Source organism: Streptomyces xantholiticus (assembly GCF_014651015.1).
GTDB lineage: Bacteria > Actinomycetota > Actinomycetes > Streptomycetales > Streptomycetaceae > Streptomyces > Streptomyces xantholiticus.
This window is the reverse complement of the sequence record NZ_BMWB01000017.1, coordinates 57,672-115,342: the sequence shown is the minus strand read 5'-3', so window position 1 is coordinate 115,342 and position 57,671 is coordinate 57,672. Positions and strand designations below refer to the sequence as shown.

The window sequence follows — 57,671 nt, the reverse complement described above, 5'->3', positions numbered from 1 at the left end:
CTCAGCGCCCGGCTGCGCAGCTCGGACGGCGAACGCCGTTCGCTGGCCTCCGGTTCGGTGTTGCAGCGGCTCGCCGCGCGCCTGGTCGAGCTCGGCCGCCGGGTGGGCCGCCCCTGCGACGAAGGAACCGTCATCGACCTGCCTCTGCCGCAGCACGATCTCGCGGCGGCGATAGGCGCGACCCGGGAGGCGGTGGCCAAGGTGCTGCGCCTGCTGCGCGAACAGGGCGTGGTGCGCACCGCGCACCGTCGTCTGATCGTCACCGACATGGAACTGCTGCGGCTGCTCGCCGAGGGCCGCGAACAACCGCCGAACCGCGCGACGGCGAAGAAAAAGCCGCCACTTGTGTAAACGGCTACATCGCCCGCCGCAGAACGCATCCAGTCTTGCTTCCGTCAGACGACAGCAACCAGGGGGTCCCAGTGAGCAGTGCGGCAGCCGTGAACAGGCTGGTGGTCTTCGGGGACGTCTGCGGCTCCGGGTCCATGGGCCTCGAGGCGAAGAGGCGCATGCGGGACGCGATGTACGGGGCGTTCGCCGAGGCGTACGCCGCCGTCGGCGTCGAGGTGGACCGTATCCACCAGGAGGACCGCGGCGACGGGATCCTCGCGGCGCTCGACCCGGGCGTACCGCCGACGCTGATGGTCGGCACGTGGATCGACACCCTGTTCCAGAGCCTGCGCGAGCACAACGCGGGCAGCGCCCACCGCATGCGGTTACGGATCGGGATGAACGCGGGCCCGGTGCTCGACGACGGCAGAGGACTGGTGGGCCGGGCCGTGGACCTGGCCGCCCGGCTGTGCGACAGCCCGACCGCCAGGCGGACGATGGAGCTGGCTCCCGGCTCCGACCTGCTGCTGGTCGTCTCCGACTGGCTCTACACCAACGTGGTGGCGGAAGGCGGCCGTTACGTGGAGCCGGAGACGTACCGCAGCGCGCGGGTCCGGATCAAGGAGACCGACGAGCAGGCCTGGTTCCACATCCCGCGGTTACCCGCGCCCCCGCTGCCCGACGACCGGCCCGGTGCTGCTGTGGCACCGGGTGCCAAGACCGGCGGTGGGCCGGTACGGGGGGACGGCCCACCGCCTTCTGCTCCGCCGCGCATCGGCACGCAGATCAACGCGCGGGGCGATGTCGCGTCGTTCGAGAACAACGTGTTCCACGGCGAGGTGACCGGCATCCGAAAGGACCGGGGAGCCGCCGCTCCCGACACGGACGGTGCGGCATGAGCGACCAGGACCAGGCCCCGCCGGCCGACGGCCCGGCGGAGGAGAAACCCGCGCCCGCGCCCGGCCCCAAGCCCGCCGCGGATGCGGACGCCGCCGGCACCGGCGCACCGGAGGGCGCGGAGCCCGCGCCGGAGGCACCCAACCCCTTCGCGACGGCGGGCCGCAATCCGATCGGTTCGGCCGGCGGCACCGGCGGAGCCGGCACGGCCCACGCCGCGCGCCGGACCTTCGCCCCCCGACAGGCGGAACGCGTCGTCAACTTCGGAGACGACGGCCAGTACTTCCACGGCAACTACTTCATCAACCAGTTCGGCGCCGGAGGCGGCCCCGCCGTACTCGACGGGCCGGTACCCGCCGAGGAACTGCGACGGCTCGCCGGTGTCTACTGCGAGTCGCCCGGGTACGCCAGGATGCGGACGCGGCTGCGCGAATGCGGTCTGCTGGTCCTTTGCGGCGAGCGCGGCAGCGGTCGCCAGGCCACCGCCCTCGCCCTGCTCTCCGAGTTGACCGACCACCAGGTCACCCGGCTGGACCCGAGCCAGGCCGTGCACACCTTCACCGGCGACATGCTCAAGGAGGAGCACGGGCACCTGCTGGAGCTCCCGTCCGACGAGCTGCACCGCGACGTCGGTCGCGGCGCGAGCGCCGAAGGCCGCGAGGCCGCCCGCGGTCCGGGCCGGCTCACCGAACTGCATCTGGACCGCTTCAGCAGGCTGCTGCTGGCCGCCAAGGCCTACGGCGTCGTCCTCGTCGAGAGCGGGGACCTGGCCGACCGACTGCTGCGCGGCCGTTACGGCATGCACTGCCGGCCGCCCAGGACCGAGGACGTGCTCCACCGGCATCTGCGCATCCTGCTGCGGGGCGAACCGCAGGAGGCGCTCGACAGCTGCCGCGAAATGGCCCGGCGCGAGGACGTCCAGGGCGCGCTCGGACTCGACGAACTGCGTCCCCGGGAGGCGGCCGGTCTCGCGGACCTGCTCGCCCGCCACCGGCGCGGCGAGCTCGGCGAGGACGAACTCCTCGACGGCTGTGCCACCTTCGTATGTGCCCAGGCACGATCGTGGTTCGCGGGCGCCGACCGTCCCGGCACTATCCCCGAGGCCTCGCCCGCGCTCAACGCGGCCGCCTTCCGCATCGCCGTGGCCGTGTTCAACGGCTCGCCCTACGCCCTGGCGGCGGAGGCCGCGGAACAGCTCGCCTGGGAGATGTCCGTCACGCTGGACCCCGAACAGCCCGTCGGGAGAAGGCTGTTCGGCACCCATGCCGACGAACGGCCGGCCCTGGCCCGGTCGGTGGTCGAGGACGCGGAGCTCGACCTCGGCGACGCCCAGATCCCCGTACGCGCCATCCGCTTCCAGGGCGAGGCCCTCGCCACCGCCGTGCTGCGCGAGGTGTGGCACGGCTACCACAACGTCCGCGGACCGGTCGTGCGCTGGCTGCGCACACTGTGCGACGACCCGCGACCCCAGGTGTGGGTGCGTGCCTCCGTCGCCGCCGGAGTGCTCTGCTCGTGGGACTGGGTCCACGGGGCGGGCGAGCTGATCGGACCGATGGCGGCGCTGGACAGTCCCGTGCAGCAGATGTCCGCCGCCACCGCGCTCGCGGAGGCGTCCCGGGATCCGTCGGTGCGGCCCGCGGTCGGCGCACTGCTGAAGGAGTGGGCCCAGGCCGACGACGACGCCCTGGTGACGACGGCCCTGCTGACCCACGGCTACGGCATGGCGGCCGGCTCCGTCCGGGCCTCGCTCGACGCGCTGGCCAAGGCCGTCCGCTCCGGTGATGTGACGGCACTGTCCAATGCGGCGTTCAGTGTGACCCGCCTGCTGGCCGGGGCGGAACCGGCGACGGTCGTGGCCCGCCTCGGCGACTGGCTGCGCGGCGGACGGCGGGAGCTGGCCGACCTGGTGCTGCTGAGCATGCTCGGCACGCTCACCACACGCACCACCTATCTGTGGGGCCTCCAGGAGACCGACGAACTCGAGGCGCACGCCAGGCGTCCGCTCTTGGTGGCGCTGCTCGCGACCCACCGCCCGCTGGTGCGCAGGCTCGCCGACCTGGTGCGCCTCACCCTCGAAACCGCCAGGTCGGGCGAGGTGGCGCTCGACGCCTTCGGGCGCGTACTGCGCCAGTGCGCCGACGACCCCACCCAACTGGACCTGGTGTGCGGCTTCCTCCCGCTGATCACCGAGGAGCGCAGGGACCGCGACCGGGTGCGGCACCTGCTGGCCCGGCTGGTCAAGGACGAGGACGACCCCCTGGACAAGGACGCCGCCCGTCTGATGTGGGACGCGGTGGCGGAAGGAGCGATGTGATGACCCCGTCAGGCGCCGGAGATCTTCCCGGGCGGCAGGAGGACCGGCCCCGGGTGCCGCAGAGCCCCGACGGACAGAGTCCCGACGGGCCGCGCAAGGGCCCGCTGCTGCATGAGTGCACGCTTCCGTACCAGCGGCGCAGCGGCCAGGTGGCGGCGGTGTGCCTCTACTCCAACGGCGGTCACAGCGTGCTGTGGCCGAGCCGCCGGGAGGACTACAACAAGCCCTGGTTCGGGCAGCCGTTCAGCGTCTTCGAGGTGATCCTCGGGCGCCATGTGACCACGTTCGAACTGGCCCTGCCCGCCGCGGGTGACGCGCAGTCCTTCCAGGCGCGGGCGGAAGTGACGTGGGAGGTCGAGGACCCGCATCTGGTGGTCGAGAAGGCCGTCTGGGACGTTCGCGAGATGCTCCACGGCGACCTGCTGTACGCGCTGCGCCAGGTGTCGCGGAGGTTCCGGCTGACCGAGGCGCAGCGTGCCGACGAGGCCGTGCAGGCCGAACTGCGGGCCGGCCGGATGGATCTGGGCGGCGATCTCGGACTGAGCACTCGGGTGCACGTCTTCATCGACCTCAGCGAGCAGGTCAGGGACCGGGTGGTCGAGGTCGAGAACGTCACGTTCGAGATGCGGAAGGACGCGGCGGAGGCCGAGGCGGAGCGGCGCAGGGACAGGTACGAAAGGGAGCGGGTCGCGTCGCGGGCCGCCGAGCTGGAGCAGGTCCTGCGGCGGGGCGAGGAGGCCGAGATCATCCACATGATGGCGAGCAACCCCGACAAGGTGTGGGAGATCCGCCAGGCGATCCGGCAGGAGAAGCGGGAGGGACAGGCCGACTACCTGAACATGTTCAACCGATTGCTCGACGCCGGGATGCTGGAGCGGCACGACGTCGGCGAGCAGATGTACGAGGTGCTGCGGTATCTGCGGGACAGCAACAGTCAGGTGATCGGCGGGGTCACCGACCGGGTGCTGACCTCCTCAGAGCGGGGCAGGCCCGCCCTGTCCTCACGCGTGGCCGACACTCCGGAGCCCCGGCGGCCTTTCTGGGACGAGGAGCCGCAGGACGCCGGCGCCCCGGCCCCGGACGGCCCCGACGACGACGGGCACGTCTACGAGCCCACCCGGGTGCAGTCGTCCGCGGAACGCGACCGGGACGGGCAGCGGACGGCCGGAGCACAAGGCGCCCGCCCCAGTGCGGACTTCGACGACTGGGGCGACGAATGAGCGCGGGCACGGGGCCCGGCCCCGGCTCCGACCCCGGTACGGCGCCCCGCCCCGGCTCCCACCCCGGTACGGCGCCCGGCCCCCGTCCCGGCGCGCCGCCTGCCCGTGCCGGTGCACCACCCGGCCCCGACCCCGGGCCGTCCGGCCCCGGCGCCGGGTCCGACGTGCGGTTCGTCGCGGAGCGGGTGCTCAACTCCGTGCGCGAGGACATCGGCCGGGCCGACGCCAAGGCGGCGATCCTGCTCTCCGGGGCCGTCGCCGCGCTGGCCGTCGCGTTCTCGCGCAACGAACTCCCGCTGCCGGCCGCCGGGCCGGCGGCAGCCGTCGTGACCGCCGGGCTGCTGCTGTGCGCGGCCGGCGTGCTGATGCTCGTCGGCGTGATACTGCCGCGCACACGGACCGGCGCGGACACCACCTTCCTGCGGGATCTTTCGGTCGGCACACCGGCCGACGAACTCCTCGCCCGGCTCCGTGAGTCGGGCGAGGACGTCGTGCGCTGGCTGGTCGGCCAGGCACAGGTGCACGGGGCGGTCCTGGCCGCCAAATACCGGTGGCTGCGTATGGGGGTCTGTTCGCTGACCCTCGGCGCGCTGCTGGTCCTCTTCGGCGAGTTGTGGTGAGAGACGATGAGACTGATCCGCAAGACGAGTGCGACGCTGCTGGCCTGCGTACTCCTGACGCTGTCCGCCGCGGCACCGGGGGCGGCCGCCGGGCCGAGGGGCCACCTGCCTGCGACGGCCGCACCGGCGGCCGAAGGCCCCGACCCGATCGACTTCGCCGTCGTGGTGGATCAGTCGGACAGCCTGTCCGACGACGACCTGGCACGTGAGGTGGAAGCCGCCTCGCTGATCACGCAGGGCGAGATCTCCGCACAGTCCCGCGCCGCTGTCATCGGCTTCGGCAGTTCGGAGAAGCCGGGCCAGTCACCCGTCCGCGAGGTCTGCTCGTTGACGACGGCCGACACCGCTGGACGGCAGCGGCTGAGCGACTGCGTCCAGCAGCTGGCCGACCGGGACGACCAGGAGATGGGCCCGGGAACGGACTTCCCCGCGGCCGTGCGACAGGCCGTCGACCGGCTGGCGGAGAAGGGCGACAAGAGCATCCCCAAGGTCGTCTTCCTGCTCACCGACGGCCGGCTCGACGTCTCCGACAGCCCGGAGTACGGCACCGACGAGGCGAGCCGCCAGGCCAACGGGGCCAAGCGGCTGGCGGACGAACTGGCCCGGGCACGGAAGGAGTCCGTGCAGATCTGGCCGCTCGGCTTCGGGGGCAGGATCGACCGGGCCGCGCTGACCAGGATGGCCGAGGGCGGATACCGCAACGGCTGCCCCGGCCTGCCCGACTCGGCTCCGAAGATGCGTGTGGTCGACAGCTCGGCGAAGATCGACAAGGCGCTTCAGGAGACCTTTGCCGCTGCCCGCTGCGCCGGCCTGGCCCACGGCACGGTCGGCAAACCGCCCGCCGATCTGTATGTCACGATCCCGCCGATCGCCACCGACGGCTCCATCACCGTCGGTAAGCACGACCCCAAGGTCTCCGTCACCTATTACGACCCCGACGGCCGACGGGTGCCCACCCAGGGTGACTTCGCCGGTTCCTCCTTCGAGACCAGCGGACAGGACGGCCCCGTGGAGGCGCTGCGGGTGAAGAACCCGCTGCCGGGCAAGTGGCGCGTCCGCATCGAGGCGCCGGAGGGCCACCGCGACCGCGAGGTGTCGGTGCGCGCCATCTGGCAGGGCAGGCTGCGCTCCGCGGTCACCCTCAGCCCGGCCTCCCCGCGCCCCGGCGAGGAGGCGGTCGTAGAGGTGCGCATGCAGACCCGCCGCGGCGTGGTGATCACCGACCCCGAGCAGCTGAAGGGCGTACGGGTCTCGGCGCGGATGTCGGGCGCCGGGTTCGACCCGGTCGTGGTGCCGCTGGCCGACAACGGCAGCAGGCCGGACGCACGGGCGAACGACGTGCGCTACACCGGCCGGTTCACGGTGCCCGCCACCGCCTCCGGCGAGCTGCAGCTCACCACGGAGATGGCCGCACCCGGCGTCACCAGCGACCGCAGGCCGCTGCACGCGCGGGTGTCCGAGGGCACGCCGGTGATCACCGCCGGGCTGACCGTCGACCGCGGCGAGCTCCATCCCGGCGGTACGTTCACGGGCACCCTGGACGTCACCAACAACGACTCGGGCCCGCACACCCTGCGTCTCGCCCTCGCCGACCAGCCGCCCGGATCCGGCCTGCGCATCACCCCCGCCACGGTGAACGCCGCGCCCGGCGGCAGCTCCACCCGGTTCACGGTCGCCCTCGGCCCCGACGTGCCGCTGGGGGAGCTGTCGGGGCGGATCACGGTGACGGACCTCGGCGACCGGGGCCGAGTGCTGGACAACGCCTTCCTCGGAGTGCGGGTCACCGCGAAGCCGACCCTGTGGGACGAGTGGTGGTGGGCGTTCACCGCGGCGGCGGTGGTGCTGCTCGGGCTGGCCGCCGTGGCCGTCGTACGCCTGAAGGCGCGGGCCGGACGACGGGACCTCGCGGGCACCAGGCTCGAACTGCGGGCCGAGGGTCAGCGGTCGTCGGGCACGCTGACCATCAGGCCCGGCCAGAGCCCCGGTGGGGAGTTCCTCTTCAGTGTCGACCGCTCCGGCGGCGGCGCACCCGCACTGCGGCGCGGCGGTTCCCCGGCGTACCGCCTGCGGCGCACTTCCGCCGGACAACTCCTGCTCAAGCCCCCGAGCGGACGGGAACGGCCCCTCGGGCAGGGTGAACCCGCCGGTCTCGGCGACGGACTCGATCTCGTCGTCGGCGACGGCAGCAGCACCTCCGGAGCCGGCCGCGACGGCAGAGCCGGCCGCGACGGCAGAGGGGGCCGAGGAGGAGGCCGAGGCGGTCGAGGCGGCGGCCCGGGCGACGGCGGCGGCCGGGGCGGCCGATGGCGCATGCCGAGCCCCCGCGGCGGCAGCCCCACGGGCTCCTCGAACGGGAGCGGCCCGCGCGGCGGACGGTCCCGCGGCGACGCCTCCGCCGCCGCGCCGGGACAGCGCGGCACCACCCGGCGTCCCGACCCCAACTTCTGAACCACCTCTCGGCCATGAGCGGCCGTCGACGACGGCGCAAGGGGAGACGACATGAAGATCTACCAGCCCATGCTCTACGTCGGTCTGGGCGGCACGGGCGCCCGGATCGGCGCGGACCTGGAGCGCGGACTGCGCCGGGAGCTGTGCGGTCCCGACGGCAACAAGCTGGTCACCGACGGCCGTCGGCTGCCCTTCCAGCTGCCGGACTGCCTGCAGTTCGTCTACGCGGACTTCAGCGAGTCCGAACTGGACCGGCTGCAGCCCGCCCATCTCAAAGCGGGCGAGACCGCCGCCCACGCACGGACCTCGCGGATCATCCACGACCTGCTCCCCACCGACTACGACAGCTCGCCCGAGGTGGCCCGGATGCTGCGGGTCGCACTCCACGAAGAGACCCACGACTGGCTGCCCCCGCAGGAGCGGCAGCCGAGGGTCGCCCCCCTGCACACCGGGGCCGGGCAGCTGCCGACGGTGGGCAGGGCGGCGCTCTTCGCGACGCTGCGCAGCGGGCTCGAGCCGGTGCTGCGCCAGCTGCGCGAGGCGATCGGCGCGATCAGCGCCTCGCAGGGCGACCTGCGGGAGATGGGCGGCGGGCAGATCCGCGGCTGCGACGTGTTCGTGGCCTTCTCCGTGGCCGGAGGTACCGGAGCCGGCATCTTCTACGACTTCATCCATCTCATCGGCCATGAGTTCCGCAGGTCCAAGGTCAAGGGCGTGAAGATCTATCCCCTGGTCGTCATGCCCTCGGCGTTCCCGCCGGAGGCCGGCGGCGGACGCGAGGCCGAACTGAACTCCTCCCGCGCACTGGTGGACCTCTCCCGCCTGGTCGACGACCAGAACGTGCCCAGTGCCCGCTCCGACTTCGGCGACGTGGAGGAGCACGGCTCGCTCGGCGTGCGCTACCCCGGCGAGGGCATGGTCGCGCTGCGCCCGTCAACGGTGCAGACCGCGTTCCTGTTCAGCCGCACCGCGGGTATCGAGCCGGAGGACCTGCGCCGCTCCATCACCGCGATGGTGATGTCACTCATCGGCACCGAACTCGGTGACGACAACGGCCAGGGCCGCACCGAGGGCGACTACCAGTCGTTCGCGGCGAGTTTCGTCAACAAGAGCGTGGAGCGCTCCAAGCCGTCCAGGTCGGGCATCGGCCACCGGTCCATGTCGACCAGCCTGGCCGCCTCACTGACCGTTCCGGTCGACGATCTCGCCGAGATAGTGGCGGGCCGGCTGCTGGCCCAGGCCGTGCGGGCGATGGACGAGGAGGCGCGCAAGCCCGCCGACGAGGGCACCGAGCGGGTCCGCGACATGTTCGACCGTTCCGCCATCGGCCGGCTGTGGACCCGGGAGGCACCGGTCGTGACGCCGCCCGACCCGCTGCCCAAGGGCACCAAGGCCATCATGCAGGCCCTGCGGAACCGGCTCGGCGACATGGACGACGCGCTCGGCCGGCTCCAGCGCGAACTCGACGCTGAGATCCCCCGGTTGGTCGAGGAGTTCCGGCCGGGCCCGGGTGCCCGTGAACTGCTGGGCGCCGTGGACCCGTTCAAGCTGGAGAGGCTGCTCACCGGACTGCCCGGCCATCCGCAGCGGGTCGCGGAGGCCGGGTTCGTCGGCATGCTGGACAACCGCAGGAACGACCCGGAACGGGAAGAAGGCGTGGACGTCCACCCGCCCCAGATCCCGCTGATCAAGCGGGCGGTCGGCGGGCTCGTACCGGCCCGCTGGGGCGACCCCGACGTGCAGAACGCCCTCGACGACCAGAACGCCTGGTACGAGTGGCGGGCCCGGCAGAAGTGGCACCGCGGCTGGAAGGACCAGGAGTCGCGCTGGCGGCCACCCTTGCTCCGCACGACCAAGGAGATCGGCGAGCTGGTCAAGGCGCTGCGCGGTCACGAGGAGGACGAGCGCAAGTTCTTCGCGGAGCGGCGCAAGGAGCTCTACCGCAAGGACCGCAAGGGTGTCCTGTACCTCCTGCCCCCGCAGAACACACTCGCCGCGTTCTACGACGACGTGATCCGCCGGCTCTACCAGCACGAGGACCTGCCGGAGAATCCGGGCGCCGCCCGCCTGGTTGCCAAGCTGATCCGGCCGGACGACTGGATGCGTGCCCTTGAGTCGGTACGCCGCTCGCCGCAGGCCGCTGTCAAGGAGATCAAGCAGGTCATCGAGCGGCGCGTCAAAGGGCTGTTCGTGGAGTCGAGCGTGCTCGGCGACCGCCCGCTGCTGCCCTCCCTGGGGGTGCTGCTGCAGGCCGCGGCCGGTGACGAGGACGCGGCCGCGAAGGTGGACGCCAGGTGGCTGGAGCAGTTCCGCTCCCAGCTCGTCGGGCTGCTCCCGGTCGGTTTCGAGCCGGACGGCAGCGGCCCGCTGAAGGTGCTCATCGTGCACCCGCAGAGCGAGGCGGGTTCGGGCGCGGCGGCCTTCCTGAGGCGCGAACTGCGTCTGCCCTACGGCACGGTGCCCGAGTTCAGGGCCGTCGACACGGAGTCGATCACGGTCGTTCTCTTCCGCAGCGGTATGAGCCTCACCGACGTCTCCGAGGTACGGCACGTGCTACGGCTCTGGGCGGAGGCCCGGGACGCCGCCGGGGTGGACGACTTCCTGCACTGGCGCCAGCGCCTCGGTTACCGCGACGACTGGCTGGCCAGCACCGAGGAGGACCGGCGCCGGATCCTGCACCGCATCCTGTGCGCGGTGTGGAACGGCCTGGTCGACGTCAAGGGATCCCCCGACTCGCCGGAGCAGATCCGCATCCGCCTCCAGGAAGGCGGCGCGGCCACCATGACGCTCCGTCTGGAGGCCTTCGACGACAACGTCTCCAGCTGGGCGGGCCTGCTGCGGGCGTACGAGGAGTGGGCGCTGCTCGACGAGGGCCGGATCGTCGAGGAGGTGTGCGAGCGCCTGATGAGCGCACAGCCCAACGGGCTCGCCCAGACCCCGGAGGCGCCCTCGCCCCTCTTCAGGCGGCTGGTGCACGAGGTGGCACCCCGCCAGCTCGCGCTGATCAAGGAGCTGACCGGGCAGTTCGGCGCGGAGGACGAGGAGTGGCTGGTCCCGCTTCGCGACTTCTGGGAGCAGACGTTCCCCGGCGCCCTGGACCTGCGCTTCCCCGGCGCGACCCGCCCCACCCGCCCCAACCTGAGGGCGCTCGACCAGCGCCACGCCCAGGGCGGCGCCAGAAGCCGCGAGGGCGGGCCGGTCCCCCCGCCGCGCCAGGAGCACGACCCGGGTGCCCGGCGGGAGCGGGAGTACGCACGCGCGCAGGCCGAGGAGCCCGGCCGCGACCGTCGTGACCCGTACGACCACGAGCCCTCGCCCGGCCGTGACCGGGATTCGTACGACCAGGCGCCTCCGCCCCGTCGTGACTCGTACGACCACGAGCCCTCGCCCGGCCGTGACCGGGATTCGTACGACCAGGCGCCTCCGCCCCGTCGTGACTCGCACGGCCACGGGACGGAGCCCGGCCGTGACCGGGACGAGTCCTCGGACCACGCCGAGCCGCCCCGGAGCACCGACCCCTGGGACGAGGGCGACTGGGGACAGCAAGGTCAGGACCAGGACGGCGACCGATGGTGAACCAGACACGGAGCCGCTCAGCCCACGTCGTCGTCGTGGACCTGCGCGACGGTGCGTCGTCGGAGACGGTGGAAGAGGCGCTGAAGGCGACGGAACAGGACCGCACCCGGCGGTTCCTCGTCCTCGACGGTGCGGCCGACCTCGTCGGTCACCAACTGCTGCACGAACGGCTCTACTCGTACGGCCCGGCACGGCTGCTGTGCCTCGCGGTGGGCGCCCCGGAGCAGCGACAGCTCCGCAGGCCCCTGCCGCTCGGTCCGCCGGAAGCCGGTGTGCTGTGGCTCCCGGACACGCTCGCGGGTGCCGCGCCGGGGACCGAGAAGTTCGAAGCGTCCCTGCGTCCCCTGCTCGAACTCCTCGGGGAACCGGCGGTGTTCGACGCGGTCCTGCGGGACCTGGCGGACGTGCCGCAGGGCGTCGCCGTGCCCGCCGTCCACGTGCTCGAACACGATCTGACCGAGGACGCGCGGTCACGGGCGTGGCGGCAGGCCCTGGAGCATCTCGCCGGCCAGGACCTGCCGGCCTCCGTGCCGCCGCCCGGCGGAGAAGGCGCGGCCCGGCCGGACCGCCTGATGCCGTCACTCTCCCTCCTGCTCGGTCGGTCGGTGCCGCGCAGCCTCGCCGACCGACCGTGGCTGACGCCCGGCGGGCGGATGGACACCCGGCACGAGGAGTGCGTGGACGCCCTGGACGACACCAGGGAGGCGTACGAATCGATCCGCGGCGCCGCAGGCCTGTTCGGCAGGGCGGGCAAGGAGGCCGACCTGCCCACGCGGTTCGAGCGTCTCGCCGATGCGCTGGCCGCGTATCGCGCCGAGGTCGCGGGCGCGCTCGGCGACGGCGGCGGCGACCGGATCCACTCGGAGCAGCGCAGCCGCCTGCTGGAACGCGGCATCGAACTGACCGAGGTGCCAGAGGTCACCCGCGCGAGTGTCGGTCCGGCGCTGCGCGACCACACGGAGCGGCTGCTCGGGAACCGGCTTCCGCTGCGGTCGGTCGCGGCACGGCTCAGCGCGCTCTCCGACCGGTCGGCGCCGGCGGGCAGCACGGCCAGGCTGCGGCGGCTCGACGAAGCCTGTCCGCCCGAGCGGATGGCGGAGTTCTGCCGACCGCCCTTCTTCGCGACGCGGGGCCCGTGGTTCCTCGACGCCGGACTCGCGTTCCTGATCTGCTCCGTCGCCGGACTGTGGCCGGGGAAGGGCTGGGTCACCGGCCCACTCGGCGCACTGGCGGCCGCGGGCCTCGCCGTGCTGATGCTGCGTCGCCGGCCCAGCCGTTCGCGTGACGGCCGCCTCGACGGCGGCGGCGACACCCGAGCCCTCACCCGTCTTGTGGCGGGTGTCGCCGGTGGCGTGCTCGGGGCAGCAGGCGGGCCGGCCCTGTCACCGCCGCCCTGGACAGGACCGATCGCGCTGCTCGCCGCGCTGACCGCCCTGGTGCTGCTGGCGATTCGGGACTGGACGGCGGCGGTCGACGACTGGTGGTCGCAGGCCGACTGGGCGTTCGCCTCCCGTGCTGTGGCAGAGGTCGACGAACTGCTGGCGGACACGGTCGTGCACGACTGGCTGCTCGCCGACGCCCGGTACCACTGCTCCGACGCGGCGCGCGCCGTCGCGTTGCTGGTGCGGGGCCTGGCCGACACCGTCGAGGACAGGCTGCGCACCGGCCGACCGCTGCCGGTGGACGAGCCGGAGGGTCCCGCCGTCGACGCGACGGGCGTCTTCGACTGGGACAGTTGGGGGAGCGGTGCCGGCGACGACTGGTCCGAGCCGTCCGCGCCGGATGCGGCCCCTGATCCCGGCCCGGACTTCGGCCTGGGCGTCGGGGCGGACCGTGCGGCGCGGCCTGCGCCGTGGCCGGAACCGGCCGGGGCGCCGGAGGAGGCGGCCCCGCCCGCCGACGGCAAGCCGTACGCGCTGCGTGACCTGTGGCCGTCCGGCGCCGGCGACGACGGCCCGCCCTGGCTCGAGCGGGAGACCGGCGACGGGGGGCCGGAACTGGTCGACACCCTGGTCGGCGACCTCAGCCACGGAGCCGTACTCATCCTCGCCACCCGCTGGGCCGCCGTGGAGCGTGAACCGGCGACCGCCGGCCGGGTGCCGCTGCGCCCCCGGATGGACGAACTCCTCGACGAGGAGCACCGGCGGCTCATCACGGACGGGGCCGCCGCCCCGCCGCCGTATTCCGCCGATCCCGCGACCCGGCCCGGCATCGCCAGTCTGCTGGGGGTCTCCTCGGACCGGGTGAGCCGCCTGCTCGGCGACGGCGGTGAGGAGTACCCGGTGCTGCTGTGCGGCGCCGAGCACCGGCGGCTGCTCTCCAAGGATCCGCACGCAGCACGCGTGTTCCGCTTCGCCCCGGAGGCCATGCGCAGGGGCGCGCAGCCGGAGAGCGGTCAGGACGCATGGCCCGCCGCGTCAGAGGACGTCATCTGGACGGCAGGTGGACGGCACGCGGGGGTGGTGAAGCTGGTGCCGATGCGCCCGGAGACGGTCAAGTCGGTCAGGGGAGAGGAGGGCGGGGCGCCATGACCCTGTCGGACAACGCGGGGGCACCGGTGGAGCACGTGGAGGAGCTGGAGTTCTACACCCACAAACAGGACCCCGTCCGCTTCGCCGCCAGGTTCGCCGACGACGTCCACCGGCCCGAGTGGGCTCCGTTCCTCGCCCGTCAGGTGATGATCGGCAAAGGCGGGCGGGTGATCCAGTACCGTCTGCCGCGCTCCGCGCACGGCGGCACCGGTGCCTACAGCGCCCTCGAGCGTGAGGTGAGCGCGGCGGTCGCGGTCGAGAGCCGGTACGGCTCGGAGCCCTACTGCGAGCTCTTCACCCGCCTGGTCGGCTTCCATCTCGACGCGCCCGAGCCGTTCGTCCTCTACAAGGCGGCGACCGGCCGGCCCATCGCCGCCTGGCAGGGCGCGCTGGCGGTGGCGGAGCAGTTCAAGGTGCTCAGCCAGCTCACGCTCGCCGTGCGCCTGCTGGAGGACGTGCAGCTTGTGCACCGCGCCATCACCCCCCACACGGTCCGCTGGGACGGTTCCCACGTACGGCTGTGCGAGCCGTACCGCACCCAGCGGGCGGGTGAGCCACGCGATGCGTTCGGCGAGGCGCCCTGGGCCGCGCCCGAGCAACGCGACGGCACGGGCACCGCCGATCCGCGTGACGACCTGTGGTCCGTGGCGCAGCTGATGTACTTCCTGCTGTCCGGACGCCCCGGTCATGCCGACAGGGCCCCGGACGACCTCGGTGAGTTCCGCAGACTCGCCGCGCTCGACGAGGGCGGCGCGTTCGCTCCCCGGGCCGAAACGCGGGCGGGTCCTGCCGAGCTGATGCGCCTGCTGAACGTGAGTGATCCGCTGGCCCTGGTCTCCTCGGCCCCGGATCCACTCGGCCGGGCCCGCGCCGAGTTCGACGAGAGACTCGCCGAGAAGCGTGCCCGTCTCGGGCTCGACAAGGACGAGGAGGTGTTGGAGGAACCGGCAGAGACCCCGCCCCGCCTCTCGCTGCTGCGACGGCGGTGGCTCCCGGGCGGCGGCCGGCCGGTCGTGGCCCGGCCGGAGGTCCCCGCGGTCCCGCTGCCGCCGACGGCGCCCCCGCTGTGTCCGCACTGCCTGCTGCCGGTGGACTACGACGAGACGCAACTGTTCACCCTCGACAGCAGAAGGGAGCCGAAGAGGCTGGACCTGAGCACGGAGCGCCGTCCGATGCACCGCCAGGACGCCCTGCGCCAGGCGTTCCAGATGTGCCCCCACGCCGACGAGAACCAGCCCCACAGGCTGCCCGTCCCCTACCTCACCAGCGGCGAGCCGCTCACCGTCGCCATGGTCGGCAGCTCGGCGGCCGGCAAGACCCATCTCCTGGCCGCGATGCTCGGCGAGATCGAGCAGGGCGGGCTCGAGCCGTACGGGCTCAAATCCCTGCCCCTGAACCCGGAGGAGCACCGGGAGTATCTCGCCGAGATGGTGCATCCGCTGCACCGGGGAGAGGTGCTGCGGCGGACCGGCCAGGTGCGGTTCGCCGAGTTCGCCGACGGGCTGCTGGTCTCCGGACACGGCGGGACGCGGCCGGTGGTCTTCTTCGACCTGGCCGGCGAGGACCTCGCGCAGAACAGCGACGTGACACGGTTCCTCATGGGCGTGGGCGCGTTCATCTTCGTGCTCGACCCGCTGCGGGCGCTGCGGCTGCCGCAGCTGGACCCGGTCCGCGAGCGGACCGGACTGACCCGGCAGGACCTGGGCGACGAGGCCTTCGCCACCGTGCTCGGCAGGATCCCGCGCAACGGCCCGTACATCGACGCCCCGGCCGCCGTGGCGCTGAACAAGAGCGACCTGGTGCGTTTCGACCCCTCGGTCGACCGGTGGCTGGCCCGTGGCCTGCCGTCCGTCCTGGACGACAGGGCGCTGCGCGAGGAGAGCCGCGACGTCCATGCCTTCGTCCGCCACCACGGCAGCCAGGCGTGGCTGAAGCCGTTCGACGACTGCGCCCGCTGCACGCTGCATTTCGTGGCCGCGACCGGCGGCCAGGAGCAGGGCGAGACCTTCCCGCACGGTGTACGGCCGCGCCGGGTCCTGGCCCCGCTGCTTTCCGTGTTCGCGATGTGCGGGCTGCTGCCCGGGGACGAGTTGAGGGAGACAGGGGTATGACCGCACGTCAGGCCGGGACGGTGGACCAGATCGTCTTCCGCTGGGACGGGGCCAACCCGCTCGGCAACACGGGCTTCGGTCCGGTGGCCTGGTCCGGCGAACGCAGCCAGGTGGCCCGGCTGTTCAAGCCGATCTCCCACCTGCTGAGGTCGGCGGGCCGGGACACGTCTCCCGCGCTCGTGCGCCTGGTGAGCGACGACTCGCCGACGGCGATGCTGGTGCACCGAAGGCCCGGGCGCGGCGTCGGAGGGCGCCAGGACACCCTGTGCCACGCCCTGTACGGCCCGGAGGACAGCCTCGACCCCGAGACCTGTCTCGGGCTGCACGCCTGGGACTGGGAGGGCAGCGCGATCCCGCTCGGGGAGGTGCGCGGACCGCTCGAGCCCGTGCCGCTCGCGGCCCTCGGGGAGTCCGCCCTGGAGGGCGGGCAGCGGCTGGCCGGCCGTCTGCGTGAGGCGAAGCCGGTCCTGACGGCGGTGGCGGCGGAGGTGCTGCGGAACCCCGGCGCGCTCTACACCGTGCTCGACCGCATGAGCGGCGACGGGCCGTGCCGGCTGCTGTGGGCGCTGCACGGGATCTTCAGCAGGGTCCTGCCGCGGGCATGGACCTTTGCGACGCACGACACCGCGGAGAGCCGTCAACTCGGGTTCATGTTCGTGAGCCGCTGGTCCAGTTCGCCGGACCAGGACGGGCCGCGGGTCCGTACCGACCCCTGGGAGCCGCCCGACGACCGGCCGCGCGAGGTGGCCGAACAGTTGGTGCTCGGCTATCTGGGTGCCGTGGAGCGCGGCGACGCACACGAGTTCGAGCTCGCGGACGCCCTGCTCGCTGCGCTGCCCGGCCCCGGCGCCGTGAGGGACAGCCGGGCCCTGGTGTTCGCCGCCGAGGACGCGCTCGCCTCGCTCGAACGCCGTACAGCGCGGGAACGGCGAGCACATCCGGTATCGCCGTCCGAACGGGAGTGGCCCGAACGGGAGTGGCCCCACCTCGGCAGATCGGCGGCGGAGCCGTCGCAGTCCGATGTCTCCACCCGCCCGGCATCCTCCTCGTCGTTCGACCCGCCGACGGTTCCCGAAGCCCGTGCGGAGGAGGCCGCATCCGCCACGACTCCGTCGACGACGGCTGCTCCCGCGGTCACCGAGGCACTGCCCGTGGTGCGTTCCGCGTGGCCGGAGCCGAGCGGGCAGCCGCGGCGGCTGTCGGTGCTCGGCCGCAGGCCGACTCCGCAAGCAACCGACCTGCTACTGGCCGAGCTGCGGGACAGCCGGAACGAGCGGGATCGAGTCGCCGCGATCCGGAACGCCGGCAACGACGGCCTCCTCGTGGTGCTGGCGAGCAACCCCTCGTACGACGTGCTGACCCTCGTCGTCCACCGGATCGCGGAACGCTGGCAGGACTGGACGGCGGCCGAGCGCAAGAAGCTGTGCGAGTCCGTACTGCGCCGCGAGCTCTTCCTCGCACGTCACAACCCGCCGTTCGGCGGCGGCCCGGACGAGGCGGTCCGCGCCGCGAACGCGGCGGCGCTGTACCGGTGGGCAGTACGTCCCTTCGCGGCCGAGCCGGACATCGGCAAGGAGTTGGGGAGGCTGTTGCCCCGGCTGTTCCACGGGACCGACCCGACCGGGCGAGGGGCGGCCGAGCAGATCCTGACGGGCGCCGACGATCCAGGGATCACGTTCCAGGTGTGGCAGAAGCTGCTGCGCGGGGCCACGGCGCCCTCCGGCCCACCGCCCGGGCTTCCCGGGCAACCGGAGCCGGCTCTGCCCCTGCCTCCTTCCCACGATCCGCGGCCCCACGATCACGAGGGCCAAGAGCCCCGGGATCACGGCCTCCGCGGCCGGGAGACACAGCGCCGTGAACCCCCGCACCGTGATTCCGAGGGCCGCGACCCCCAGCGCCGCCAGCCCGGGCCCGGCGGTCCCGAGGGCCGCGATCCCCGGCACCGCGAGCCTCGGAGCCCTGAGCCTCGGAGCCCTGAGCCTCGGCCCCACAACCCCTGGCCGCCCGGGTCCGGGTCCGGATCCGGATCCGCGTCCGACCACGGCAAGCACGTCCGCCGTGATCCGGACCCTCGGCGCGTCACGGCGACACAGTCGCAGACCCGCACTCACTACCCGCCCGACGACCAGGGGCGTTCCCGGCGCGACCAGCGGCGGTCCTCACGCACATGGGGCCACGCCTCGGGCCGGGCTGCCGGGGACGGCCGGGCCTTCGTCCTGGCCCTGGGCGGCTTCGGCATCCTGGTGGTGATCCTGCTCGTGGTGGTCATCGCGGTGTCCTGAAGGCGGTTCGCGGCCAAGAACCGCGTACGGCGTGTGCCCGGCGGTCCGCACGGCCAGGATGGGGGCATGGGATTCCATGTCGACTCCGAGACCGGGCGGCTGCGCCGGGTCATGCTCCACCGCCCTGACCTGGAGCTGAAGCGGCTCACCCCGAGCAACAAGGACGCACTGCTCTTCGACGACGTGCTCTGGGTGCGGCGGGCCCGGCAGGAGCACGACGGGTTCGCGGACGTGCTGCGCGACCGGGGCGTGGAGGTGCATCTCTTCGGCGATCTGCTGCGCGAGTCGCTGGAGATCCCCGAGGCCAGGAAGCTGGTGCTGGACCGTGTCTTCGACGAGAAGGAGTACGGGCCGCTCGCCACCGACCACCTGCGAGCCGTGTTCGACGAGCTGCCCCCCGCCGAGCTCGTCGAGGCGCTGGTGGGCGGGATGACCAAGAGGGAGTTCCTTGCCGGCCATCCGGAGCCGACCTCGGTGCGCTTCCACGTGATGGACCTGGACGATTTTCTGCTCCACCCGCTGCCCAACCACCTTTTCACCCGCGACACTTCGGCCTGGATCTACGACGGCGTGTCGATCAACGCGATGCGCTGGCCGGCCCGCAGACGCGAGACCGTCCACTTCGAAGCGATCTACCGGCACCACCCGCTCTTCTCGGGCCCCGAGGCGGGTGCGTTCCACCACTGGTCGGAGGGGCAGGACGACTACCCGTCCACCATCGAGGGCGGTGACGTGATGGTGATCGGCAACGGTGCGGTACTGATCGGGATGAGCGAGCGCACCACACCGCAGGCGGTGGAGATGCTGGCCCGCGGCCTTTTCGCGGCCGGTTCCGCCCGCACGATCGTGGCGCTCGACATGCCGAAACGGCGGGCGCTGATGCATCTGGACACCGTGATGGGGATGGTCGACGGCGACACCTTCACCAAGTACGCGGGCCTTGGCATGCTCCGCTCGTACACCATCGAGCCCGCAGAGGGTGTCGGCGGACTGAAGGTCAGCGACCATCCGCCGGAGCGGATGCACGACGCGATCGCCGCGGCGCTCGGTCTGAGGGACGTACGGGTGCTGACGGCCACGCAGGACGTGCACTCGGCGGAGCGCGAGCAGTGGGACGACGGCTGCAACGTCCTGGCCGTGGAGCCCGGTGTCGTCGTCGCCTACGAGCGCAATGTCACGACCAACACCCATCTGCGCAAGCAGGGCATCGAGGTCATCGAGATTCCGGGGAGCGAACTGGGCAGGGGCCGGGGCGGTCCGCGCTGCATGAGCTGTCCCTTCGAGCGGGATGCTGTATAGCAATGCATGGGATCGTATAGAGTTCCATTGTCATCGCATCCGCCACGCAGGAGCAGCCACCATGGCGATACATCTCGAAGGCCGCCACTTCCTCAAGGAGCTCGACTTCACCGCCGAGGAGTTCCGCGGCCTGGTCGACCTGGCCGCCGAGCTCAAGGCGGCCAAGCGAGCGGGCGCCGAGGTCCAGCACCTGCGCGGCCGCAACATCGCGCTGATCTTCGAGAAGTCGTCGACCCGGACCCGCTGTTCCTTCGAGGTGGCGGCCGCCGACCAGGGCGCCTCGACGACCTACATCGACCCGGGCGGCTCCCATATCGGCAGCAAGGAGTCCGCGCGGGACACCGCCCGGGTGCTGGGCCGCATGTTCGACGCCATCGAGTTCCGCGGTGACGGCCAGGACACCGTCGAGGAGCTGGCCGCACACGCCGGCGTGCCGGTCTACAACGGGCTCACCGACGACTGGCACCCCACCCAGATGCTCGCCGACGTGCTCACCATGACCGAGCACAGCGACAAGCCGATGGAGCGGATCGCCTTCGCCTATCTCGGCGACGCCCGCTTCAACATGGGCAACTCCTACCTGGTCACCGGCGCCCTGCTCGGCATGGACGTGCGGATCGTCGCGCCCAGGGCGTACTGGCCGGCCGAGCGGATCGTCGCCGAGGCGCACCGGGTCGCCGCCGCGAGCGGTGCCAGGATCACCCTCACCGAGGACATCGCCGAGGGTGTGCGGGGCGCCGACTTCGTCGCCACCGACGTCTGGGTGTCGATGGGGGAGCCGAAGGAGATCTGGGACGAGCGCATCAAGGCACTGGCGCCCTATGCGGTGACCATGGACGTGCTGCGCGCCACCGGCAACGAGGCCGTCAGGTTCCTGCACTGCCTGCCCGCCTTCCACGACCTGGGCACCAAGGTCGCCCGGGAGATCCATGAGCGGCACGGGCTGACGGAGCTGGAGGTCACCGACGAGGTCTTCGAGTCGGAGCACTCCGTGGTCTTCGACGAGGCCGAGAACCGTATGCACACCATCAAGGCCGTCATGGTGGCGACGCTTGCCGGTGTAACCGCCGCCGACGCCAAGGCTTCCGTGTAGGAATGCCCCGGATCGGGTGACATGCGTACTGCGGACTGATGTGTCCGTCATCGGTGGGGTCCGGGCTCGCACGCCCGGACCCCACTTCGTGTTTTCCCTGCGGCGGAAGCCGACCGTGCCGGAGCGCAGGCCGCTCGACGCCTGAAAGCGCGAGGGGGCGCCGGTCAGGTTCGGACCTCTGGCGGGAGGGTGAACCAGACGGCCTTGCCGCGCTCCGTGGGCCGGTGGCCGCAGGCCTCGCTCAGCGCCCGGATCAGCAGCAGCCCGCGGCCGCCTTCCTGCCACGGGTCCGGCCGTGGCATCGGCGCGCCCTCGGTGAGTCCGGCGGGCGGCAGCGGGTCCGTGTCATGGACCTCGACCTGGCAGCCCGACGGCAGCAGCTCCACCACGAGCTCTATGGGCGAGTCCTCCGTGGTGTGCTCCACCGCGTTGGCGACCAGCTCCGCCGTGAGCAGCTCCGCGGTGTCGCGGTCCGCCGCCGCCGGGTGGCTGCCGTCCTCCAGTGCCGCGCGGACCAGCGCGCGCGCCATGGGGACGGCCGCCGTGGTGTGCGGCAGCGTGAATCGCGACGAGGCGGGACCGGTGGCTGGGGGCAAGGCGGACTTCCGTTCGGTGGCAGTTCCAGTGCGCAACCCTACGGAGCGCAGGACGCCGAACCGCGGGCGAGCGGCTGTGGTGCCCGGGAGCTGTGCCAGAACCGGGACCGGACTTTCTCCGAGTCGCAACAGTCGTATCGCGTACTCATGACGGCAGTCATAAATGAGTGATAGCTTCGAAGGCGGATGCAGCAGACCGCCCGCGCCGAAGGAGGCCCCACTCCATGAGCCCCTTTACCGGTTCCGCGCCCCGCACCGAGGACTGGCGTCATCTGCGGCTGACGAGGGACGACGGTGTGGCGACCGTCACCCTCGCCCGCCCCGACAAGCTCAACGCCCTCACCTTCGGTGCCTACGCCGACCTGCGCGATCTGCTCGCCGAGCTGTCACGGGAACGCTCGGTGCGGGCCCTCGTGCTCGCCGGTGAAGGGCGGGGGTTCTGCTCCGGGGGAGACGTCGACGAGATCATCGGCGCGACCCTGTCCATGGACACGGCACAGCTCCTCGACTTCAACCGGATGACCGGCCAGGTCGTCCGGGCGATCCGGGAGTGCCCCTTCCCCGTGATCGCGGCGGTGCACGGCGTCGCCGCGGGCGCGGGAGCGGTGCTGGCCCTCGCGGCCGACTTCCGGATCGCGGACCCCTCGGCCCGCTTCGCCTTCCTGTTCACCAAGGTGGGGCTCTCCGGCGGCGACATGGGCGCCGCCTATCTGCTGCCCAGGGTGGTCGGTCTCGGCCATGCGACGCGTCTGCTCATGCTGGGCGACGTGGTCCGCGCCACGGAGGCGGAGCGGATCGGCCTGATCAGCGAGCTGACCGACGAGGGCGGGGCGGACGCCCGGGCCGCCGAGTTGGCCCGCCGCCTCGCGGACGGCCCGGCACTGGCACATGCCCAGACCAAGGCTCTGCTGACGGCCGAGCTCGACATGCCGCTCGCCGCGTCGGTCGAGCTCGACGCGGCGACGCAGGCGCTGCTGATGAACGGTGAGGACTACGCGGAGTTCCACGCGGCCTTCACCGAGAAGCGCCCCCCGAAGTGGCAGGGCCGCTGACATGCCTCCGGCAGCGACCCCGGCCCCTCGGCCAGGGGGACGCCCGGCCCCGGCCCCTCCCGGTCCGGCCCCGCACCCGACGAGCCCCGGCGACCTGCTGCCGCCTTTGAGCGCACCCGTCCGCATGGCCCAGGGCGCCGCGCCCGACGCGGACCCGGTTCGGGAACCGGTCGACAACGCGGACCGTGCTCAAGGGGCGCTCGTGGTCGGCCGCGCCCGCCGCGACCGGAGCGCCACGCCCGAGCAAGCCGCCGGCACACCGCGTCCGCTGCGCGTCGCCGTCATCGGCGGCGGTCCCGGCGGGCTGTACGCCGCCGCGCTGCTCAAGCGGCTCGACCCCGCGCGCAAGGTCACCGTCTGGGAACGCAACGCACCGGACGACACCTTCGGCTTCGGTGTCGTCCTCTCCGACGAGACCCTCGGCGGCATCGAGCACGCCGACCCCGTCGTTCACCGCGCTCTTCAGGACGAGTTCGTACGGTGGGACGACATCGACATCACCCACCGCGGCCGCACCCTCACCTCCGGGGGGCACGGCTTCGCCGCCCTCGGCCGCCGCCGGCTCCTGGAGATCCTCCACGAACGCTGCGAGTCCCTCGGCGTGCGCCTCCGCTTCCGCACACCCGCCCCGCCCGCCGCAGAACTCGCCGTGTCCCACGACCTCGTCATCGCCGCGGACGGCGTCAACAGCCTGACCCGTGAGGCGCACGCCGACGTCTTCGCACCCCGCATCACCACCCACCGCTGCCGTTACATCTGGCTCGCCGCCGACTTCGCCTTCGACTCCTTCCGTTTCGATGTCGCCGAGACCGAGCACGGCGTGATGCAGCTCCACGGCTACCCGTACTCCCGCCCGTCACCCGACGACCACCCCGCAGCGAGGTCCTCCGGGCCGCAGCACCGATCCGGCGCCTCCACCGTCATCGTCGAGATGCGCGAGGAGGTCTGGCGCGCCGCCGGTCTCGACGCCTGCGACGAGCAGCAGTCGACCGAGCGCTGCGCCAAGGTCTTCGCCGAGGCCCTCGGTGGCCGCCCCCTGCGCGGCAACTCCTCGGCCTGGATCGCCTTCCGTACCGTGGTCAACGACCGCTGGTCGCACGGCAACATGGTCCTCCTCGGTGATGCCGCGCACACTGCGCACTTCTCCATCGGCTCCGGCACCAAGCTCGCCGTCGAGGACGCCCTCGCGCTCGCCGCCTGCATCGAGGAGCAGCCCGACCTGTCCGCCGCCCTCGCCGCCTACGAGACCGAGCGCCGCCCGGTCGTCGAGTCGACCCAGCGCGCTGCCGCCGCCAGCCTGCGCTGGTTCGAGGAACTCGCCGGCCACACCGACCAGCCGCCCCGCCAGTTCGCCTTCAACCTCCTCACCCGCAGCCGCCGCGTCACCCACGACAACCTGCGGCTGCGCGACCCCGCCTTCACCGATGCCGTCGAGCGTGACTTCGGCTGCCAGCCGGACACCCCGCCGATGTTCACCCCTTTCCGGCTGCGCGGGCTGACCCTGCGCAACCGTGTCGTCGTCTCACCCATGGACATGTACGTCGCACAGGACGGCATGCCCGGCGACTTCCATCTCGTGCATCTCGGCGCCCGCGCCCTCGGCGGGGCGGGCCTGGTCATGACCGAGATGGTGTGCGTCAGCCCCGAGGGCCGCATCACCCCCGGCTGCACCGGCCTCTACAGCCCCGAACAGGCCGCCGCCTGGCGCCGCGTGACCGACTTCGTCCACCACAGCTCACCCGGTACCGCGATCGGCGTCCAACTCGGCCACTCCGGCCGCAAAGGCTCCACCAGGCTCATGTGGGAAGGCATCGACCAGCCGCTCGACACCGGCAACTGGCCCGTGTCCGCCGCGTCACCGCTCCCCTACCGCCCGGGGACCAACCAGATCCCGCACGCACTCGACCGCACCGGACTCACCGAGATCCGGCAGCAGTTCGCCGCCGCCACCCGGCGCGCCGCACGCAGCGGCTTCGACCTCCTCGAACTCCACTGCGCCCACGGCTACCTGCTGTCGGGCTTCCTCTCCCCGCTGACCAACCGACGGACCGACGCCTACGGAGGTTCCCTCGAGCGGCGGCTCCGCTTCCCCCTCGAGGTCTTCGACGCGATGCGCGAGATCTGGCCCGACGACAAGCCCATGACGGTCCGCATCTCGGCCACCGACTGGGCCGACGGCGGCACCACCGCCGAGGACGCGGTGGCCGTCGCCCGCGCCTTCGCCGCTCACGGCGCCGACGCCATCGACGTCTCCACCGGCCAGGTGGTCGCCGACGAGCGCCCCGAGTACGGCCGCTCCTACCAGACCCCGTACGCCGACCGGATCCGCAACGAAGCGCATGTGCCCGTCATCGCGGTCGGCGCCATCTCCTCCTGGGACGACGTCAATTCGATCCTGCTGGCCGGTCGCGCCGACCTCTGCGCCCTGGCCCGCCCCCACCTCTACGACCCGCACTGGACGCTCCACGCGGCGGCCGACCAGAACTACACCGGCGACGCAGCGCCCTGGCCCCTCCCGTACCGGGCGGGCAGCCGCAAACCCCCCACCGGCCGCACCGACGCCCCCAGACCGCGGCTCACTCTGGGCTGAGGCACTCCTGGCGGCGGCACGGATCCGGGTGCGGCCCGCCGTGGTACACCGCCGGCCCCCGCGGTCACGGCCGCGGCTGCCCGGTGACGAAGAGGGCCCCCGCGTCCCGCAGTCGTGCGTGCAGCCGGCCGAAGACCTCCGCCGAGCGGCCGCCCGGCCAGCTCTGCGGCAGCAGCTCGCCCGGCAGGCCGGGATCGGCGTAGGGCAGGCGCCGCCACGAGTCCAGGGCCGACAGGTAGTCCCGGTAGGCCGCCTCCGCCGGGGTGTCCTCGCGGGCCTCCCAGGAGCGCAGCACCGGTTCGTGCAGGTCGAGGAACTCCTCGTGCTGCTTGGCGATGGCCGCCAGGTCCCACCAGCGCGAGACCGACTCCGCCGTCGCCGCGAAGCCGAGGTGCTCCCCGCGGAAGAGGTCCACGTACGCGTCCAGCTGGAGCCGTCGCAGCGTGTGCCTGGCCTCCTCGCAGAGCCTGGCCGGCGCGATCCACACCCCCGGCGCGGCCGCCCCGAAGCCGAGTCTGACCAGTCGGGAGCGCAGCAGATGGCGCTTGTGCCGCTCGGCCTCCGGCACGGAGAAGACGGCGATGACCCAGCCGTCGGAGAGGTCGGCGGACGACGGGGCGTAGATGCGCCGGTCACCGTCGTCGAGCAGCTGGCGGGCGTCCGGGGACAGGGCGTACCCGGCCGCGCCCTCGGACGTGCGCTCCGGGACGAGCAGCCCGCGCCGTTTCAGCCGGGAGACCGAGGAGCGCACGGACGGCGCGTCGACGCCGAGAGCGCCCAGCAGCCGGATCAGCTCGGCCACGGCGAGGGGACCCGGCCGGTCGCGTCCGTACGCGCCGTAGAGGGTGACGATCAGGGATCCGGGGGTGTGCTGCTCGGCCACGTGATCACTCTAGGGCTCGCAGCCGGAACCGCTGCAGCTTGCCGGTCGGCGTACGCGGCAGGGAGTCCAGGAAGACGATCCGCCGCGGGCACTTGAACGGCGTCAGCCGCTGTTTGACGAAGTCACGCAGCTGCTCGGCGGCCCTCTCGCCGGCCGTGGCGCCGTCGCGCAGTACGACGTACGCCACCGCGATCTGGCCCCTCAGTTCGTCGGGCCGGCCGACGACCGCGGCCTCCGCGACTCCGGGATGGTGCAGCAGCGCGTCCTCCACCTCGGGCCCGGCGATGTTGTACCCGGCCGAGATGATCATGTCGTCGGCGCGGGCGACGTAGCGGAACCAGCCGTCGGGATCGCGTACGTAGGTGTCGCCGGTGAGGTTCCAGCCGCCCCGCACGTACTGGGTCTGCCGCTCGTCGGCCAGATAGCGGCAGCCGACCGGGCCGCGGACGGCCAGCAGTCCCGGCTCGCCGTCCGGAACCGGCAGCCCCTCGCCGTCCACCACGCGCGCCTGCCATCCCGGTACCGGGACGCCGGTGGTGCCGGGTCTGATCGACTCGTCCGCCGCCGAGATGAAGATGTGCAGCAGCTCGGTCGCGCCGATGCCGTTGATGATCCGCAGTCCGGTCCGCTCCTGCCATGCCTGCCAGGTCGCGGCGGGCAGGTTCTCGCCGGCCGAGACGCAGCGCCGAGGGGAACGGGTGTCGTGACCGTCGAGCTGTTCGAGCATCACCCGGTAGGCGGTCGGCGCGGTGAACAGCACCGACACCCGGTGCTCGGCGATGGCGCGCAGCAGCTGCCCGGGGCCGGCCTGCTCGAGCAGCAGGGCGCAGGCACCGGCGCGCAGGGGGAAGACGATCAGGCCGCCGAGTCCGAAGGTGAAGCCGAGCGGCGGGCTGCCGGCGAACACGTCGTCGGGCACGGGGCGCAGCACATGCTCGGAGAAGGTGTCGGCGATCGCCAGCACGTCCCGGTGGAAGTGCATGCACCCCTTGGGGCGGCCGGTGGTGCCCGAGGTGAAGGCGATCAGCGCGACGTCGTCGGCCGCGGTCGCCACGGCCTCGTACGGTTCCGCCGTCCGCGCGCCCGCGAGCCGCAACAGATCGTCGGGGGCGTCTTTGCCGTACGCGGTGATCCGCAGCCCCGGCACTTCCGCCTCGACCAGATCGTCGACCGCCCGCACGTCGCACAGCGCGTGCGAGACGGCGGCGATCTCGCACACCGTCGCCAGCTCCTTGGCCCGGTGCTGGGCCAGCACGGTGACCGCGACGGCGCCGGTCTTCATCACGGCGAGCCAGCACGCCGCGAGATACGGGGTCGTCGGCCCGCGCAGCAGCACCCGGTTGCCGGGGACGACCCCGAGCTCCGCCGTGAGCACGTGCGCGATCCGGTCGACCTGTTCGAGCAGGTCGCCGTACGACCACACCTCCCCGCCGCCGGACCGGAAGACGGGACGGCCGGCGCCGAAGCGCTCGATCGTACGGTCCAGCAGTTCCGTGCCGCAGTTGAGCCGCTGCGGGTACCGCAGCGAAGGCAGGTCGAAGAGAAGTTCCGGCCACTGGTCCGCGGGCGGCAGATGGTCGCGCGCGAAGGTGTCGGCGTGGGCCGAGGGTGTCAGCTCCATGGTTCGCCCCCTGTCGGGTCGGCGTCGCCAAGCGAGCGTATCGTGATGGTGACGACAGTCAACACTTCGCGATACCGTGCTTTTCGGGGGCACCCCGGCAGAGGCGTCCGGCTGCCGTCGGACCGACTTCAGTGGGAGCACGAATGCCCGTATTCTCGCTCGATCCGGTACAGACCGCCTGGTGTGCGGAGCTGCGGACGTTGGCGGCGCAGCGGCTGCGGCCCCTCGCGGAGAAGGGTGAAAGCGGCCGCGTCAACCGCCCCTTGGTGGAGGAGCTGGGCCGACTCGGGCTGCTGGACCGCCTGTTCACCGCCGGTGCGCTCGAACTCTGCCTGCTCCGCGAGTCGCTGGCCCACGGCTGCACCGAAGCGGAGACCGCCCTCGCCCTCCAGGGCCTCGGTACCTCGCCCCTGGTCCAAGCGGGTACCGAAGCGCAGCGCGGACGCTGGCTCCCCGACGTCGCCGCGGGCCGGGCCGTCGCCGCCTTCGCCCTGAGCGAGCCCGACGCCGGCTCCGACGCCGCCGCCCTCGCCCTGAAAGCGGTGCCGGACGACCGCGGCTGGCGGCTCAGCGGAGAGAAGCGGTGGATCTCCAACGCCCCCGAGGCCGACTTCTACACCGTCTTCGCCCGCACGACCGGAGGAGCCGGAGCCCGCGGGGTCACCGCCTTCCTCGTGCCGGCCGACCGCCCGGGCCTGGCCGGCAGCGCGCTGGAGATGCTCTCGCCGCACCCGATCGGCGCGCTCACCTTCGACGACGTCCCGGTCACCGCCGACGATGTGCTCGGCGAACCGGACCGAGGCTTCCGCGTCGCCATGAACACCCTCAACCGCTTCCGGCCCAGTGTCGGTGCCTTCGCCGTCGGCATGGCGCAGGCCGCCCTGGATGCGACCCTCACCCACACGTCGAGCCGCCGCGCCTTCGGCGGCCCGCTCGCCGACCTGCAGTCCGTCTCCCATCGCGTCGCCGAGATGGCCACCCGTACGGAAGCCGCCCGGTTGCTCGTGTACACCGCGGCCTCCGCGTACGACGCCGGTGCCGCCGATGTGCCGAAGCGCTCCGCGATGGCCAAACTGCTCGCCACGGAGACCGCCCAGTACGTGGTCGATTCGGCCGTACAGCTGCACGGAGCCCGTGCCCTGCAGCGCGGCCACCTCCTCGAACACCTCTACCGCGAGGTCCGCGCCCCGCGCATCTACGAAGGCGCCACCGAGGTCCAGCGCACGATCATCGCCAAGGAGCTCTACGCAGAGGAACGCCACCCCGAGGAGACCCCCGCATGACCCTGTCCCGACACAACCCGGTCGAACTGTCACCGCCCACCGGCTTCTCCCATGCCGTCACGGCCTCTGGCACGCGCCTGGTCTTCCTGGCGGGTCAGACCGCGCTCGACACGGACGGCAAGGTCGTCGGCGACACGCTGCCCGGGCAGTTCGAGACCGCTCTCACCAACCTCCTCACCGCCCTCGCCGCTGCCGGCGGCACCGCGCACGACCTCGCGCGCGTGACCGTCTACGCCACCGACATCGCCGACTACCGCACCCACGCCGCCGAACTGGGCCGTATCTGGCGCCGGTTGGCGGGCCGCGACTACCCGGCGATGGCGGTCATCGGGATCGTGCGGCTGTGGGACGAGCAGGCCCTGGTCGAAGTGGACGGGGTGGCGATGCTGCCCTGAGCCGGTTCGCCCCGGCTTGATCGACTGGTGACGCGTCACCCGAAGGGATTAACGTCGAACAGTGGACGGCCCCGTCCACAAGCCCGCGCAAGGGGAACCTCTTCGAGGCACGATGCGCCATGACGACCCGGCAGCCGACTCCCGCAGTCCAGCCGTCCGCCCCCGGCAGGGGCGGCGGGAAAGGGATGGCGCTCCTGGTCATCGCCTCGTGCCAGCTGATGGTGGTCCTCGACATCACCATCGTGAACATCGCACTGCCGCACATCCAGAGTTCCCTGGGGTTCTCCACCACCAGCCTGTCCTGGGTGGTCAACGCCTACACGCTCACCTTCGGCGGCCTGCTGCTGCTCGGCGGGCGTGCCGGTGACATCCTCGGCAGGCGGCGCGTCTTCGTCTTCGGCATACTGCTCTTCGTGCTGGCGTCCCTGCTCGGCGGGCTCGCCCAGACCCCCGGTCAGCTGCTGGCCGCACGTGCTCTGCAGGGCGTCGGCGGCGCCATCGCCTCGCCGACCTCGCTGGCGCTGATCACCACCACGTTCACCGAAGGCCCTGAACGCAACCGGGCGTTCGGTGTGTTCGCGGCCGTGTCCGCCGGCGGCGGCGCGATCGGGCTGCTGGCCGGCGGCATGCTCGTCGAATGGCTCGACTGGCGATGGGTGCTGTTCGTCAACGTACCGATCGGCCTGCTCATCGCCGTCGCCACACCCCGCTGGATCAAGGAGTCGGAGCGCCACCCCGGCCAATTCGATCTCGCCGGCGCCCTGACCTCCACACTCGGCATGGTCGCGCTCGTCTACGGATTCATCCGCGCCGCCCAGGACGGCTGGCGCGACGTCTACACCCTGGCGTCGTTCGGGGCGGCGGTGGTGCTGCTCACGGCCTTCCTCATGGTGGAGAGGCGCTCCAAGCAGCCGATCACACCGCTGCACATGTTCGCCGACCGCAACCGTGCGGGCACCTACGGCATGATGCTGGCGCTCGCCGCCGCCATGTTCGGCATGTTCTTCTTCCTGACCCTCTTCGTCCAGAACGTGCTGGACTTCGGTCCCCTGCAGGCCGGCCTCGCCTTCCTCCCGGTCAGCGCGGTCATCGCGGTCGGGGCCGGCATGGCCTCCAAGCTGCTGCCGAGGTACGGTCCCAAGCCGTTCATGGTGACCGGTGCGGTCCTGGCCGCCGCCGGGCTGGCATGGCTGACCTTCACCGACATCCACTCCACCTATGCGGGCAGCATCCTCGGGCCGATGCTGGTCTTCAGCCTCGGCATGGGGATGCAGTTCGTGTCCTTGACCCTGATGGCGCTCTCCGGCGTGCCGACGCACGAGTCGGGCGCGGCGTCCGGCCTGCTGAACGCCACCCAGCAGGTGGGCGGTTCCCTGGGACTGTCGATCCTGGTCACGGTCTTCGGCACGGCCAGCGTCAACGCGGCGAAGGACCGGATACCGCGCTTCTTGGCCGAGGCCACCCCGGCGGAACGGCTCGCGTTCCAGCGCACCGGTGAACTCCCGCCGCCGTGGGACGACCAGGTCCTCACCGCCGGCATCTCGGCCGCCTTCGTCATGGCCGCGGTCTTCGCCGTGCTGGCAGCACTGATCGCGCTCCTCGTCATCCAGGTGCGCCCCTCCGACCTCGAGCGCCTCCAAGGCGGTGTCCGTCCGGGCGGCGGCTGACCGGCAGGGCGGAGCGAAGGCTCCGGCGCTCCTTTCACCGGGGCCTTCGTCATGAGCGGTGATGGTGAGCCGATGGGGCTCGGAGCGGGTCAGCCGATGGGGCTCGGACCGGGACCGCGCCTGCGGTTGCGGACTCCGCCGCCCCGCAGGCCGGCCGCGGCGGCCATGGCCAGGCCGCAGAGCAGCGCGACCGCGCCGACGATGACGTTGTTGACGATGCTGCGGGTCGTGTCCATCGCGCCGGCGACGACCCAGGGGGAGATGATCGTCCATACGCCGATGGCGCATGCCGTCCATGCCATGGCGTGGGTGCGTTCGTAAGCGGAGCTGAAGCCGCCCATGCACAGGGCGAAGGCGACACCGGTGATCAGATTGCACACGGCCAGGTTGGTCAGCCCGCTGAAGCCGGCGATCCATGGCGAGGCCGCCAGGTAGAGACCCGTGACAAGGGCCAGTGTCTCAACGGCCTGGGCGCGCGGAGTGTTGGTCGCCCGCTCGAAGCGGGAACGCATCTCGGCCAGGTCCGGGTGTTGCTCGATGTCTGCGTGGGTGGTCATGGTGGGCCGCCTCCTGTCAGCAGCCTTATGTGTCCTTTATATCCATGGAACGCCCTTCCCGGCGGTCAGGTCAATGGGCAATTCCCCGCTGGGCGGTCACTCCGCATCGGACCCGGCATTTCGGTGGAACCCTTCACGAAGCGCTCCGAAGTACGGGATCCTCCTACGGGGATCTGCCGGCCATACGGTGCGGACCGGGTGCGCCACCGGACCGAGGGCGGCAGCGATCGCGGGAGGGCCGCCATGCGCATTCTGCTCGTCGCCAGTGCCTGCAACAGCCTGACCCAGCGCGTCCAGGCCGAGCTGCGTGACCGGGGGCACGCCGTGCCTTTGGAGGTGACGCCCGACGGCGCCGCCGTACGCGCCGCCGTCCACAGACACCGGCCCGACCTGGTTGTCGCGCCCATGCTGAAGGCCGTCGTACCGCAGGACGTATGGTCGGCCCACACCTGTCTCGTTGTGCATCCGGGGCCGGCGGGCGACCGCGGGCCGTCCTCTCTGGACTGGGCGATCCATGAGGACGCTGCCGAGTGGGGTGTCACCGTGCTCCAGGCCGAAGCGGAGATGGACGCCGGCGACATTTGGGCCACCGCGGACTTCCGCGTCCCGCGCGTGGCCAAGAGCGACCTGTACCGGAACGAGCTGTCCGACGCCGCGCTCGACGCCGTGCTGCTGGCGGTCGACCGCTTCGCCCGCGGCCGCCCGCCCCGGCCGCAGGCGGATCTGGTGCGGACCGGCGCCGTACGGACCCGGCCGTACCTGCGGCAGGAGACGCGCCGGATCTCCTGGGACGACGACAGCACGGAGACGGTGCTCCGCAAGCTGCGCGGCGCCGACTCGCAGCCCGGCGTACGGGACGAACTGCTCGGCGCCGAATGGTTCCTGCACGGCGGTCACCCGGAGGACGGCCTGCGCGGCCGGCCCGGCGACCTGCTGGCCACCCGTGCGGGTGCGGTCTGCCGCGCCACGGCGGACGGCGCGGTGTGGATCCCCGAACTGCGGCCGCACAGCGCCCCCGGTCTGCCGCGCGCCTGCAAACTGCCCGCCACGACGGCACTCGCCGGGCGGCTGCCGCGGCTGCCGGAGCCGGCCGCCCCACCGCAGCCCGCCGAGGGCCGCCGGACCTGGTCCGACATCCGCTACCGGGAGGAGGGGCCGGTCGGGGTGCTCTCCTTCTCGTTCCCGGGCGGGGCGATGAGTACCAGTCACTGCCGCCGCCTGCTGTACGCCTACCGGGCCGCCTGCTCACGTCCCACCTCCGTCCTGGTGCTCGGCGGTCATCGGGACTTCTTCTCCAACGGCATCCATCTGAACGTCATCGAGGCCGCGGCCGACCCCGCCGCCGAATCCTGGGCCAACATCAACGCCATGAACGACCTCGTCGAGGCCGTCCTCACCACCACCGACCGGCTCGTCGTCAGCGCGATCGGCGGCAACGCCGCGGCCGGCGGGGTCATGCTCGCCCTGGCCGCGGATGAAGTCTGGTGCCGCTCCGGCTCGGTCCTCAATCCGCACTACCGGCTCATGGGCCTGTACGGGTCGGAGTACTGGACATACACGCTGCCGCGCCGGGTGGGCGCCCCCATGGCCGAGCGGCTCACCCGACAGGCCCGTCCGGTGTCCGCGGCGGCCGCGCTGAGCGCGGGGCTCGTCGACCGGGTCGTCAACTGCGGGCCGCAGGAGTTCACCGGTGAGGTCACCCGGTGGGCGGCCCGCCTGGCGGCCCTGCCGGCGGGGCAGTTGCGCGTCGCCGCGAAGAAGGCGGAGCACGAGCGGCGCGAGTCCGCCACGCCGCTGGCCGCCTACCGTGAGCAGGAACTCGCCCGCATGCTGCGCGTCTTCACCGATGCCGATGCGCCGTACCACGCCCTGCGCCGGGCGTTCGTCCGCAAGGAGCCGGTGCCGGGTGGCATCGACGACCACCGTGATACCGCGGCAGGGACCGGCCTGTCGGAACACGGTCGTGCGGCGGGATCCGGCGGAGGAGTGGCACGATGGCCTGTACGGCCGATGTGACGGCCGTCACCTGCTCCCTGGGGGATCGATGAACGTCTGGCTCGCATCCCGACTCGTTGCCGTGGCCGCCGCGACCACCCTGGTCCTCACCGGCTGCACGGGCTCCGGCGGCTCCACGGACGCCTCGGCGTCACCGTCCGGCGGAACGGGGGCGACCTCGCCCTCGCCCGGCGTCTCCGCGTCCGAGGCGACCACCGCCCCGCCCACCACCGCCCCGCCCACCGGCGCATCGCCGACGGCGTCCGCGTCCGCGCCCGGCCGGGGCGAGTCCGTCCCGGGCTTCCGGGGCCTTCTGCCGATGTGGCCGTTCGCCACGCTCGCCCAAGCCGAGGACTGGGAGGGCGAGTTCCGCTCCGGCGGCCACCAGCCGTGGCATCTCGACGCGGAACAGACCGCGCTCTCCTTCACCCGCCACTACCTGGGCTTCGAGGGCCTCGACCGGGTCACCTCACGGTCCGTCGACGGCCGGCAGGCCCGTATCGGAGTCGGTCTGAGCGGGACCGAGTCCACCGGCACCGCGGCGGTCGTCCACCTTGTGCGCTTCGGCGCCGGACCGGATGCCCCGTGGGAGGTGGTGGGCACCGACGACACGACGTTCTCCCTCACCACGCCCGCCTACGGGTCGACCGTCAGCTCCCCGCTCCCGGTCGGGGGACGGATCACCGGCGTGGACGAGAGCGTTCGCGTGGAGGTGCGGCAGCCGTCGGCGGCGGCGCCGCTGGGCACCTCCTGCTGCACGTCGGCCGGCGGCAAGGGACAGCCCTGGCGGTCGTCCGTCACCTTCGCCGGCCAAGGCGGAGCGGTGCTGACCGTCGTCGCGTCCACCGGGGGCCATGTCGCCGAGGTCGAACGGTTCACGGTCACGGCGGTACGCGCCGGCTGACCGATGGACCGGGCCTTTGCGGCAGTCGGTGCGGTCGGCGGGTGCTGGGCCGATCGGAGGACCGTCGGGGTGGCGGGAGGATGCAGGGGGTAACGGCTTGCAACCGACCGGTACAGGTGAGGGCATCGAAGCCGGTGAACGAGGTGGTGCTGTGCTCCCACGATGGTGCGGCAGGGTGGCGGCGGTGGTGGCTGTCGTCATGGTCAGCGGCTGTGGTGCGGTGTCCGAGCGCCGCGACGCGGCCACCGCGGCGACCGAGCGCTTCGAACAGGCGCTGGCGTCAGGGCAGTACGCCGAGGTGTGCCGCGCACTGGCGGACGTCACCCGGCAGGAAGTCGAACAGTCCACGGGCAGCCCGTGTGAGCAGGGCATGAGCCAGGAGAAGGTGCCCGACGGAGGGCGCGTCGTCCATGTCGACGTCTACGGCCGGCAGGTGCGCGCCGTCCTGGCAGAGGACACCTTGTTCCTGTCGCTGTTCCCCGCCGGCTGGAAGGTCATGGCGGCGGGCTGCACACCGCAGCCCGAGCAGCCCTACCAGTGCGAGATCAAAGGTGGGTGACGGCTGATGAGAGTCCTGTTCATCGTGACCCTGCTGGTGATCTTCGGCGGAGTGGCGTACTTCTCGGCACTGGGGCTGATGCAGCGATGACCTCCCGTAGCGACAAGGCATCAGGAAGGATCGGCCGGCCCGGACGGTTCTGGCACGACAACGGGCTCGGGCTGGGCTTCGGCACAGCGTTCCTGATCGTGCTGGTCGCCCAGGCCTTCGCCGGACACGCCGACTACAACAACCAGTTGCTCGGCGACGGTATGGCCCAGGTCGGTTTCGGCGACTACATCACCTCGTCGGACTTCGGCGTCGACGTGATGGAGAACTGGCAGTCCGAGTACCTCCAGTTCTTCCTCTACATCTTCGCCACCGTGTGGCTCGTGCAGCGTGGCTCCCCGGAGTCGAAGGAACTCCACAAGGCCGGCAGGGAATCCGACGAGGACCAGATGGTCGGCGAGCACGCCAGGGAGGACTCGCCCAGCTGGGCGGCGGACCGCGGCTGGCGTCAGGGCGCCTACGCCCGCTCACTCGGCCTGGCGATGGGCCTGATCTTCCTGCTGTCCTGGCTCGCCCAGTCCATCACCGGCACCGCCGCCTACAACGAACAGCAGTTGCGGCAACTGCAGGCACCCACCAGCTGGGCCGAGTACCTGCTCTCCTCCGACTTCTGGAACCGGACACTGCAGAACTGGCAGTCCGAACTGCTCGCCATCGGCTCCATGGTGATTCTCTCCATCTATCTGCGCCAACGCGGCTCTCCGGAGTCCAAACCCGTCGGAGCCGGCCACGGCGACACCGGCGTCGAAGGCTGACCGGCGCTCGACCGCCGGACCCTGTCGGTCCCTTCCGGGTCCCGTCCCGGCCCCGCCCGGCGCGAGGTGCGGGCGCCGGCCTGCGGGTCACTCGACCCGCAGGCCGCCACGGATGCCGCGGCGGCCTGACAGTACGCCGTCACAACGAGCCGGACCTGATCGTCGCCGACGAGCCGACCACCGCCCTCGACAAGCTCGGCGCGGTCGGTGAAGGTGCCGATGGTGATCTCGGTGCCGGCCGGATCTGCGGCCGCGGTGCGTGGGACGTCCTGGCGCAGCTTCCCGGCCCAGGGCAGGGCGGGGCCCAGCAGGCCGTGAGCGACGTCGGCCCGTCCCTCGTAGACGCTTCGTACGAGACCGCCGAGGAGGCGGTCTTTTCCGCGGCGGCGTGGGCAGTTCCGCGCGCCCGGCGGTCCTGGCGTGGCGAACAACGGCTCAGGAACGCCCTTCGCGGATCCTGGCCGTATCGCCGGAAGGACCGGCGTCCCCGTGAACATTCCAGGAGATTCACATGTTGTCCGATGCCGTCGAGCCTGCTGCGCCGGTGCTGGAGCCAGCGGCAGCCGCCTTCGCGGAGGCGACCGCCCATGTGCCCTACCTGTTCGACCTGCCTCCGGTGGAAGGGCGCAAGGCCGTCGACGAGGTGCAGTCCGGCGAGATCGACAAACCCGCGGCGGACGACGAGTGGATCACAGTCCTGGGGGGACCCACGGGCAGCGTCCGCGCTCGCATCGTCAGGCCCGCGGGCGTCGAGGGGCCTCTGCCGGTCGTCCTCTACATCCACGGCGCCGGCTGGGTGTTCGGCAACGCCCACACCCACGACCGCCTGGTGCGCGAACTCGCCGTCGGCGCGGGTGCCGCCGTGGTCTTCCCCGAGTACGACCTGTCGCCCGAGGCCCGCTACCCGGTCGCCATCGAGCAGAGCTACGCCGTCGCCCGGTGGGTCGTGGAAGAGGGCGTGTCCAAGGGGCTGGACGGCTCACGGCTGGCGGTGGCCGGGGACTCCGTCGGCGGCAACATGGCCGCCGCGCTGACCCTGATGGCCAAGGAGCGCGGCGGCCTCCCGCTGGTGCAGCAGGTGCTGTTCTACCCGGTCACCGACGCGAGCTTCGACACCGGCTCCTACCACCGGTTCGCGGAAGGCTACTTCCTGCGCCGCGACGGCATGCAGTGGTTCTGGGACCAGTACACGACGGACGAGGCCGAGCGGGCCCGCATCACCGCGTCCCCGCTGCGCGCCACCACCGAGCAGCTCGCGGGTCTGCCCCCGGCCCTGGTGATCACCGGTGAGGCCGACGTGCTGCGCGACGAGGGCGAGGCGTACGCCAACAAGCTCCGCGAGGCGGGCGTCGCGGTCACCGCGGTCCGGTTCCAGGGCATCATCCACGACTTCGTGATGCTCAACGCCCTGCGCGAGACGCACGCCGCCGAGGCCGCCATCACGATGGCCGTCGGCACCCTGCGCAGCGCCCTTCATGCCGCCTGACAGCAAGGGGGAGACGGCTTCGACGCCCTGGGCCACTTCTGCACCCGCGAGAAACCGGAGGCCGGCGACTCGGTCTCACGGGTGCCGCCGCACACCGCGTGCTGGCTCACGGATGCGTGAGTTCTGCCTCGATCGCTGAGCGGATCCGCTGGCGACGCAGCGCTCTGGCGCACGAACGCCAACCTCCGCGAGACGATGCGTCGAGATCTAGGCATGGATGGCCCGCCGGACCCAGAGGTCGGTCTATACCGCTTGCCGGCTCCTCCGTGAACGGGGGCGGCGTCGGCAGACCGAAACACGGTACCGGAGGGCGGCTGCCTTTATGGCGTTCTCGCAGGTCAGAGGATCCTAGAGCGTCGACTTGCTTCTTCCTGTCCGCGTATGGTCCACCGACCGCCGCCGACCCTTCGTGCAGCAGTCGGCGGTTAGGGCCTGTCCGACGGGTCAGGCCCTGGTGTCTGTCTAACAGGGCTTCGGGCTTGCGCTTTCCGTTGCGGCAACTTCTACGGTCATGTGTGTGGCCGGAGAGACCGGCCCGGCGAGGGAGGCACCAGCAATGGCCTGGTCGATCGCGGAGGTGGCGCGGATGTCCAAGGTGACATCGCGGACGCTGCGGCATTACGACGAGATCGGCCTGCTGCCGCCCGCATGGATCGGGAGCAACGGGCACCGCTACTACGAGGAGGCCGATCTGCTGCGGTTGCAGCAGATCCTGCTGATGCGGGAGCTGGACCTGGGCCTGCGCGAGATCCAGGCGGTCCTGGACAGCCAGCTCGACCAGTTGGCCGTGCTCCGTGAGCACCACCAACGGCTGCTCGCGGAACGGGACCGGTTGGAGACGCTAGCCCGTACGGTCGGCCGCACCATCGCCGAACTGGAAGAAAGTAAGGGCAAGGGCCATATGACGAAGATCAACAAGCCGGAGGACCTGTTCGAGGGGTTCCAGGACCCCTCCGAGGCCGAGGCCGAGGTACGGGAGCGGTGGCCGCAGGCGTGGGAGCAGTCCCGGCAGGCCGTCGAGGCGATGACCTCCGAGGACACGGAGCGCTGGCAGCGTGAGGTGACGGCGCAGATGATCCGTATGGCGGAGTTCATGGTGGCCGGCACGCCGGTATCCGACCCTGCGGTACAGGCCGAGGTGGACGCCAACTACCAGGGCATCTGCCGGTTCTGGACCCCGACCGCGGCCGCGTACAAGGGAGTGGGCCAGACCTATGTCGACGACCCGCAGATGCGGGCCAACTTCGACAAGATCGCCGACGGTCTCGCCGTCTACCAGCGCGATGCGATGGCCGTGTACGCCGATGCCCGGCTGAGCTGACCGCACGCGCCTTAGGGCTGTTCGGCTGGTCATGAGCGCAGCCAGAGGCGAATGGCTGCGACGGTCACGGTGCCGTGGAAGATGTATGCCCTCTTATCGAATCGGGTGGCGACGGCACGGAAGCCCTTGAGGGCGTTGATCGTTCGCTCGACCTCATTCCTGCGCTTGTAGAGCGACTTGTCGAAGCCGGTGGGCCGACCGCCCCGGCTGCCACGGTGCTGCCTGTTGGCCCGCTGGTTCCTCGGTTCGGGGATGGTGTGCTTGATCCGGCGCCTGCGAAGATACCGGCGGTTACGACGGGATGAGTACGCCTTGCCGCCGCTGAGGTGATCAGGCCGGGTGCGCGGTGACCGCCACCCGGCCGTCGTACGCGAACGCGCTCAAGGACCGGGATCAACTGAGGTGCGTCGCCCCCCTGCCCTGGCGTTATCAGCACCGCCAGGGGCCGACAGCCGCCGTCTGCGGCGAGATGAATTTTCGTGGTCAGACCTCCCCTGGACCGGCTGAGAGCCTCGTCGGGGCGATGCTGAGCGGGCAGGATCCGTTTCCTTGGAATTCGCGGCGGACGCCTTCGAGCCCCGGCGGCATGCTGGTGGGCCCGGCAGGTCGTCGAGTCAATGCCGACCATGCTCCAGTCGATACGTTCCTCGGCGTCGGCGTCGGTCTGGACGGCACGCAGCACGTTCTCCCAGGTGCCGTCCGCCGACCAGCGCCGATGCCGGTCGTGGCAGGTCTTCCACTTTCCGAAGCGGGTCGGCAGGTCGCGCCAGGGGATGCCGGTGCGCTGGCGGAAGAGAATGCCGTTGATCACCTTGCGATGACACTTCCACCGCCCGCCCCGTCCCACGTTCTTCGGAAGGTGCGGCTCCAACCGAGCCCACTGCGCGTCAGTAAGATCGCCCCGCCCCACACCAGCCGGAACGATCTCGCCAATCGCCGGTCACATGACCCATCGGACACGCTCCAAGGGTCGGCGGCTCTGGCCTCGAACAGCACATTGTCGGGCGGCACCACGTCGCCGGGCTTGACCCAGACTCAGGTGATTGCGCAGACCTCTGCCTCTGGCACCGTCGTTCACTCGGCGATGTCGACCCCGTATCCGCGTACCAGTACATCGAGGCCGTGGTCGTAGCCCTGGCCGACGGCGCGTAGGCGCCAGACCGGACCTCTGCGGTAGATCTCCGCGAGCAGCATGGTGCGCTCGGTGGTGGCGGCATCCAGGGTGGCCCGGGCGAGAGGGCCCCGCTGCTGCCGGGAGCCGCGCCGATCTGGATCGCCCCGACCGCCCCGAAGGTGGCGGCGCCGTCGATGGCCGCAGCGACGACGACCTTGTGCGTCGCGGGCGGCAGGGAAGCCAGGTCGAGGGCGATGGTCTGTTCGGCCGGGCCGCCGGTCAGCAGCCGCACAGTCCCGGCCGGGCTCTCCGGAGCTCCGTAGAAGATGAAGTCTCCGTCGAAGGTGACCTGTTCGTCCTCGTCGAGGAGGAAGGCGACGACGTCGATTTCGTAGCCGGACTGCGGGGCCCAGCCGGCGGTGACATACCACTCTGGCGCGGGTCTGCCGTGCGGCATGGGCAGGTCGATGACCCCGCCTCTCGGCATTACGCGCGGCTGCTGAAGCCGGAGAGCCGCCTCTGCCGGGGAAGCGGCGGTCGGAGCGGTGAGCCAGTGGAGGTCGTGCACGGGGAGCCCGAGGGCGGTGATGCGGCTCATGCGCCGGTCACCCTCCCCTCCCGGCAGGAGCACGACGTCGGTGACGCTGGAGGACAGGTTGACCGCAGCTGACCCGCCCAGCCCGACGATGCGGGTACGAGTCGCCGCGGCATCGGCATGGGCACCACCGAGCACCAGCACGCGTCGCCCCGCCAGCGGCTTGTCCAAGGTGCCGACGGAGGGCTCCGCTTGGCGCGGAGCGGGTACTGGCACATCGGGGGCGGCTGTACGGAGGGTTGCTGCTTCCGGAACGGGTGCGGCACCGGCTGTGGTCGGCACCGGCTCCACGGGCCCGACGATGGGTTCTGCTTCCGGCTCAGCCACTGGTACGACAGCGAGGGCCGTCGCCTCATGCGCTGTCCCCGGCCGTACGTCGGCCAACAGCCTTAGGAAGGTGTGCTCGTCGATGACCGGCACGCCTTCGGCGAGCGCGCGTCGCGCCTTCGCGGAATCGGACGCAGGTTCATTGGTGACCAGGACGCTGGTGTGCCGGCTTACGGAAGTCATCATGTTCAGCCCAGTGGCAACCGCCCGCCCGACCAGCTCCGCTCGGGCATGGGCGGTCTCACCGGTGATCGCAACCTTCATCCCCTGCAGGAGAGGCCCGCCGGGAGACAGCCGTCCCGGATTGCGGTACGCGCAGGGAGTTTTCGGCGGCTTCGGCGTGAACTGGGACTCTGCCCGGGGCGGGCAGGTCACCAGCGGTAGGGGCAGATCGAGCCGCGCTGCCTCGCGCAGTGATGCCCACAGGATCCCGGCCAGCACACGGGTGTCGTCCAGCGCATCGTGAGCACGCTGCTGGGGGACGCCGTAATGGGCGGCGAGGGTGCCGAGCTTCATGTCGTCCGTCAGCGGATCCACCTGGCGATTCAGCGCCAGTGTGCACAGCCGCTGCGACACCGGCAGCCACATCCGCGCACGGGCGAACTCGTAGGCCAGGAAGTCGTAGTCGAACTGGGCGTTGTGGGCGACCAGGACCCGGTCCTGGAGCATCGCTCCGATCCGCCCGGCGACCTGGTCGAAGGTCGGCGCCCCATGCAGTCGCTCGACGGTCAGCCCGTGCACCTCCACCGGCCCCGGATCGCACCCCGGATTGAGCAGGGTCGAGAATTCCCCGGTCTGCTCGCCGTCCGGACCGATCGTGATCACCGCTACGGACAGTACGCGGTCTCGCCGAGCTATGAGCCCCGAGGTCTCCACATCGACCAGGGCCCAGTCGTAGGCGTAGTCGCCCATGAAGGGCACGTCCAAGGAGGTGGAGACAAGGCTCACGGTGGCAAGGATGAGCTGATATGCAGCCCTCCTTCAACCTGCATGACGATTTGTCATCATCTGGACGGTCGTGGCGAGGTGGTCCGTCTCGCGCCGACCGCAGAGAGACCGCACCGAACGACGGCATCATCGTTCGGAACCCTTGCCGGGCGACTTCCGTTCGGCCGCCGCGAGCCGATCCTGGGCGCCGGATGTGGACTGCGGCAAGGGGAGGTCTTCGGCCTGGCTGTCGCCGAGGTGGACTTCCTCAACGGAGTGGTGCACATAGTCCGCCAGGTGAAGTTGGTCAAGGCGCAGCTGGTGTTCGCTCCACCCAAGGGCGGAAAGCTGCGGGACGTGCCCCTGCCCGATGCTGTGGCGTTCGCACTTGCCGAACACATCACGGAGCGTCCTCCCCCCGAACTCGCCCTGCCTTGGAAGACGCCGGACGGCCCGCCGGTCAAGGCATCGCTGCTCTTCTATTCGCGGGAGCGCAAGCCGGTGAACCGGAACTACTTCAACATGCGTGTATGGAAGCCCGCCCTCGTGGAGGCCGGCGTCATCCCGGATCGAGAGCCGGGGGAGAAGCGCTTCGTGCCCTCCCGCGAGCACGGGATGCATGCCCTTCGCCACTTCTACGCCTCGGTCCTGCTGGACGCAGGAGAGAGAGCATCAAGGCGCTCGCGGAGTACCTCGGGCACTACGATCCAGGCTTCACCCTGCGCACATACACGCACCTCATGCCGAGCAGCCAGGCGCGAGCGTGAAGGGCCGTCGACCGTGTCTTCCGCAAGAGCGATGACACGGCCGACGGCCCCCAGACGGCCCAGAAGGGAGAAAGCGCCTCCTGACCTGCGGATGCGTCAAATGTCGCGGAAGATCTCGATCTGCGCGCCCACCGAGTTCAGCCGCTCCGCCAGGTCCTCGTAGCCACGGTTGATCACGTACACATTGCGCAGTACCGACGTGCCGTCGGCCGCCATCATCGCCAGGAGTACGACCACCGCCGGGCGCAGGGCGGGCGGGCACATCATCTCCGCGGCGCGCCAGCGGGTCGGGCCCTCGACCAGTACACGATGCGGGTCGAGGAGTTGGAGGCGGCCGCCCAGGCGGTTCAGATCGGTCAGGTAGATCGCGCGATTGTCGTAGACCCAGTCGTGGATCAGGGTCTGGCCCTGCGCGACGGCCGCGATCGCCGCGAAGAAGGGCACGTTGTCGATGTTCAGGCCGGGGAACGGCATCGGATGGATCTTGTCGATGGGTGCCTCCAGCTTGGAGGGGTGCACCGTCAGGTCCACCAGCCGGGTCCGTCCGTTGTCCGCGGGGTACTCGGCGGTGCGGTCGTGGTCGAGGCCCATCTCCTCGAGCACCGACAGTTCGATCTCGAGGAACTCGATCGGCACCCGGCGGATCGTCAGCTCCGACTCGGTGACGACGGCGGCGGCCAGCAGGCTCATCGCCTCGACGGGGTCCTCTGAGGGGGAGTAGTCGACGTCGACGTCGATGTTCGGGACGCCGTGCACGGTGAGCGTCGTCGTGCCGACGCCCTCCACCTTGACGCCGAGCGCCTCCAGGAAGAAGCACAGGTCCTGGACCATGTAGTTGGAGGACGCGTTGCGGATGACGGTGACGCCGTCGTACCGGGCGGCGGCCAGCAGCGCGTTCTCGGTCACCGTGTCGCCGCGTTCGGTCAGCACGATCGGGCGGCCGGGGGCGACGGAACGGTCCACCACGGCGTGGTAGATGCCCTCCGTCGCGGTGATGTCGAGGCCGAAGCGGCGCAGGGCGATCATGTGCGGTTCGATGGTGCGCGTTCCCAGGTCGCAGCCTCCGGCGTACGGCAGACGGAAGTTGTCCATCCGGTGCAGCAGCGGACCGAGGAACATGATGATGGACCGGGTCCTGCGGGCGGCCTCGACGTCCATCGAGTCCATGTCGAGCCCGGCCGGCGGCACGATTTCCAGGTCGTGCCCGTCGTTGATCCAGCGGGTGCGCACGCCGATGGAGCCGAGGACCTCCAGCAGCCGGTAGACCTCTTCGATCCGGGCGACGCGGCGCAGCACCGTACGTCCCTTGTTGAGCAGCGAACCGCACAGAAGCGCCACACAGGCGTTCTTGCTCGTCTTGACGTCGATGGAGCCGGAGAGCCGGCGGCCGCCGACGACCCGCAGATGCATGGGGCCGGCGTAGCCTAGGGAGACGATCTCGCTGTCGAGCGCCTCACCGATCCGCGCGATCATCTCAAGGCTGATGTTCTGATTGCCGCGCTCGATGCGGTTGACCGCGCTCTGGCTGGTGCCGAGCGCTTCGGCAAGCTGCGTCTGTGTCCAGCCGCGATGTTGACGGGCGTCACGGATGAGCTTGCCGATGCGTACGAGGTAGTCGTCTGCCATGCCCTGGAGGCTATCTCACATATGAGATGGGCTCGCGGAGAGGTGGGCCATTGGAGTGACGTCCCGTCATGCCCCCGGTGGTGCGCAGAGCCTGTTCTCGATGCTCGGCGATCCGAACGCGCCCGGCAAACGGAGGGCGACCGCGACGGGCGGAACAATCGGTAAATAAAGGTCAATAAGTAGCATGGCGGACGGTAGGGCCTGCCCTACCCCGTTCCCTGCGCCCTGGCCGATGGCTCCCGTCACCGCCCGGCTTCTACCGTGACCCGCATGCGTCCCCTCAACCTGCGGCAGGCCCTGGCGCGACCCGGCTTCCTGCTCTCGGCCTGGCCCTGGCGGGCGGCCGGTTACCTCCTCAGCAGCGCGCCGGTCGGCATCGTGGTCCTGGTGGTGCTCCTCCTCGGCGTGGCGGTGGGCGGCGCGCTCGCGGTGTTCCTGATCGGACTGCCGCTGCTCGTGATGCAGGTCTTCGCCGGGCTGCCGGTGGCCGCACTGGAACGCCGCCGACTGCGGCTGGTGGACCGCAGACCCGCCCCGACGCCGCACGTCGAACCGGTGCAACCGGGGCTGAAGGCATGGGCCGCACCCGGCTGCGGGAGCCCGCGGCCTGGCAGCTCGGCCACACCCTGGCGTTCGCGACCCTGCTGTGGCCGTTGGACCTGCTGGCAGCGGTCCTCGCGGTCGGCGTGCCAGTGGCGCTGATCAGCACACCGGTGCTGATGGCCACGGTGGGCGGAGGTGAGGAGGTCCGGGTGCTGAAGACCTGGCTCGCCACGTCCTGGCCGGAGGCGTTCGGCGCCGCGGCCGCGGGGGTGCCGCTGCTCGCGGTCGGCGGCTACGTGCTCGGCGTCATGGCCTGGGGCCGCGCCGAGCTGACCCGGATGCTGGTCGCTCCGCCGGAGGAACCGGGCGCGCGGGTCGAGGAACTCGTGCGCTCCCGGGTCCGGTTGGTGGACGCCTTCGAAGCGGAGCGGCGCAGTATCGAACGTGACCTGCACGACGGCGCCCAGCAGCGCCTGGTCGCGCTCACCATGACCCTGGGCCTGGCCCGCCTCGACGCACCGCCGGGGCCGCTCGCCGACCAACTCGCCAAGGCCCACGACGAGGCGGGCAAGGCCCTCGAGGAGTTGCGCGAGCTGATCCGGGGCATCCACCCGAAGGTCCTCGCCGACCACGGCCTCGGCGCCGCCGTCGCCGACGCGGCGGACCGGTCGGCCGTTCCGGTGGACGTCGTCGTCGACCTGCCCGGGCGGCTGCCCGAAGCCGTCGAGTCCGCCGGGTACTTCGTGGTCCGTGAGGCACTCGCGAACATCGGCAAGCACAGCGGCGCGACCCGCGCCGAGGTCGCCGGCAAGTACGAGTACGGGCGGCTGGCCATCGAGGTGCGCGACGACGGCAGGGGCGGCGCCGAAGCCGCCAAGGGCAGCGGGCTGACCGGGCTCGCCGACCGGGTGTCGGTGCTCGATGCAGAATCTCCCTGTCGAGCCCGCCCGGTGGACCGACCCTGCTGCGTGTGGAGATCCCTTGCGAGTGGACCGAGCGCTTCGCGTAGTGCTGGCCGAGGACAGCGTCCTGCTGCGCGAAGGGCTGATCGCACTGCTGGGCCGCTTCGGCCACCAGGTCGTCGCAGCGGTCGATGACGCCGACGCGCTGACGGCCGCGGTCGCCGAGCACTCGCCGGACATCGTCGTCACCGATGTGCCGATGCCGCCGGGCTTCCAGGACGAGGGCATGCAGGCAGCGGTAAGGCTCCGTACCGAGCAGCCGTCCCTCCCGCTGCTCGTCCTCAGCCAGTACGTCCAGCGCACCTACGCCTCCGAGCTCCTCGACTCCGGGGACGGTGCCGGGGTGGGCTACCTGCTGAAGGACCGGGTGGGCCAGGTCGAGGAGTTCCACGCCGCACTGCAGGACGTCGCCGCGGGTGGCACGGTCGTCGACCCCGAGGTGGTCAGGCAGCTGATCCGCCGCCGCCGCGATCCGCTGGAGCGTCTGACCCCGCGTGAGCGCGAGGTGCTCGGGCTGGTCGCGGAGGGGAAGTCCAACAACGCGATCGCCCGCCGGCTGGTCGTCTCCGAGGCGGCGGTGGGCAAGCACATCGGCTCCATCCTCGCCAAGCTGGACCTGCCACCGGCGGACGAGACCCACCGCCGGGTCCTGGCGGTGCCGGCCTACCTCCGCGCCTGAGCACGTGCGGGCTGGACCAGGACCTCGCCGATGACGTGACGCGCGATCGTCGCCATCACCGGGTTCGTCTCCCGGTAGTGGCGCAGCTCCATCAGAGCGACCGACAGGGCCCAGCCCCGCCCCCGCGCCCAGGTGGCCTCGTCGGTGCCCAGTTCGTCGCGGAAGACGTCACGCGCCGCCGCCGGCAGGACGTACCACGCAGGCAGCAGGTCGACGGCGGGCTCGCCGAGGCCGAGGCACCCGAAGTCGATGACGGCACTCAGCCTGCCCCGGTCCAGCAGCAGGTTCCCGGGTTGCAGGTCCGCGTGGATCCACACCTTCGGACCGTGCCACGGGGGCGCCGCGAGAGCCGCCTCCCACACCGTCAGGGCCCGTCCTGCGTCGAGATCCCCGGCGAGGTCCGCGATCGCCTCGCGCGTGAGCGCGTCCCGCGAGGCGAGTGGTTCGCTGCGGTACGAAGGGGGCCCGCCGGCCGGGTCGGCATCCTGCAGCGCCGCGGCGAACTCCGCGAGCTCCCGGGCGAGTCGCACCGGCTCAGCGACCCGCCCTACCGCCGGGTTCTCGCCCTCGAGCCACCGGTAGACGGACCACTGCCAGGGGAAGCCTTCCGCCGGGCTCCCCTTGCCCAGGGGTGCCGGGACCGCCACCGGCAGCGCCGGGGCGAGCCGCGGAAGCCACCGGTGCTCCTTCTCGACGTCGTCGGCGGACCCGGCGGAGCGGGGGAGCCGTACGACCATGTCGTCACCGAGCCGGTACATGGTGTTGGAGGTGCCCGCGGAGCCGACCCGGGTGACAGGCAGGCCGGACCACTGCGGGAACTGGGCGGCGAGCAGCGCGCGCACCAGGGATACGTCGATGGCCGTGCCGTCGGGTCGCATCCGGCGAGCCAAACCGCTGGGCGCGGTGCCCGTCAACCCGATTTCGGTCGGCCCCGGGTCGTCAGCCGGCGCTGTGCCCGGAGCGGGCCGGCACCGAATCGCCGAGAGCGTGAAGAGAGCGCCGTATCAGGGCCGCGTAGAGGGCGGAGACGACGACCATGCCGGCGGGCAGGGCGAGGTCGACGCGGCGACTGGCCGATCGCGCCCACCTGCCGCTCGGTGTCATGGCCGGTGCCCGTCACCACCGCCCCAGCCGTGACCTGAGCCGGCCGCCGCACCAGCCGGAGCAGGCGCTCACCGCTCTGCAGGCGCTTCAGGCCATGACGGCGGGCTCCGCCCGCGCGGCGGGCGAGGAGCACGAGGCGGGCCGGCTCGCCGTCGGGCACCGCGCCGACCTGACCGTCCTCGCCGACGACCCCGACGCCGGCCTGTAGGCGTGCCTCGTTGCCCCCCGACCGGCCGACACCGGGCCGGGGGGTGTCCGGGCATGACCTCTCGGCGGTCATGTACTAGAGTTATCTCGACATCGAGATATCTGCCGAAGGCGTACCGCAAGCCGCCACTCGGTAAGGGTTACCTAACTAAGCCTTACCTTAGCGGATCGGCGAGGAGCCGGGGCGGCAGCATTGAGGTAGTACGCGCACATTGATGAAGGAGACTGTCGTGTCGGCGAACAGCTTCGACGCCCGCAGCACGCTGCGCGTGGGCGACGAGTCGTACGAGATCTTCAGGCTGGACAAGGTCGAGGGCGCAGCGCGCCTCCCCTACAGCCTCAAGGTCCTGCTGGAGAACCTGCTCCGCACCGAGGACGGCGCGAACATCACCGCCGACCACATCCGGGCGCTCGGTGGGTGGGACTCCCAGGCTCAGCCCAGCCAGGAGATCCAGTTCACGCCGGCCCGCGTGATCATGCAGGACTTCACCGGCGTTCCCTGTGTCGTCGACCTCGCCACCATGCGTGAGGCGGTGAAGGAACTCGGCGGCGACCCGGCGAAGATCAACCCACTGGCCCCGGCCGAGCTGGTCATCGACCACTCCGTCATCGCCGACAAGTTCGGCACCGCGGAAGCCTTCGGCCAGAACGTGGAGCTGGAGTACGGCCGCAACAAGGAGCGCTACCAGTTCCTGCGTTGGGGCCAGACCGCCTTCGACGAGTTCAAGGTCGTCCCGCCCGGCACCGGCATCGTCCACCAGGTGAACATCGAGCACCTGGCCCGCACCGTCATGGTCCGGGGTGGCCAGGCATACCCCGACACCCTCGTCGGCACCGACTCGCACACCACCATGGTCAACGGCCTGGGTGTCCTCGGCTGGGGCGTCGGCGGCATCGAGGCCGAGGCCGCGATGCTCGGCCAGCCGGTCTCCATGCTCATCCCGCGCGTCGTCGGCTTCAAGCTCACCGGTGAGCTCAAGCCCGGCACCACCGCGACCGACCTGGTCCTCACGATCACCGAGATGCTGCGCAAGCACGGCGTCGTCGGCAAGTTCGTCGAGTTCTACGGCGAGGGTGTCGCGGCGACGAGCCTCGCCAACCGCGCCACCATCGGCAACATGTCGCCGGAGTTCGGCTCCACCGCCGCGATCTTCCCGATCGACGGCGAGACGCTGAACTACCTGAAGCTCACCGGCCGCTCCGAGCAGCAGGTCGCGCTGGTCGAGGCGTACGCCAAGGAGCAGGGCCTCTGGCTCGACCCGGCCGCCGAGCCCGACTTCTCCGAGAAGCTCGAGCTCGACCTCTCCACGGTCGTCCCCTCGATCGCCGGCCCGAAGCGCCCGCAGGACCGTATCGTCCTCGCGAACGCCGCCGAGCAGTTCGCCCAGGACGTCCGCAACTACGTGGACGACGTGGACGAGGCGGGCAAGGAGTCCTTCCCGGCCTCCGACTCCCCGGCCAACACGCCCAACGGCGCCCCCTCGAAGCCGGTCACCGTCACCGCCCCCGACGGCTCGACCTATGAGATCGACCACGGCGCCGTCACCGTCGCCGCGATCACCTCCTGCACCAACACCTCGAACCCGTACGTCATGGTCGCCGCCGCCCTGGTGGCCAAGAAGGCGGTCGAGAAGGGCCTGACCCGCAAGCCGTGGGTCAAGACCACGCTCGCCCCGGGCTCCAAGGTCGTCACCGACTACTTCGACAAGGCGGGCCTCACCCCGTACCTCGACAAGGTCGGCTTCAACCTGGTCGGCTACGGCTGCACCACCTGCATCGGCAACTCCGGCCCGCTGCCGGAGGAGGTCTCCAAGGCTGTCAACGACCACGACCTCGCGGTCACCTCGGTGCTCTCCGGCAACCGCAACTTCGAGGGCCGGATCAACCCCGACGTCAAGATGAACTACCTGGCCTCCCCGCCGCTGGTCGTCGCCTACGCCCTCGCCGGCTCCATGAAGGTGGACATCACCAAGGACGCCCTGGGGATCGACCAGGACGGCAAGCCGGTCTACCTGCAGGACATCTGGCCGACCGAGGCCGAGGTCAACGACGTCGTCGCCAACGCCATCGGCGAGGACATGTTCAACAAGTCCTACGCCGACGTCTTCGCGGGCGACGCCCAGTGGCAGGCCCTGTCGATCCCGACCGGCAACACCTTCGAGTGGGACCCGCAGTCGACCTACGTGCGCAAGCCCCCGTACTTCGAGGGCATGACGATGGAGACCACCCCGGTCTCCGACATCTCCGGCGCCCGTGTACTGGCCAAGCTCGGCGACTCGGTCACCACCGACCACATCTCCCCGGCCGGTGCGATCAAGGCCGACACCCCGGCCGGCAAGTACCTCACGGAGCACGGCGTCGAGCGCCGTGACTTCAACAGCTACGGCTCGCGCCGCGGCAACCACGAGGTCATGATCCGCGGCACGTTCGCCAACATCCGCCTGCGCAACCAGATCGCGCCGGGCACCGAGGGCGGCTTCACCCGCGACTTCACCCAGGACGGCGGTCCGGTGTCGTTCATCTACGACGCCTCGCAGAACTACCAGGCCGCCGGCACCCCGCTGGTGATCCTGGCGGGCAAGGAGTACGGCTCCGGCTCGTCCCGCGACTGGGCCGCCAAGGGCACCGCGCTGCTCGGCGTGAAGGCCGTCATCGCCGAGTCGTACGAGCGCATCCACCGCTCGAACCTGATCGGCATGGGTGTCCTGCCGCTGCAGTTCCCGGAGGGAGGCTCGGCCGAGGGCTTCGGTCTGACCGGTGAGGAGACCTTCTCCATCTCCGGTGTCACCGAGCTGAACGACGGCACCACGCCGCGCACGGTCAAGGTGACCACCGACACCGGTGTGGAGTTCGACGCGGTCGTCCGCATCGACACCCCGGGTGAGGCGGACTACTACCGCAACGGCGGCATCATGCAGTACGTGCTGCGGAACCTGATCCGCGGCTGACGTCCGGTACGTCCGGTCGGCCGGGCCGCCACCCCCGCACGGGGGTGGCGGCCTTCGCCGTGTTCCGGCAGGGCCGTGCCCAAGACGCTCACAGCGCGCCGCCGCCGGGCCGGCTTCACCCGCGGTGAGCGGTCCGGCCTGCAGGCCGGACCGACGACGAAGGGCGGGCGCAAGGTCCGTGGACCCGCGCCCGCCCGCCGTTCGCCCGACCGCTCAGGAGATCAGCTCGACCTCCGCGAGCGTCGCCTCACCCGTGGCCACCAGCCGGTAGTGCTCGTACGAGCCCGGCCGCTCCACGCTGAACACCCGGGTCTGCCTGTCCCAGTCGAAGGACTCGCCCGACCGCTTGTCCAGGTCCGTCCACGACGTGCCGTCGGCGGAGCCCTGCAGCACCCAGCCCGAGCAGGCCTTGTCCCTCGCGGCGGAGGTGAGCGTGTACTGCACCGCCTTCGCCGCCGCGGCGACCGGCAGGTCGACCGAGGAGAACGCCGCCGACGTGCCGGAGGAGTTGTCGAACAGCGGACCGCCCGCGGGGATCACGTCGTGGCGCGGCGTGGGCTTCTCGTCGTCCTGGGTGATGGAGACGGGGGCGGCGTTCCTGCCCGTGCCCCAGGTGGACGGCTTCGGACCCATGTCGAACTGCAACGTGCCACCCTTGGCGATGACCTCGTGCCGCAGCGCGGTGGAGTTCCACTTCTTGCCGTTGACCCTCAGGTCCTGCACGTAGATGTTCTCCGCGCTGTTCTTCGGGGCCTTCACGACCAGCTCGCGGCCGCCCTCCAGGTGCACGGTCGCCCTGGTGAACAGGGGCGAGCCGATGGCGTACTCGCCGCTGCCCATGACCAGCGGATAGAACCCGAGCGCGGAGAAGAGGTACCAGGCCGACTGCTCGCCGTTGTCCTCGTCGCCGTGGTAGCCCTGCCCGATCTCGCTGCCGGTGTAGAGGCGGGAGAGGACCTCGCGGACCTTCTCCTGGGTCTTCCACGGCTGCGAAGCCGCGTTGTACATGTACGTCGCGTGGTGGGCGACCTGGTTGGAGTGGCCGTACATGCCCATCCGGACGTCACGCGCCTCGGTCATCTCGTGGATGACGGAGCCGTACGAGCCGACGAACTCGGGGGACGCCGTCTCGGGCGTGGTGAAGTAGGAGTCGAGCTTCTCGCCGAGGCCGGAGCGGCCGCCGTAGAGGTTGGCCAGACCGCGGCTGTCCTGCGGAGCGGTGAACGCGTAGCCCCAGCCGTTGGTCTCCGTGTAGTCGTAGCCCCACACCCGCGGGTCGTACTTCTCGCTCGGCACCCGCCAGTCGCCCTTCGGGCTGCGGCCCTGGAAGAATCCGGCCTTCGAGTCGAAGAGGTCGACGTAGCCCTGCGCCCGGCCCAGGAAGTACTCCGACTCCTCCTTGTAGCGGGGGTTCTTCGTCGTCTTGTAGAGCGCCCGGCCCATCTCGGCGAGGCCGTAGTCGTTGAGGTAGCCCTCCAGCGACCAGGACAGGCCCTCATGGGTCGAGGTGGAGGCGTAGCCGAGGAACGGCGAGGTCTCCATGCCCTTGCGGCCGACACCGGAGGACGGGGGCACGACGGTGGCGTTCTTCAGTGCCGCCTCGTACGCCGCCTCGGCGTCGAAGTCGACACCCTTGACGTACGCGTCGGCGAAGGCCACGTCCGAGCTGGTGCCCGTCATCAGGTCGGCGTAGCCGGGGGAGGACCAGCGGGAGATCCAGCCACCGTCCTTGTACTGCTGGACGAAGCCGTCGACCAGCTCGCCCGCCTTCTTCGGGGTGAGGAAGGAGTACGCGGGCCAGGTCGTGCGGTACGTGTCCCAGAAGCCGTTGTTGACGTACACCTTGCCCTCGACGATCTTCGCGCCGGTACGGGTCGGGGTGTCGGGACCGGTCATCGGCGAGAACGGGCTGGCGTACCGGTAATCGGGCCTCTGCTTGGTGCCGGTGTTCTCGAAGCCCGAGTTCGGGTAGAGGTAGAGCCGGTAGAGGCTGGAGTAGAGCGTGACCAGCTGGTCGTGGGTGGCGCCCTCGACCTCGACCTTGCCGAGGATGTCGTCCCAGGCGTCCTGCGCCTTGCCCCGGACCTTCTCGAAGCGGGTCCCGGCCGGGATTTCGTCGGCGAGGTTCTTCTTCGCCTGGTCCACGCTGATCAGCGAGGTCGCCATCCGCAGGTTGACGGTCCGGTCCTGGCCCGCGTCGAAGCGGACCCGGCCGGTGACGCCCTTTGAGGCCGAGTCGGTGACCGGCGCGTCGAAGACGCCGTACACGAACAGCCGTGTGGCGCCGGTGGACAGGCCGCTCTTGACGTCCGAGAAGCCGGTGAAGGAACCGGCCGCCGGGTCGAGGGTGAGGCCGCCCTCCTGGGTGACGTTGTCGAAGAGCACGCTCGCGTCGTCACCGGGGTAGGTGAAGCGCATCATCGCCGCGTGGTCGGTGGGCGTCATCTCGGCCTTGAGGCCGTTCTCGAAGGTGACGCCGTAGTAGTGCGGGCGTGCGGTCTCGTTCTCGTGCTTGAAGGGCAGGGCCCGGGCCGTGCGCGAGGTGTCCGGGGTGCCGGCCGCCGCGGACGGCATCACCTGGAAGGTCTGCCGGTCCCCCATCCAGGGGCTCGGCTCATGGCTGGTGCTGAACGCCTGCACCGTGGGCAGGTTGTCCGCGTTGTTGCCGCGGGAGTACTCGTACAGCCAGCTCCGGGACCCGGCGTTGGTGACCGGGGTCCAGAAGTTGAAGCCGTGCGGGACGGCGGTGGCCGGGAAGGTGTTGCCCCGGGAGAACGAACCGCTGGAGTTGGTGCCGCGGGTCGTGGAGGCGTAGTCCGAGAGGTGCGCGAGCCGCTTCGCGGGTGCCTGGGGCGCGATCGTCACGTCGTCGATCCAGCCCTGGAACTTGGCCGGCCCCTTGGGGGAGTCGTACCCCACCAGGATCCGGTCGACCGTCCTGCCCGCGGCGACCGTGCCGATGCCGGAGGCGACGGCGTTCCACTGGTTGACGTACAGCCGCTTGGCGGCGCCCTGGCCCTGGGGGGTCAGCAGACCGCCGTGCGAGTCGGTCGCCTTCAGCTCGCTCAGATAGGTGCCGTCGGTGAAGGCGAGGTCGACGGAGACATTGGTCGCGGGGTAGTTCAGATCCGTCTCCGCCATGGCGGGAAAGATCTTGTAGGAGAGCTCGGTGTCGCGATGGACATCGATGTCGACGTCGAAGACCTTGTTGTACGAGTAGGCCCGGCCGCCCGGCTCGTGGGTGCCCGCGTACTTGAGGGCGCGCCTGCCGGTGAAGCCGGCGCCGGCCTTCGCGGTGGGGGAGCCGCTCGGGCCGCGGTCGACCTGGCTGCGCATGTCGTCGGGGGCCGGCGCACTCGTGTCCCCGTTAGAGAACTGCACGTCCGCCAACTGGGTGGCGGAGGACGCGCCGTTGTTCCTGGTGATCTCCAGACGATAGTGGGCGTACGCCGTCACCTCCGACGGGTCGCCGATGTCGAACGTCCTGGTCTCGAAGCGCTTGGCGAAGGTCTCTCCGGAACGCGTGTCGAGGACCGTCCAGTTCTGGCCGTCGGCGGAGCCCTTGAGCGTCCAGTCCCTCGGGTCGCGGTTGGCGAAGTCGTTCGCCGAGGTCAGGGCGTAGGTGGCGAGCTTGACCGGCTCGTCCGTGTCGAACTCGATCCAGGCGGTCGGTTCGAACCCCAGCCATTTGCTGCTCGGCAGCAGGTCGACCAGATTCTCCTTGGTCTCGCCGGCACTGGTGTTCTCGTCGCTTGCGCGCAGCTGGATCACCTTGTCGGTGACATTGCCCGGAATTCCGCCGGCGAAGCCGCCGTCCACTCCCGATGACCGCTTCTTTCCATCGGCGGTGACTTCAACGGTGTGGCGCCAGTCCGGCTGGGCTTCGTCCGCTTCGAATGATGACGTGAATTCCCGGTCGGCCGACGACGATTGCCCGGGCTCGGACGGAAGGGCGACGGCGGCGGAGGGAGCCGTCAACACCAGCATGGAAGCGGTCACCACCAGGGTGACCGGATTGATCTTTCGGTGCCGGGGTCTGGTTCTGGGCTGCATCCCGGATCTTCCTCCAGGGAGAGTTCGTTGGACAACGTTGTCAGGCGCGAGGCGCAGGCTCCAGTAGGGAGGTAAGTCCCGTACGGTGTCAAGGGCGTTGGCGGGGCGGGCCAGGTCGAATCGGATGTTCCACGAGGAATGCTGCGGTCGTAAGGGCGATTTCGGGGCTCTTCGGTCCCCGAGGTCTCAACTCGGGAAAGATGGCCCCCCAACCTTGCATTTGATCTTGCTCACACAGCGGGAAGTGGACTATACCTGTCGGCGTCCGCATAGCCGTTCCACATGACTGCGGACCAGGGGGGACGGTGGGCGGCGGACAGGTGCGGAGCGCACGGCCCGGCCGCAGACACTCCGTTCCCGCTGAAGCCGTGCACGACCCAAGCTTCACTGTGTTTCCCTTCGGGAAAGCGCAGCAACTGACTGCGGTGGCGGGGCCCTTCGCCTGAGGCGAGAAGGACGGGCGACCGGTACACCGCCTGAGTCCTGGAGAAGGCGAGGACTTGAGCATGGGATCCACCTCCGCCCACAACAACGAGGGCGTCGGCCGTCGCGATCTGATCAAGCGTTCTGCCGCGCTCGGCCTGCTCGCGATTCCTACGATGAGCTTCCTTTCCGCCTGCGCGAGCGGCGACGGCGGCTCGGAGAACAAGGTCGAGAAGGGCGAGAAGACCGCAAAGAACCCGCTCGGGGTCAATGGGACGGCCCCGCTGGAAGTCGTCATTTTCGACGGTGGCTTCGGCACGCAGTACGCCAAGGACGCGGTCGCCGTCTTCGAGAAGACCTACCCCAAGGCCCCCAAGGTCAAGTTCTCCGCCACGCAGAAGATCCAGTCGGTTCTGCAGCCGCGCTTCAACCAGGGCAGCCCGCCCGACCTCATCGACAACTCGGGCGCCGAGCAGATGGACATGGGCGTCCTGGTCGGCAAGAAACAGCTCGCCGACCTCACCCCGCTGCTCGACGCCGCGTCGATCGACGACCCGAGCAAGAAGGTCCGCGACACACTGCGGCCCGGGATCGTCGAAATGGGCCAGTTCGACGGCTCGCCCGTCTGGGTCTTCTACTACGCCTACACGATCTACGGCGTGTGGTACTCGCAGAAGGCGCTGGACGGTCTGGACGCCACGTACCCGGAGACCTGGGACGACATGCTGGCGGTCTGTGAGAAGGCCAAGAAGAAGGGCATCGCGGGCTGGACGTACGCGGGCAAGCACCCGTACTACATCCCGTTCTCGCTCTACCCGATGATCGCCAAGGTCGGCGGCCGCGAGGTCCTCGACGCCATCGACAACCTCGAGCCCAACGCCTGGAAGCACCCGGCCGTCAAGGCCTGCTTCGAGGCGTACTACGAGCTCTCCAAGAAGGGCTACATCCTCCGGGGCACCCCGGGGCTGGACCACATCCAGTCCCAGACCGCCTGGACCGAGGGCAAGGCGCTCTTCATCCCCAACGGCTCCTGGGTGGAGAACGAGGCCGCGAAGACCATGCCCAAGGACTTCGACCTCGCCGTCTCCGCCCCCACCGGCATCGACAGCTCCGACAAGATGCCGTTCGGCACGATGTGGGCGTCCGGCGGTGAGCCGTTCATCGTCCCGGCCAACGCCAAGAACCCGGCCGGCGGCATGGAGCAGCTGCGCATCATGCTCAGTGAGGCGTCGTCGAAGAACTTCACCTCACAGGTCAAGTCGCTGACCGCGTTCAACGGGGGTACCGGGGGCATCGAGCTGACGCCGGGTCTGAAGTCCGGTGTAGCGGCGCTCGACAAGGCCGGGGAGAACGTGGTGAACCCGCGCCTGCAGGACTGGTACGTCGCCCTGCAGAAGGAGAAGATCGGCGTGGGCGGTATCGGCGAGATGATGGCCGGCCGTCTCACCCCGGCCGAGGCGATCAAGAAGATCCAGGGCTTCGCCGACGAGGCCGCCAAGGACGACTCGATCAAGCACTACAAGCACCAGTGAGCGGACGTCACCAGCGGCGGCTGCGGCAGGAAGATCGGGGTCGGTAGGGATGCAGCACGGCAAGTACCGTTTCATCGTGGGGTTCCTGGCCTTGCCCCTCACGCTGTACGCGCTCTTCGTCATCTGGCCGTTCATCCAGTCCATCTACTATTCGTTCACGGACTGGACGGGACTGAGCCCCGACTTCCAGATGGTCGGCTTCGACAACTTCAGCAGGATGCTGGAGGACGACGTCTTCTGGAAATCGCTGCAACACAGCCTGATCCTCGTACTGCTGCTGCCGCTGGTGACGCTCAGCCTGGCACTGTTCTTCGCGTTCATGCTCAATGTGGGGGGCCGGCGCAGAAAGAACGCCAAGAACGCCGGAGCGATCACCGGCGTGCGCGGGTCGTCCTTCTACAAGATCGTGTACTTCTTCCCCCAGGTCCTCTCGATCGCGATCGTCGCGCTCCTCTTCCAGTTCGCTTACAACCCCAACAGCGGTGCGATCAACTCGGCCCTCAAAGCCGTCGGTCTGGACGACATCCAGCCGGTGTGGCTGGGCGATCCCGATCTGGCCCTGTGGTGCGTGACGGCGGTCCTCATCTGGAGCACCGTCGGGTTCTTCGTGGTGCTCTTCTCCGCCGGAATGGCCTCCATCCCGAACGACTTCTACGAGGCCGCGCTCCTCGACGGCGCGAGCCGCATCACGACCTTCTTCAAGATCACCCTGCCGCTGCTGTGGGACACCGTGCAGTCCGGCTGGGTGTACATGGGCATCCTCGCGCTCGGCGCGGAGTCCTTCGCGGTCGTCCAGATCATGACAGTCGGCCCGAACGGCGGCGGCCCCGACTACTCGACCATCGTGATGCCGCTGTACGTGTACCAGAAGGCCTTCCGTGACGGTCAGGCCGCCTACGCAACGACGATCGGTGTCGCCCTCCTCATCGTCACGCTGCTCTTCGCGGCGATCGTGATGCGGCTGGGCCGGCGCGAGCGGCTGGAGTACTGACTATGAAGACCACGGAAACCCCTCCCGCCGCCGTCCCGGTCGGCGACGGCGGCGGCGCCGTCGCCAAGACGGCCGGCGCGGCACCACCGCCGCGCAGGCGCGGCGAGGGCAAGGTGCTCAACGTCTTCTCGCACGGCATGCTGATCCTCTGGGCGTTCATGGTCGTCATGCCGCTGGCGTGGGCCGTGATGACGTCCTTCAAGGACGACAAGTCGATCTTCACCTCGCCGTGGGCGCTCCCCGACACACTGCACTTCGAGAACTGGTCGCGCGCCTGGACAGAGGCGCACATGAGCGACTACTTCCTGAACACCGTTCTGGTGGTCGGCGGCTCGCTGGTCGGCACACTGCTGCTGGGTTCGATGGCTGCCTACGTGCTGGCGCGTTTCGAGTTCCCCGGAAACCGTTTCCTCTACTTCCTCTTCATCGGAGGGATGAGC

36 protein-coding genes and 4 pseudogenes (2 of these 40 cut by a window edge) are annotated in these 57,671 nt (G+C 71.0%); 31 read left to right on the top strand and 9 right to left on the bottom strand.

Going from position 1 to position 57,671, the window contains the following annotated elements; genetic code table 11:
• From IE198_RS23290 to argF, 12 genes are all read left to right on the top strand, one after another.
• On the top strand, window positions 1-351 hold the final stretch of the coding sequence (locus IE198_RS23290) for a Crp/Fnr family transcriptional regulator (RefSeq protein ID WP_189889696.1). It extends 378 nt beyond the left edge of the window; 351 of the gene's 729 nt are visible here — the last part of the coding sequence; its start codon lies off the left edge, out of view; it ends in the stop codon at window positions 349-351.
• 71 nt (window positions 352-422) lie between these two features.
• Window positions 423-1,229 (top strand): nucleotidyl cyclase domain-containing protein, encoded by an 807-nt coding sequence (locus IE198_RS23285; RefSeq protein WP_229834260.1) that lies wholly within the window; start codon window positions 423-425, stop codon window positions 1,227-1,229.
• On the top strand, window positions 1,226-3,541 hold the full coding sequence (locus IE198_RS23280; RefSeq protein WP_229834258.1) for a hypothetical protein: 2,316 nt from the start codon (window positions 1,226-1,228) through the stop codon (window positions 3,539-3,541). The genes IE198_RS23285 and IE198_RS23280 overlap by 4 nt, the downstream gene beginning before the upstream one ends.
• The gene (locus IE198_RS23275) at window positions 3,541-4,761 is read left to right on the top strand and encodes a hypothetical protein (RefSeq protein ID WP_189889695.1); all 1,221 of its coding nucleotides are present in this window, start codon (window positions 3,541-3,543) and stop codon (window positions 4,759-4,761) included. Before IE198_RS23280 ends, IE198_RS23275 begins: the two co-directional genes overlap by 1 nt.
• The gene (locus tag IE198_RS23270) at window positions 4,758-5,381 is read left to right on the top strand and encodes a Pycsar system effector family protein (protein WP_189889693.1); all 624 of its coding nucleotides are present in this window, start codon (window positions 4,758-4,760) and stop codon (window positions 5,379-5,381) included. The genes IE198_RS23275 and IE198_RS23270 overlap by 4 nt, the downstream gene beginning before the upstream one ends.
• A 6-nt stretch (window positions 5,382-5,387) precedes the next feature.
• The gene (locus IE198_RS23265; protein ID WP_189889691.1) at window positions 5,388-7,829 is read left to right on the top strand and encodes a vWA domain-containing protein; all 2,442 of its coding nucleotides are present in this window, start codon (window positions 5,388-5,390) and stop codon (window positions 7,827-7,829) included.
• A 51-nt stretch (window positions 7,830-7,880) separates the two neighbouring features.
• On the top strand, window positions 7,881-11,405 hold the full coding sequence (locus tag IE198_RS23260; RefSeq protein WP_189889689.1) for a tubulin-like doman-containing protein: 3,525 nt from the start codon (window positions 7,881-7,883) through the stop codon (window positions 11,403-11,405).
• On the top strand, window positions 11,399-13,936 hold the full coding sequence (locus tag IE198_RS23255; protein WP_189889687.1) for a hypothetical protein: 2,538 nt from the start codon (window positions 11,399-11,401) through the stop codon (window positions 13,934-13,936). Before IE198_RS23260 ends, IE198_RS23255 begins: the two co-directional genes overlap by 7 nt.
• A complete protein-coding gene (locus tag IE198_RS23250; protein ID WP_229834256.1) occupies window positions 13,933-16,047 on the top strand; it encodes a serine/threonine-protein kinase in 2,115 nt (704 codons plus the stop codon). The genes IE198_RS23255 and IE198_RS23250 overlap by 4 nt, the downstream gene beginning before the upstream one ends.
• Window positions 16,044-18,329, top strand: a complete 2,286-nt coding sequence (locus IE198_RS23245; protein ID WP_189889685.1) for a hypothetical protein — start codon at window positions 16,044-16,046, stop codon at window positions 18,327-18,329. The genes IE198_RS23250 and IE198_RS23245 overlap by 4 nt, the downstream gene beginning before the upstream one ends.
• A gap of 66 nt (window positions 18,330-18,395) precedes the next feature.
• A complete protein-coding gene (locus IE198_RS23240) occupies window positions 18,396-19,628 on the top strand; it encodes an arginine deiminase (RefSeq protein WP_189889683.1) in 1,233 nt (410 codons plus the stop codon).
• A 61-nt stretch (window positions 19,629-19,689) separates the two neighbouring features.
• Window positions 19,690-20,721: an ornithine carbamoyltransferase gene (argF, locus tag IE198_RS23235; protein WP_189889681.1), complete on the top strand. Its 1,032-nt coding sequence runs from the start codon at window positions 19,690-19,692 to the stop codon at window positions 20,719-20,721.
• Window positions 20,722-20,885: 164 nt separating this feature from the next.
• Here argF and IE198_RS23230 read toward each other — a convergent pair whose 3' ends face one another.
• On the bottom strand, window positions 20,886-21,317 hold the full coding sequence (locus IE198_RS23230) for an ATP-binding protein (RefSeq protein ID WP_189889679.1): 432 nt from the start codon (window positions 21,315-21,317) through the stop codon (window positions 20,886-20,888).
• Window positions 21,318-21,541: 224 nt separating this feature from the next.
• Here IE198_RS23230 and IE198_RS23225 point away from each other — a divergent pair, with 224 nt between their 5' ends.
• Together IE198_RS23225 and IE198_RS23220 are read left to right on the top strand one after the other, a co-directional pair.
• Window positions 21,542-22,369 carry an enoyl-CoA hydratase family protein gene (locus IE198_RS23225; protein WP_189889677.1) on the top strand — a complete coding sequence of 276 codons (828 nt, stop codon included), beginning with the start codon at window positions 21,542-21,544 and terminating at the stop codon, window positions 22,367-22,369.
• 268 nt (window positions 22,370-22,637) lie between these two features.
• Window positions 22,638-24,959 (top strand): bifunctional salicylyl-CoA 5-hydroxylase/oxidoreductase, encoded by a 2,322-nt coding sequence (locus IE198_RS23220; protein ID WP_189889813.1) that lies wholly within the window; start codon window positions 22,638-22,640, stop codon window positions 24,957-24,959.
• A gap of 64 nt (window positions 24,960-25,023) precedes the next feature.
• Here IE198_RS23220 and IE198_RS23215 read toward each other — a convergent pair whose 3' ends face one another.
• Window positions 25,024-25,842, bottom strand: a complete 819-nt coding sequence (locus IE198_RS23215) for a PaaX family transcriptional regulator (protein ID WP_189889675.1) — start codon at window positions 25,840-25,842, stop codon at window positions 25,024-25,026.
• A gap of 4 nt (window positions 25,843-25,846) precedes the next feature.
• Window positions 25,847-27,463 carry an AMP-binding protein gene (locus tag IE198_RS23210; protein ID WP_189889673.1) on the bottom strand — a complete coding sequence of 539 codons (1,617 nt, stop codon included), beginning with the start codon at window positions 27,461-27,463 and terminating at the stop codon, window positions 25,847-25,849.
• Between the two features lie 143 nt (window positions 27,464-27,606).
• Here IE198_RS23210 and IE198_RS23205 point away from each other — a divergent pair, with 143 nt between their 5' ends.
• The 3 genes from IE198_RS23205 (at window position 27,607) to IE198_RS23195 (ending at window position 30,808) form a co-directional block, all read left to right on the top strand.
• Window positions 27,607-28,746, top strand: a complete 1,140-nt coding sequence (locus IE198_RS23205) for an acyl-CoA dehydrogenase family protein (RefSeq protein WP_189889671.1) — start codon at window positions 27,607-27,609, stop codon at window positions 28,744-28,746.
• Complete coding sequence (locus tag IE198_RS23200; RefSeq protein ID WP_189889668.1) at window positions 28,743-29,141, top strand: RidA family protein; 399 nt, start codon at window positions 28,743-28,745, stop codon at window positions 29,139-29,141. The genes IE198_RS23205 and IE198_RS23200 overlap by 4 nt, the downstream gene beginning before the upstream one ends.
• 185 nt (window positions 29,142-29,326) lie before the next feature.
• The gene (locus tag IE198_RS23195; RefSeq protein ID WP_189889666.1) at window positions 29,327-30,808 is read left to right on the top strand and encodes an MFS transporter; all 1,482 of its coding nucleotides are present in this window, start codon (window positions 29,327-29,329) and stop codon (window positions 30,806-30,808) included.
• Between the two features lie 89 nt (window positions 30,809-30,897).
• Here the strand turns inward: IE198_RS23195 and IE198_RS23190 are convergent, their stop codons facing one another.
• A complete protein-coding gene (locus IE198_RS23190; RefSeq protein WP_189889664.1) occupies window positions 30,898-31,365 on the bottom strand; it encodes an SPW repeat protein in 468 nt (155 codons plus the stop codon).
• A 243-nt stretch (window positions 31,366-31,608) separates the two neighbouring features.
• On the opposite strand from IE198_RS23190, the gene IE198_RS23185 reads away from it, so the two are divergent.
• From IE198_RS23185 to IE198_RS23160, 6 genes are all read left to right on the top strand, one after another.
• Window positions 31,609-33,381, top strand: coding sequence for a hydrogenase maturation protein (locus tag IE198_RS23185; RefSeq protein WP_189889662.1), 1,773 nt, complete (start codon window positions 31,609-31,611; stop codon window positions 33,379-33,381).
• 28 nt (window positions 33,382-33,409) lie between these two features.
• Window positions 33,410-34,264 (top strand): hypothetical protein, encoded by an 855-nt coding sequence (locus tag IE198_RS23180; RefSeq protein ID WP_189889660.1) that lies wholly within the window; start codon window positions 33,410-33,412, stop codon window positions 34,262-34,264.
• Window positions 34,265-34,439: 175 nt separating this feature from the next.
• The gene (locus IE198_RS23175; RefSeq protein WP_229834254.1) at window positions 34,440-34,823 is read left to right on the top strand and encodes a hypothetical protein; all 384 of its coding nucleotides are present in this window, start codon (window positions 34,440-34,442) and stop codon (window positions 34,821-34,823) included.
• 86 nt (window positions 34,824-34,909) lie between these two features.
• The gene (locus IE198_RS23170; protein ID WP_189889658.1) at window positions 34,910-35,626 is read left to right on the top strand and encodes a DUF6766 family protein; all 717 of its coding nucleotides are present in this window, start codon (window positions 34,910-34,912) and stop codon (window positions 35,624-35,626) included.
• Between the two features lie 514 nt (window positions 35,627-36,140).
• Window positions 36,141-37,112: an alpha/beta hydrolase gene (locus tag IE198_RS23165; RefSeq protein WP_189889810.1), complete on the top strand. Its 972-nt coding sequence runs from the start codon at window positions 36,141-36,143 to the stop codon at window positions 37,110-37,112.
• 556 nt (window positions 37,113-37,668) lie between these two features.
• Window positions 37,669-38,433: a MerR family transcriptional regulator gene (locus IE198_RS23160; RefSeq protein WP_189889808.1), complete on the top strand. Its 765-nt coding sequence runs from the start codon at window positions 37,669-37,671 to the stop codon at window positions 38,431-38,433.
• 29 nt (window positions 38,434-38,462) lie between these two features.
• Here IE198_RS23160 and IE198_RS23155 read toward each other — a convergent pair.
• Both IE198_RS23155 and IE198_RS23150 read right to left on the bottom strand, forming a co-directional pair.
• Window positions 38,463-39,343 (bottom strand): IS5 family transposase gene (locus IE198_RS23155; RefSeq protein WP_189889656.1). Its coding sequence is split into 2 segments (ribosomal slippage): window positions 38,463-38,782 and window positions 38,782-39,343, totalling 882 coding nucleotides; the frame shifts between segments, so codons are not numbered across the junction.
• Window positions 39,344-39,507: 164 nt separating this feature from the next.
• Window positions 39,508-41,417: pseudogene (locus tag IE198_RS23150) on the bottom strand (TerD family protein).
• A gap of 110 nt (window positions 41,418-41,527) precedes the next feature.
• Between IE198_RS23150 and IE198_RS23145 the strand changes: the two are divergent.
• Window positions 41,528-42,247 (top strand): annotated as a pseudogene (locus tag IE198_RS23145) (tyrosine-type recombinase/integrase); the annotation flags it as partial.
• Window positions 42,248-42,259: 12 nt separating this feature from the next.
• On the opposite strand, the gene IE198_RS23140 reads toward IE198_RS23145, so the two are convergent.
• The gene (locus tag IE198_RS23140) at window positions 42,260-43,789 is read right to left on the bottom strand and encodes a helix-turn-helix domain-containing protein (RefSeq protein WP_189889654.1); all 1,530 of its coding nucleotides are present in this window, start codon (window positions 43,787-43,789) and stop codon (window positions 42,260-42,262) included.
• Between the two features lie 270 nt (window positions 43,790-44,059).
• On the opposite strand from IE198_RS23140, the pseudogene IE198_RS23135 reads away from it, so the two are divergent.
• Window positions 44,060-45,341: pseudogene (locus tag IE198_RS23135) on the top strand (sensor histidine kinase).
• Window positions 45,341-45,973 (top strand): response regulator, encoded by a 633-nt coding sequence (locus tag IE198_RS23130; protein ID WP_189889806.1) that lies wholly within the window; start codon window positions 45,341-45,343, stop codon window positions 45,971-45,973. Before IE198_RS23135 ends, IE198_RS23130 begins: the two are co-directional and overlap by 1 nt.
• On the opposite strand, the gene IE198_RS23125 is transcribed toward IE198_RS23130, so the two are convergent.
• Window positions 45,958-46,851: an aminoglycoside phosphotransferase family protein gene (locus tag IE198_RS23125; RefSeq protein ID WP_189889652.1), complete on the bottom strand. Its 894-nt coding sequence runs from the start codon at window positions 46,849-46,851 to the stop codon at window positions 45,958-45,960. The two genes, IE198_RS23130 and IE198_RS23125, sit on opposite strands and share 16 nt — an antisense overlap.
• A gap of 189 nt (window positions 46,852-47,040) precedes the next feature.
• Here IE198_RS23125 and IE198_RS23120 point away from each other — a divergent pair.
• A pseudogene (locus tag IE198_RS23120) lies at window positions 47,041-47,270 on the top strand (amidohydrolase family protein); the annotation flags it as partial.
• 244 nt (window positions 47,271-47,514) lie between these two features.
• Window positions 47,515-50,232 carry an aconitate hydratase AcnA gene (gene acnA, locus IE198_RS23115; protein ID WP_308426845.1) on the top strand — a complete coding sequence of 906 codons (2,718 nt, stop codon included), beginning with the start codon at window positions 47,515-47,517 and terminating at the stop codon, window positions 50,230-50,232.
• A gap of 213 nt (window positions 50,233-50,445) precedes the next feature.
• Here the strand turns inward: acnA and IE198_RS23110 are convergent, their stop codons facing one another.
• A complete protein-coding gene (locus tag IE198_RS23110) occupies window positions 50,446-54,285 on the bottom strand; it encodes a GH92 family glycosyl hydrolase (RefSeq protein WP_189889646.1) in 3,840 nt (1,279 codons plus the stop codon).
• Between the two features lie 506 nt (window positions 54,286-54,791).
• Between IE198_RS23110 and ngcE the strand changes: the two genes are divergently transcribed.
• The 3 genes in view from ngcE to IE198_RS23095 are tightly spaced (at most 49 nt apart) and all read left to right on the top strand, a layout consistent with a single transcriptional unit that may run on beyond the window.
• Entirely contained in the window at window positions 54,792-56,240 is a 1,449-nt protein-coding gene (ngcE, locus tag IE198_RS23105) for an N-acetylglucosamine/diacetylchitobiose ABC transporter substrate-binding protein (RefSeq protein WP_189889644.1), read from the top strand.
• Between the two features lie 49 nt (window positions 56,241-56,289).
• On the top strand, window positions 56,290-57,231 hold the full coding sequence (locus IE198_RS23100; RefSeq protein WP_189889642.1) for a carbohydrate ABC transporter permease: 942 nt from the start codon (window positions 56,290-56,292) through the stop codon (window positions 57,229-57,231).
• A 2-nt stretch (window positions 57,232-57,233) separates the two neighbouring features.
• Window positions 57,234-57,671: the 5' end (the start) of a carbohydrate ABC transporter permease gene (locus tag IE198_RS23095; protein ID WP_189889640.1), read on the top strand. It continues 489 nt past the right edge of the window; only the first 438 of its 927 coding nucleotides appear in the window; its start codon is at window positions 57,234-57,236; its stop codon lies beyond the right edge, outside the window.

Excerpts from the sequence above, each read along its gene's own strand:
- IE198_RS23250 (WP_229834256.1), top strand. The coding sequence starts at position 13,933 with ATGACCCTGTCGGACAACGCGGGGGCACCGGTGGAGCACGTGGAGGAG.
- IE198_RS23245 (WP_189889685.1), top strand. The coding sequence starts at position 16,044 with ATGACCGCACGTCAGGCCGGGACGGTGGACCAGATCGTCTTCCGCTGG.
- argF (WP_189889681.1), top strand. The coding sequence starts at position 19,690 with ATGGCGATACATCTCGAAGGCCGCCACTTCCTCAAGGAGCTCGACTTC.
- IE198_RS23265 (WP_189889691.1), top strand. The coding sequence starts at position 5,388 with ATGAGACTGATCCGCAAGACGAGTGCGACGCTGCTGGCCTGCGTACTC.
- IE198_RS23240 (WP_189889683.1), top strand. The coding sequence starts at position 18,396 with ATGGGATTCCATGTCGACTCCGAGACCGGGCGGCTGCGCCGGGTCATG.
- IE198_RS23110 (WP_189889646.1), bottom strand. The coding sequence starts at position 54,285 with ATGCAGCCCAGAACCAGACCCCGGCACCGAAAGATCAATCCGGTCACC.
- IE198_RS23140 (WP_189889654.1), bottom strand. The coding sequence starts at position 43,789 with ATGGCAGACGACTACCTCGTACGCATCGGCAAGCTCATCCGTGACGCC.
- IE198_RS23100 (WP_189889642.1), top strand. The coding sequence starts at position 56,290 with ATGCAGCACGGCAAGTACCGTTTCATCGTGGGGTTCCTGGCCTTGCCC.
- IE198_RS23180 (WP_189889660.1), top strand. The coding sequence starts at position 33,410 with ATGAACGTCTGGCTCGCATCCCGACTCGTTGCCGTGGCCGCCGCGACC.
- IE198_RS23205 (WP_189889671.1), top strand. The coding sequence starts at position 27,607 with ATGCCCGTATTCTCGCTCGATCCGGTACAGACCGCCTGGTGTGCGGAG.
- IE198_RS23160 (WP_189889808.1), top strand. The coding sequence starts at position 37,669 with ATGGCCTGGTCGATCGCGGAGGTGGCGCGGATGTCCAAGGTGACATCG.
- IE198_RS23255 (WP_189889687.1), top strand. The coding sequence starts at position 11,399 with ATGGTGAACCAGACACGGAGCCGCTCAGCCCACGTCGTCGTCGTGGAC.
- IE198_RS23225 (WP_189889677.1), top strand. The coding sequence starts at position 21,542 with ATGAGCCCCTTTACCGGTTCCGCGCCCCGCACCGAGGACTGGCGTCAT.
- IE198_RS23280 (WP_229834258.1), top strand. The coding sequence starts at position 1,226 with ATGAGCGACCAGGACCAGGCCCCGCCGGCCGACGGCCCGGCGGAGGAG.
- IE198_RS23190 (WP_189889664.1), bottom strand. The coding sequence starts at position 31,365 with ATGACCACCCACGCAGACATCGAGCAACACCCGGACCTGGCCGAGATG.
- IE198_RS23125 (WP_189889652.1), bottom strand. The coding sequence starts at position 46,851 with ATGCGACCCGACGGCACGGCCATCGACGTATCCCTGGTGCGCGCGCTG.
- IE198_RS23200 (WP_189889668.1), top strand. The coding sequence starts at position 28,743 with ATGACCCTGTCCCGACACAACCCGGTCGAACTGTCACCGCCCACCGGC.
- IE198_RS23185 (WP_189889662.1), top strand. The coding sequence starts at position 31,609 with ATGCGCATTCTGCTCGTCGCCAGTGCCTGCAACAGCCTGACCCAGCGC.
- IE198_RS23275 (WP_189889695.1), top strand. The coding sequence starts at position 3,541 with ATGACCCCGTCAGGCGCCGGAGATCTTCCCGGGCGGCAGGAGGACCGG.
- IE198_RS23195 (WP_189889666.1), top strand. The coding sequence starts at position 29,327 with ATGGCGCTCCTGGTCATCGCCTCGTGCCAGCTGATGGTGGTCCTCGAC.
- IE198_RS23170 (WP_189889658.1), top strand. The coding sequence starts at position 34,910 with ATGACCTCCCGTAGCGACAAGGCATCAGGAAGGATCGGCCGGCCCGGA.
- IE198_RS23270 (WP_189889693.1), top strand. The coding sequence starts at position 4,758 with ATGAGCGCGGGCACGGGGCCCGGCCCCGGCTCCGACCCCGGTACGGCG.
- IE198_RS23260 (WP_189889689.1), top strand. The coding sequence starts at position 7,881 with ATGAAGATCTACCAGCCCATGCTCTACGTCGGTCTGGGCGGCACGGGC.
- IE198_RS23210 (WP_189889673.1), bottom strand. The coding sequence starts at position 27,463 with ATGGAGCTGACACCCTCGGCCCACGCCGACACCTTCGCGCGCGACCAT.
- ngcE (WP_189889644.1), top strand. The coding sequence starts at position 54,792 with ATGGGATCCACCTCCGCCCACAACAACGAGGGCGTCGGCCGTCGCGAT.